Here is a 56,194-nt window from a genome sequence, read left to right as displayed (position 1 = left end):
GACCAGACCCTGACTGTCTACACCACCCGTCCGGACACCTTCATGGGCGCGACCTACCTGGCCGTGGCCGCAGGTCACCCGCTGGCGCAGAAAGCGGCAGAGAACAACCCGGAGCTGGCCACCTTCATCGACGAGTGCCGCAACACCAAAGTGGCCGAAGCCGACATGGCGACGATGGAGAAAAAAGGCGTCGCGACAGGCTTCTATGCGAAGCATCCGCTGACTGGCGAAGCGATTCCTGTCTGGGCAGCGAACTTCGTGCTGATGGAGTACGGTACAGGCGCGGTAATGGCCGTTCCGGGACACGATCAGCGCGACTACGAGTTTGCCACCAAATACAGCCTGCCGATTAAAGCCGTTATTCTGGCCGCCGATGGTTCTGAACCCGACCTGTCCGAACAAGCGCTGACCGAAAAAGGCACCCTGTTCAACTCCGGTGAATTCAGCGGCCTGAGCTTCGAAGAGGGCTTCAACGCCATCGCCGATAAGCTGGCCTCTCTGGGCGTGGGCGAGCGTAAAGTTAACTTCCGTCTGCGCGACTGGGGCGTTTCCCGTCAACGTTACTGGGGCGCGCCAATCCCAATGGTGACGCTGGAAGATGGCACCGTGATGCCAACGCCGGAAGATCAGCTCCCGGTGATCCTGCCGGAAGACGTGGTCATGGACGGTATCACCAGCCCGATCAAAGCCGATCCTGAGTGGGCAAAAACCACCGTCAACGGTCAGCCTGCGCTGCGTGAAACCGACACCTTTGACACCTTTATGGAGTCATCCTGGTACTATGCGCGCTACACCTGCCCGCAGTATCAGGACGGTATGCTCGATTCCGATGCGGCAAACTACTGGCTGCCGGTTGATATCTATATCGGCGGCATCGAACACGCCATCATGCACCTGCTCTACTTCCGCTTCTTCCACAAACTGATGCGCGATGCAGGCATGGTGAACTCTGACGAACCAGCAAAACAGCTGCTGTGTCAGGGCATGGTACTGGCAGATGCGTTCTATTACGTCGGTGCTAACGGCGAGCGTAACTGGGTTTCTCCGGTTGATGCGATCGTCGAGCGCGACGAGAAAGGCCGTATCGTTAAGGCGAAAGACGCCGAAGGTCATGAACTGGTCTACACCGGCATGAGCAAGATGTCCAAGTCGAAAAACAACGGCATCGATCCGCAGGTGATGGTTGAGCGTTACGGTGCGGACACCGTGCGTCTGTTCATGATGTTTGCCTCTCCGGCCGACATGACCCTGGAATGGCAGGAGTCTGGCGTGGAAGGGGCGAACCGCTTCCTGAAACGCGTCTGGAAACTGGTTTACGAACACACTGCACTGGGCGATGCCCCGGCGCTGAACGCCGCCGCACTGACTGAAGATCAGCAGGCGCTGCGTCGCGATGTTCATAAAACGATTGCGAAAGTGACCGATGATATTGGTCGTCGTCAGACCTTCAATACCGCAATTGCGGCTATTATGGAACTGATGAACAAGCTGGCGAAAGCCCCGCAGGACGGTGAGCAGGATCGTGCCTTAATGCGTGAAGCGCTGCTGGCCGTCGTTCGCATGCTGAACCCGTTCACTCCACACGTCAGCTTCACCCTGTGGCAGGAGCTGAAAGGCGAAGGCGATATTGACAACGCGCCGTGGCCGCAGGCTGACGAAGCCGCGATGGTGGAAAACACGACGCTGGTTGTGGTCCAGGTAAACGGCAAAGTCCGCGGTAAAATTACCGTGGCGGTCGATGCAACCGAAGAACAGGTTCGCGAGCGCGCGGGCCAGGAACCTCTGGTCGCAAAATATCTTGAGGGCGTTACCGTACGTAAAGTGATCTACGTACCGGGTAAACTGCTCAATCTGGTCGTTGGCTAAGCGCGGGAGGAAACGTGCGACAACTGGCAACAATACTCTTATCACTGGCGGTGCTTGTCACCGCTGGCTGTGGCTGGCACCTGCGCAATACCACGGCGGTGCCTGCTGAGATGAAAACGATGATTTTCGACTCATCGGATCCGAATGGTCCACTCAGCCGGGCAGTTCGTAATCAGCTGCGTCTGAACGGCGTTGAGCTTGTTGAGAAACAAACGCTGCGCCAGGATGTACCGTCTCTGCGTATCATCGGAGGAGGTCTGTCGAGAGATACGGCCTCCATCTTCCAGGACGGTCGTACAGCTGAATATCAGATGGTGCTGACGGTCAACGCAGCGGTCCTGATCCCGGGTAAAGACATCTATCCGATCAGCACGAAAGTGTTCCGTTCGTTCTTCGATAACCCGCAGACGGCGTTGGCAAAAGATGCCGAACAGCAGATTATCATCAACGAAATGTACGACAAGGCGGCGGAACAGCTGATCCGTAAACTGCCAGGTATTGCAGCGTCTACCCGACAAGGCTCTGACATTGTTGAAAAACCGGTTGCTGGCACGCTTCCTGCTGCTAACTCTCTGGGTAAATGATGATCAGGCTGTATCCTGAACAACTCCGCGCGCAGCTCAAAGAAGGGCTGCGCGCGGCGTATCTGCTTCTTGGAAACGATCCGTTATTGCTTCAGGAAAGCCTGGATGCCGTGCGGCATGAAGCCGCCTCTCAGGGCTTCGATGAACACCACACCGTCCAGCTGGATAACAACACCGACTGGAATGCCCTCTTCTCACTCTGTCAGGCGATGAGCCTTTTTGCGTCGCGCCAGACTATTCAGATCCTGCTGCCGGAAAACGGCCCTAACGCGGCCATCAATGAACAGCTGGCCACGCTGGTCAGCCTGCTTCACAGCGATCTGCTGCTGATTGTGCGCGGCAACAAGCTCACCAAAGCGCAGGAAAATGCGGCGTGGTTCACCCAACTCGCAGCCCACGCGGTGCAGGTCACCTGTCAGACGCCTGAACAGGCGCATCTGCCCAAATGGGTGGCAGCGAGAGCGAAGCAGAACAACCTTCAGCTGGATGATGCGGCGAACCAACTGCTCTGCTACTGCTATGAAGGTAACCTGCTGGCCCTGGCGCAGGCGCTGGACAGACTCTCCCTGCTCTGGCCGGATGGCAAGCTGACCTTGCCGCGCGTCGAGCAGGCCGTTAACGACGCGGCACACTTCACGCCGTTCCACTGGGTGGACGCGCTGCTGTCGGCGAAAAGCAAACGCGCCCTGCATATTCTGCAACAGCTGCGTCTCGAAGGGAGCGAACCGGTTATTCTGCTGCGTACGCTGCAGCGCGAATTATTGCTGCTGATTACGCTCAAGCGTCAGTCTGCCCATACGCCGCTGCGTTCGCTGTTTGATAAACACCGCGTGTGGCAAAATCGCCGGGCTTTGATCACCGAAGCCGTCAACCGCCTGAGTCATGAACAGCTTCGTCAGGCTGTGCAGCTTCTGATGCGCGCTGAACTCACGTTAAAGCAAGATTATGGCCAGTCGGTCTGGGCGGAGCTGGAAAGTCTTTCTCTCCTGCTCTGCCACAAGGCGCTGGCAGACGTTTTTATTGATGGATAGCATGCATTCTTTACAGGCCTTATATGGCGGCACCTTCGACCCGGTACATTACGGGCACCTGAAGCCGGTTGAAATTCTGGCAAATCTGATCGGCCTTCAGCGCGTCACCATCATGCCCAACAATGTCCCGCCCCATCGTCCACAACCCGAGGCGACCAGCGAGCAGCGAAAAGAGATGCTTGCCCTTGCCATCGCAGATAAACCGCTCTTCCGACTTGACGAGCGTGAGCTGCGTCGCGACACGCCCTCCTGGACGTCTCAGACGCTTCAGGAGTGGCGCGCCGAACAAGGGCCAGACCAGCCGCTGGCCTTTATCATCGGCCAGGATTCTCTGCTGAATTTCCCTACGTGGCATCAGTATGAAACCATCCTGGAGAACAGCCACCTGCTCGTCTGCCGCCGTCCCGGCTATCCGCTGACCATGCGCGAAGAGCAGTACCAGCAGTGGCTGGAAGACCATCTCACCGATAATGTTGAAGATCTTCACAACCAGCCTGCCGGGAAGATCTATCTGGCGGAAACGCCGTGGTTTGATATCTCTGCAACCCTCATTCGCGAGCGTCTACAGCAGGGTTTAGCGTGTGACGATCTGCTGCCGACCCCGGTGCTGGCCTATATCCATGCGCACGGTTTGTATCAGAAAAGCGCAGATGAATAGCCGGAGAGCATAAAAAGCGGCTTATTGTTTATCCCGCCTTGACAGGGTAAGCCATACTGTTATTCTCCGCTGCCAGACTTTCCCGCCGATCATTGCTTTACAGAAATTGTTTTACAAAAATGGCAATGCAATCTCAGGCGGAGGGTGGGATGATACCCGCCTTCAAAAGCCCGGCCGGAGACATTTGTCCCGACGCAGGCGTGAGTTCAGGTATACTGTCTGGCTACGAATTCAAAGTTTTACAATCTCATTCACCCCAGGGGGAAAACTTGCAGGGTAAAGCACTCCAGGATTTTGTTATTGACAAAATTGATGACCTGAAAGGTCAGGACATCATCGCTATCGACGTTAAGGGTAAATCCAGTATTACCGACTGCATGATCATCTGCACCGGTACATCGACGCGTCATGTTGTTTCAATTGCCGATCACGTGGTTCAGGAATCGCGTGCAGCAGGGCTGTTGCCGCTGGGTGTTGAAGGTGAAGCGACGGCTGACTGGGTGGTAGTCGACCTCGGCGATGTGATTGTCCACGTCATGCAGGACGAGAGCCGTCGCCTGTATGAGCTGGAAAAACTCTGGGGTTAATGCGTGAAGTTGCAGCTGGTCGCCGTCGGCACCAAAATGCCGGACTGGGTACAAACCGGTTTTACTGAATATTTGCGTCGTTTTCCAAAAGACATGCCGTTCGAGCTGGTGGAAATTCCCGCCGGGAAGCGCGGCAAGAACGCGGATATCAAACGTATTCTCGATAAAGAGGGCGAACTGATGCTGGCTGCCGCTGGCAAAAACCGCATCGTCACCCTCGATATTCCAGGTAAACCCTGGGATACGCCGCAGCTGGCACAAGAACTGGAGCGCTGGAAGCAGGATGGCCGTGACGTCAGTCTGTTGATTGGCGGACCAGAAGGGTTATCCCCTGCCTGCAAAGCAGCGGCTGAACAAAGTTGGTCCCTCTCCGCGCTGACGCTTCCCCACCCGCTCGTTCGGGTACTGGTGGCAGAAAGCCTGTATCGCGCGTGGAGCATTACTACCAACCACCCCTATCACCGCGAGTAATGACTGACCAGGGTAGATTAAGCAGCGGATGAAACTACAGAATTCTTTTCGCGACTATACGGCTGAGTCCGCGCTGTTTGTGCGCCGGGCGCTGGTCGCCTTTACCGGGATTTTGCTGCTTACCGGCGTGCTGATCGCCAACCTCTATAATCTGCAAATTGTCCGCTTTACCGACTACCAGACGCGTTCAAACGAAAACCGCATTAAGCTGGTGCCTATCGCACCCAGCCGCGGCATTATTTACGATCGTAACGGCACCCCGCTGGCGTTGAACCGCACCATCTATCAAATCGAGATGATGCCGGAAAAAGTCGATAATGTTCAGGATACGCTGGAAGCGCTGAAAAGCGTTGTCGACCTTAACGATGACGATATCGCGGCGTTTAAAAAAGAGCGCGCCCGCTCTCACCGCTTCACCTCGATTCCGGTTAAAACCAATCTTACGGAAGTCCAGGTGGCCCGCTTTGCGGTGAATCAGTACCGCTTCCCCGGCGTGGAAGTGAAGGGATATAAGCGTCGCTACTATCCCTACGGCTCCGCGCTGACGCATGTGATTGGCTACGTTTCCAAGATTAATGACAAAGACGTCGACCGCCTTGATAAAGACGGCAAGCTGGCCAACTACGCTGCAACGCACGATATCGGTAAGCTTGGGATCGAACGTTACTACGAAGACGTTCTGCACGGGCAAACCGGCTATGAAGAGGTTGAGGTTAACAACCGCGGCCGCGTGATCCGCCAGCTAAAAGAAGTGCCGCCTCAGGCGGGGCATGACGTCTATCTGACGCTCGACCTCAAGCTTCAGCAGTATATCGAAACCCTGCTGGCGGGCAGCCGTGCAGCCGTTGTGGTCACCGATCCTCGTACCGGCGGCATCCTGGCAATGGTCTCCATGCCTAGCTATGACCCGAACCTCTTTGTTGACGGCATTTCCAGTAAAGACTATTCCGGTCTGCTGAATGACCCGAACACGCCGCTGGTGAACCGCGCGACACAAGGGGTTTACCCGCCAGCATCAACGGTTAAACCGTACGTGGCGGTCTCTGCGCTGAGTGCCGGCGTCATCAACCGTAATACCAGCCTGTTTGACCCGGGCTGGTGGCAGCTGCCGGGTTCAGATAAGCGCTATCGTGACTGGAAAAAATGGGGCCACGGTCATCTGAACGTCACCAAATCGCTGGAGGAATCTGCGGATACCTTCTTCTATCAGGTGGCGTATGACATGGGTATCGACCGCCTGTCAGAGTGGATGAGCAAATTCGGCTACGGGCATTACACCGGCGTGGACCTTTCAGAAGAACGTTCTGGCAACATGCCAACGCGTGAATGGAAGCTGAAGCGCTTTAAAAAACCGTGGTATCAGGGTGACACCATTCCGGTAGGTATCGGTCAGGGCTACTGGACAGCAACGCCGCTTCAGATGAACAAAGCCATGATGATCCTCATCAATGACGGCGTGGTAAAAGTGCCACATCTGCTACAGAGTACGGTTGAAGACGGCAAAAAAGTGCCGTGGAATCAGCCGCACGAGGCCCCGGTGGGTGACATCCATTCCGGCTTCTGGGAAATTGCGAAAGACGGTATGTACGGCGTGGCAAACCGCCCGAACGGTACCGCGCATAAGTACTTCACCGGTACGCCGTACAAAGTAGCCGCGAAATCCGGTACTGCGCAGGTATTTGGTCTGAAAGCCAACGAAACCTATAACGCGCACCGCATTGCTGAACGTCTGCGTGACCATAAGCTGATGACGGCGTTTGCCCCTTATGATAACCCTCAGGTCGCGGTGGCGATGATTCTGGAGAACGGCGGTGCCGGGCCAGCAGTAGGGACCATCATGCGCCAGATCCTTGACCACATTATGCTGGGTGATAACAACACCGAACTGCCGGCTGAAAACCCGGCCGCCGCTGCGGCGGAGGACCAATAATCATGACGGATAATCCAAATAAAAAATCGCTGTGGGATAAAATCCACATCGACCCAGCCATGCTGCTGATCCTGCTGGCTCTGCTGGTGTACAGCGCCCTGGTTATCTGGAGCGCCAGCGGCCAGGACATCGGCATGATGGAGCGCAAAATCGGCCAGATCGCCATGGGTCTGATCATCATGGTGGTGATGGCGCAAATCCCGCCGCGCGTCTACGAAGGCTGGGCGCCCTATCTCTACATCTTCTGTATTATTTTGCTGGTTGCGGTAGATGCGTTTGGCGCCATTTCAAAAGGGGCGCAGCGCTGGCTGGATCTGGGCGTTGTCCGCTTCCAACCCTCGGAAATTGCCAAAATCGCCGTTCCATTGATGGTGGCACGCTTTATCAACCGCGACGTCTGTCCGCCGTCGCTGAAAAACACCGCCATCGCGCTGGTGCTGATTTTTCTGCCGACGCTGCTGGTTGCGGCGCAGCCTGACCTCGGTACCTCAATTCTTATCGCCCTTTCCGGCCTGTTTGTCCTTTTCCTGTCGGGACTGAGCTGGCGCCTGATTGGTATCGCGGTGGTGCTGATTGCAGCGTTCATTCCTATCCTCTGGTTCTTCCTGATGCATGATTACCAGCGCCAGCGCGTCATGATGCTGCTCGATCCGGAAACCGATCCGCTGGGCGCGGGCTATCATATTATTCAGTCCAAGATTGCGATTGGCTCCGGCGGCCTGCGCGGTAAAGGCTGGCTGCACGGCACGCAGTCACAGCTGGAATTTTTACCGGAACGCCACACCGACTTTATCTTCGCCGTACTGGCGGAAGAGCTGGGGCTGGTTGGCATCTTAATATTGCTGGCGCTGTACGTACTGCTGATCATGCGGGGATTGTGGATTGCAGCACGCGCACAAACCACTTTTGGTCGCGTCATGGCCGGCGGGTTGATGCTGATTTTATTCGTTTATGTCTTCGTAAATATTGGTATGGTGAGTGGTATTCTGCCGGTGGTAGGCGTACCGCTGCCGCTGGTGAGTTACGGAGGCTCGGCACTGATCGTGTTGATGGCCGGGTTTGGTATCGTGATGTCGATCCATACCCACAGAAAAATGTTGTCAAAAAGCGTATAAAAATAAGGGGATCGGAATGCGTAAGCAGTGGCTGGGGATCTGCATCGCGGCAAGTTTACTTGCGGCCTGCACAAGTGATGATGGTCAGCAACAGGCAACCGTCGCGCCGCCGCAGCCTGCGGTGTGTAATGGCCCGATCGTTGAAATTAGCGGTGCCGATCCCGTTTATGAACCGCTGAATGCCAGTGCCAATCAGGATTACCAGCGCGACGGCAAAAGCTATAAAATTGTTCAGGATCCTTCCCGTTTCAGCCAGGCGGGCTTTGCCGCCATTTATGATGCCGAGCCGGGCAGTAACCTGACGGCTTCCGGGGAAGCGTTCGACCCAATGCAGCTGACGGCAGCACACCCGACGCTGCCGATCCCGAGCTACGCTCGTATCACCAACCTGGCGAATGGCCGTATGATCGTCGTGCGGATCAACGACCGTGGTCCTTACGGAAATGACCGGGTGATTTCCCTGTCGCGCGCGTCTGCCGATCGCCTGAACACCTCGAACAACACCAAAGTCCGTATTGATCCGATTATCGTCGCACAGGATGGTTCGCTCTCCGGGCCGGGTACCGCGTGTACGACGGTGGCAAAACAGACCTATGCCCTTCCTGACCGCCCAAATCTTGACGGCGGAATGGGAAGCGTCTCGTCTCCGGCAGAGCCTGCTCAGCCGGGGGGAGAAATACGCCCGATCAGCAATGACACGCTGCAAAGTGAGGATTCTACCGGCGCGCCGGTAAAGAGTAGCGGTTTTCTTGGCGCACCGACGACCTTAGCCTCGGGCGTGCTGGAAGGCAGTGAGCCGACTCCAGCCCCTGCTCCCGTTGCGGCACCAGCAACCCAGCCGGCTCCCGTAACGGCGCCTGCAGCCACGCAAAGTGCGGTGGTAACGGCTCCAGCAGCGGCCAGCGGCAGCTATGTGGTTCAGGTAGGCGCAGTAAGCGATCAGGCCCGGGCCAGGCAGTATCAACAGCGTCTGAGCCAGCAGTTTGGCGTACCGGGACGCGTTGAGCAGAACGGCGCGGTCTGGCGCATTCAGATGGGGCCGTTTGCCAGCAAATCGCAGGCCGCGTCCCTGCAGCAGCGTCTGCAGAATGAAGCTCAACTTCAGTCATTTATCGCTGTTGCGAAATAATTAACCGGCGGTATCCGAATTGTCAGTTAGTGTAAAACACATTCACAAACTCATGCTTAAAGTCGGATGCCTGCCTGAATAGCATTTGCTATAGTAAGGCACTTTTTTTAATTCCATCACGGATGTCGTAGTTCTGACCATGAAGACCACTTTTTCTGCTCGTTTTGTGCAGCGCATGGCGCTGACCACGGCCCTTTGCGCTGCTGCGCTCTCTGCAGCTCACGCCGATGACCTGAATATCAAGACCATGATCCCTGGCGTTCCGCAAATCGACGCGGAATCCTACATCCTGATCGATTACAACTCTGGCAAAGTGCTGGCAGAACAGAATGCCGATGCCCGCCGTGACCCGGCCAGTCTGACCAAAATGATGACCAGCTACGTTATCGGCCAGGCGATGAAGGCAGGTAAATTCAAAGAATCGGATCTGGTCACCATCGGTAACGATGCGTGGGCAACCGGGAACCCTGTTTTCAAAGGTTCCTCTCTGATGTTCCTGAAGCCGGGTATGCAGGTTCCTGTTTCCCAGCTAATTCGCGGTATCAACCTGCAGTCTGGTAACGATGCCTGCGTGGCGATGGCCGACTTCGCCGCCGGTAGCCAGGATGCCTTCGTGGGCCTGATGAACAGCTACGTTAACGCGCTAGGTCTGAAAAACAGCCATTTCCAGACCGTACACGGACTGGACGCAGACGGTCAGTACAGCTCCGCACGTGACATGGCCCTGATTGGTCAGGCGCTGATCCGCGATGTACCGAATGAATACTCTATCTATAAAGAGAAAGAGTTCACCTTCAACGGTATTCGTCAGACCAACCGTAACGGCCTGCTGTGGGATAACAGCCTGAACGTTGACGGCATCAAAACTGGCCACACCGATAAAGCGGGCTACAACCTGGTGGCTTCTGCCACTGAAGGTCAGATGCGTCTGATCTCTGCCGTGATGGGCGGCCGTACCTTTAAAGGCCGTGAAACAGAAAGCAAGAAACTGCTGACCTGGGGCTTCCGCTTCTTCGAAACCGTGAACCCACTGAAAGCAGGCAAAGAGTTTGCGTCTGAACCCGTCTGGTTCGGCGACAACGACCGTGCTTCACTCGGCGTTGATAAAGATCTCTACCTGACCATTCCACGCGGTCGCATGAAGGATCTGAAAGCCAGCTACGTGCTGAACAGCACCGAGCTGCATGCCCCGCTACAGAAAAACCAGGTTGTGGGTACGATCAACTTCCAGCTGGATGGAAAAACGATCGATCAGCGTCCGCTGGTTGTCCTGCAAGAAATTCCTGAAGGCAATTTCTTCGGCAAAATCATTGATTACATTAAATTGATGTTCCACCACTGGTTTGGTTAAAAATTGAACACTTGAAAGTGTGATTTTGATCCCCATATACTAAGTATCCTGATAACTCCCACCTGACGTGGGAGTTATTATTTTTTGACGTTACGCCGGAGCTGACATGAAAACCAAACTTAACGAACTGCTTGAATTCCCAACCTCATTTACCTACAAAGTAATGGGTCTGGCGAAACCTGAGCTGGTTGATCAGGTGGTTGAAGTGGTACAGCGCCATGCGCCGGGTGACTACTCTCCGTCAGTAAAACCAAGCAGCAAGGGCAACTACCACTCGGTTTCTATTACCATCACTGCGACACACATTGAGCAGGTTGAAACGCTGTACGAAGAGCTCGGCAATATCGAAATTGTTCGTATGGTGCTGTAGTCCCTTTGCGGTTACCCGGTTTGCCGGGTAACCCCTCTCCCCCGCTGTGATATACTCCTCCACACCTTTTGTCCCTCGTCTTCGGAGACGCAGTTTTGTATCAGGATAAAATTCTGGTCCGTCACCTCGGGCTGCAACCTTATGAGCCTGTCTCCCAGGCTATGCATGACTTCACCGATTCACGCGATGACAGCACCCCGGATGAGATCTGGCTGGTCGAACACCTGCCGGTATTTACGCAGGGCCAGGCGGGTAAAGCAGAGCATTTGTTAATGACGGGAGATATCCCGGTTATTCAGAGCGATCGCGGCGGTCAGGTCACTTATCATGGGCCCGGTCAGCAGGTGATGTACGTCCTGCTCAATCTGAAGCGCAGAAAGCTGGGCGTGCGTGAACTGGTTACCTTACTGGAACAAACTGTCGTCAACACGCTGGCGGAATATGGTATTGACGCGCATCCGCGCGCCGATGCGCCGGGCGTCTACGTTGGGGAAATGAAGATCTGCTCACTGGGGCTGCGTATTCGTAAAGGCTGCTCATTCCATGGCCTGGCCTTGAATATTAATATGGACCTTGCGCCTTTCCAGCGCATTAACCCCTGCGGCTACGCCGGCATGGAAATGACGCAAATGCGTCAGTGGGTTGAAACCGCTACGCCAGAACATATTCGTCCCGTGCTTTTAAAGCAGATGTTAGCGCTACTTAACAATCCCCCATACGAATATATCCCTGCTTAATACATCATACAACATGGCTCGATAATTTGGCGGGCCACTGTTTATTTACAGCTTTTGCACTTTACAATAATCCACAGATTCTATATTTTCGAAGCGCCCGAATATTACCGCCACATATTATTTAGCCTCCAGCAAGCATGGCAAACACGGCATAAGTAAGGTGAGCAATTATCACACAACCGTTTGCCATTGATAAACAAGTGAAACAAAACCAACACTTTACGAATCTCTACAAGCATAATAAATAAATTCAACTATCATTCATATTGTGAATGTATACGGAGTGAAAGCGTGGAGTATAATAATTTACCAGCCAAACGACTGAATGAACCCGGTGGCGAAGACAAGCCGCAAATTTTTCGGACTTTACGTAATATTGATCTCAATTTACTGACTATTTTTGAGGCGGTATATGTCCATAAGGGTATCGTTAACGCTGCGAAAATTCTTAATCTCACGCCATCAGCAATAAGCCAGTCAATCCAAAAGCTACGCGCTATATTTCCCGACCCGTTATTTATCCGCAAGGGCCAGGGGGTAACGCCGACGGCTTATGCCACGCATCTCCACGAGTACATCAGCCAGGGGCTGGAGTCGATTCTGGGCGCACTGGATTTAACCGGGAGCTATGATAAGCAGCGAACCATCACCATCGGCTGTTCCCCTTCTGTCGGGGTGCTGGTGATGCCAGCGATCTTCCAGGCCGTAAAAGAGCATGCTCCGCAGCTCCTGCTTCGCAATGTGCCTCTCAATGAACCTGACATTCAGCTTGCCCAGTTCCAGACGGACCTGATTATTGAAAGCGGCAGCTTCAGTGCCAGAGCGCTGGGGCAAAATGTGCTTTATGCGGATAACCTGGTACTGGTTTGCCGCCAGCAGCATCCTGCTCTTAGCGAGCCGTTAACCATCGAAAACCTGCGCAACTACGACCACTCGTCTTTCATGACCGAAGGGCAATCTAATCATGCGCTTCGTCAGCGTATTGATGAAATTTTCCCGGAACGTCAGATCAGCTTCAGCAGTTACAATATGTTTACCACCGCATCCCTGATCGGCAGCAGCGACATGCTGTGCGTTATGCCATCACGCCTGTACAGCCTGCTACAAAAATGCTGGCCGCTGGAAAGCATCCCGCTCAGCCAGCTTAATGCGGAATCTATCGAGATTTCACTGCATTACAACAAGCTGAGTTTGCGCGATCCGGTCCTGGAAAACGTCATCCGCATCATCCGTCAGGCCTTCTGACAGGTTTAGCCAGCACAAGCCCCTGCAACCCGCAGGGCAAAAGGCACAAAACAACAACTATTTTACAAATTGGCGATCTGGCAGGCTGCTTTAACGACCGTTTCAATGATATACTGCCTGTCGTTCATTCAAAAATAGTTGATAAATACAACATTCCCTTGAATTGAAACGCTTTCCTTCGATATTCGCAACTGGAACACGCACGCTATGAGTAAACCCATTGTGATGGAACGCGGTGTTAAATACCGCGATGCCGATAAAATGGCCCTTATCCCGGTTAAAAACGTGGCTACAGAGCGCGAGGCGCTGTTAAGAAAACCGGAATGGATGAAAATCAAACTTCCGGCCGACTCTTCGCGTATCCAGGGGATCAAAGCGGCGATGCGCAAGAATGGCCTTCACTCCGTCTGTGAAGAAGCCTCTTGTCCGAACCTTGCTGAATGTTTCAATCACGGTACCGCGACGTTTATGATTCTGGGTGCTATCTGTACCCGCCGCTGCCCATTCTGCGATGTTGCTCATGGCCGTCCAGTCGCGCCTGATGCTAACGAACCCCAGAAACTGGCGCAGACCATCGCCGACATGGCGCTGCGTTATGTGGTTATCACATCCGTTGACCGTGACGACCTGCGTGATGGTGGTGCTCAGCACTTCGCCGACTGTATTACGGCCATTCGCGAGAAAAGCCCTAACATCAAAATCGAGACGCTGGTGCCTGACTTCCGCGGCCGTATGGACCGCGCGCTGGATATCCTGACCGCGACGCCGCCAGATGTGTTTAACCACAACCTGGAGAACGTGCCGCGTCTTTACCGTCAGGTCCGTCCGGGCGCTGACTATAACTGGTCCCTGAAATTGCTGGAGCGTTTCAAAGAAGCGCATCCGCATATTCCGACCAAGTCTGGTCTGATGGTGGGTCTGGGTGAAACCAATGATGAAATCATCGAGGTGATGCGCGATCTTCGCCGCCACGGTGTGACCATGCTGACCCTGGGACAGTATCTGCAGCCAAGCCGTCACCACCTGCCGGTGCAGCGCTACGTGAGCCCGGACGAGTTCGATGAAATGAAAGCCGAAGCGATGGCGATGGGCTTCACCCACGCTGCCTGCGGCCCATTCGTTCGCTCCTCATACCATGCCGATATGCAGGCTAAAGGCGAAGAAGTTAAATAATGCTGTAATATTCATTTACAGTAATACAAAAAAACCGGCCTCATGAGCCGGTTTTTTTTCGCAAGCCCTCAGGCGTTGCTGTCACTCTTTGTGAGAAAGCTTGTCTGCCGGGACGTTATCCTCGGCGCTTTTCTTCGCCGCTGCATCATCATCGTTCATCGCTTTCTTAAAGCCTTTGATGGCAGCCCCCAGGTCACCACCCAGCGTGCGTAACTTCTTGGTACCAAACAGCAGGACGACCAGTGCGGCAACCACCAGCAGTTTGGTAATACTAATCTCACCCATAGATACCTTCTTTACTTAAAACAGGCTGCATTCAGCGCCAAAACCTGACTGTATTAACGGTCATTTTGCGCGTGCACACAATAGCAATCTGTAACAAGGTGAATCAAGCATTGTTGAAAAAAACATCACAATAATTGTGGTGGCGCAAACCGACGATTGCGAAGAACGGGTAATTGCTGACGCGCAAGCGCGATTCTTTCTGAGTTTATCTCCGCCACCAGTAAATGCGGGGCTTCAGCGGCGGCGGCGATCGTCACCCCCAGCGGATCAACCACCCTGCTTTGCCCGATGTTTTTCGTGCCACATTCCCCTGCGGCAACGACATAGCAGGTTGTATCCAGCGCGCGTGCCGCAAGCAGCGTTGCCCAGTGATGCTCTTTTAACGGCCCTTTGACCCACGCGGCAGGCAGTACCAGCACGTCAGCCCCCTGCAGCGCCAGATGGAGCGCCAGCTCGGGAAAACGCAGGTCATAGCAGGTCATCAGTCCGATCTTAAATCCGTCAATCTCCAGCAGCGGAGGGATATTGTCTCCGGGGTCAACGCGTCGCGACTCCTGGATGCTGAACGCATCATAGAGGTGAAGCTTGGCGTAATGTGCCACGATGGCCCCGTCACGAATCGCCACGAGTGTATTCATCGCGCGACCCGGCGTGGAAGGAACATGGATCGTTAAGATCGTCGTCATCGTATTGCCCGCGCTCTGGGCAAGCAGCTGCTGCACAAATTCGCCGTCCAGCGGCTGCGCGGACTTCACGGATAAATCCGGGTCATTTTCATCCCTGGCCAGCAGCGCCTCGGGGAGAACCAGCAGCGACGCGCCTTTCTGCCGGGCCTGCATCATCAGGTTGACGCATGTTCTCGCATTCTCATGCCAGTCAGGCGTGACGGCAAACTGCCCTACCGCTACATACATATTTGTCCCCTCATCATAAACGGCGTTAAACTCGCTACTCTTACACATCAAATAGCAGGTATTTAGCGTGTTACAACTACTTTTAGCCGTTTTTATTGGTGGGGGAACGGGTAGCGTTGCGCGATGGTTTCTGAGTATGCGGTTTACCCCCCTGCATCAGGCGATTCCTATGGGGACACTTGCCGCAAACCTGATTGGTGCCTTTATCATTGGTATGGGGCTGGCCTGGTTTAACCGAATGACGCACATCGACCCAATGTGGAAGGTGTTGATTACCACCGGATTCTGCGGCGGTTTGACCACCTTCTCAACCTTTTCTGCGGAGACGGTTTTTCTCTTTCAGGAAGGCCGTGTCGGCTGGGCGCTGATGAATATGGCTATCAATATGCTCGGCTCCTTTGCGATGACGGGGATCGCATTTTGGCTATTTTCTTCCGCAAGCGCGCATTAACAGCCGAACCGTTAATGTTGGCTTAATTTTTCTCTGTCACTCTGGATGCAGTACTGAACGAGGGTGACAGAATGAAACAGAGTCTGATGAGCGCAGGAATGGTGTTGTTGAGCGTGCTGATCGTTGCCAGCTTCCTGAAAATGTATCTGCTTGGCTGATTCAAAACGAAAAAAACCCGCTCAGTGAGCGGGTTTTGAAATTCTTGCTGACGCGTCTGAATTACAGAGCGATTACGTTAGCAGCAGAAGGGCCTTTGGCACCGTTAGTGATTTCGAACTCTACACGCTGACCTTCAGCCAGAGTTTTGAAACCATTAGACTGGATTGCAGAGAAGTGTACGAACACGTCTTTGCTGCCATCTTCAGGAGTAATGAAACCGAATCCTTTGGACTCATTAAACCACTTAACGTTACCTTTAATCTTAGACATCAAAATTACCTTTACATTAAAAAACGACACAAATGCTGTGTCGGTTATCAGTACATCAATTGTGGGACCTTTTGTCCAGCGGATCTTTGATAAAAAGTGACTAAAGTCGCGTTAATTTTCACTGACAGATTTTTATCGCTTATGAATCAACGCCTGCGCGTTTTTTCACCAGCATGTAACGTTTTGTCAGTTAAAACTGAAAACGCATCCAGGCGAAGTAAACGTTACCGTTGTTGTACGTACCCGGAATGTAGGTCATCTGGAACGTTGCGGGGCCATAGCCGATAGAGGCCAAAGGCAGCAGCACCGGGATTGGAATGTATTTCCAGTTGTCACGTGCAGTAACCCCGGCGGTATAGCCCAAACCGACGTGGAAGTTCTCGTCCGCTAGCGGGCGCCAGGTTTTTTCCCAACCATACCCCCCAATCGGCTCCCATTTATTAAACGAGTCTTTGAAGGCCATCAAATAGATGCCATGCCAGTTTCCCTTTTCATCCCAGCGCGACTGGCCAAAACCCGCGCCCCACGGACGCTCGTTGTATTTATCGGTTTTCTCTTTGTCATAAGCAAAACGCGCATGCCACGTTATTGCCGGGACATAGAGATCATAATGTTCAGGTGCCGTCCATGTCTGGGAAACATTATCCGTAAAGGTTGAGAACCAGCCTTTATCCGTCGCGTTGCCTTCTGCCTGTGCAACAGAACAAAACGTTAACTGCCCAAAAATAAACAACAAAATAGAGAAAAATGTATTACGTACAATCACAATGCAATTACCATTCTTAGTATTCGAGGCAAAGTTTACCATAAAGTAGTTGAATCAAAGCTTAACGACATCGGCGTTATTCCTAATTATTCAGCTTCTTTTCGGGAATATTCTTAAGGAAAGGCGGCAATGCGTTCAAAATAAACCCACAAGGGGTGTGACTTTACCCATTTAATGTTCTGAATCAGTGACATGTAAAACCACACAAAACATTAACAATTTGTTATCATTATTAGGACATATTGCGCTATTTCTGACGGTCAAGGCCCTCATGACATAAATGTATGGGCCATGGCAAAAAGACGGTTGTTCTGTTCTTTAGTCGTCTGTTTATTGATTTTAATCAGCAAGAACAGGCCAATTATTCGGCACATTTTCATCCTTCTTTTTTTTGATTTTTTGTGCTCCATTGCAGCAGAGATACAGGGGAAATCATGCTTACGTTATTCGAACTCCTTATTGGAGTCGTCGTCATTGTCGGCGTCGCACGCTACATCATTAAAGGCTACTCGGCCACGGGCGTATTATTTGTCGGCGGTCTAACGCTGCTGATTATCAGCGCAATAATGGGGCACCAGGTGTTACCTGCCAGCGCGACCAGCACCGGTTACACGGCTACAGATATTGTTGAATACATTAAAATATTGCTCATGAGCCGCGGCGGTGATCTGGGTATGATGATCATGATGCTGTGCGGTTTTGCAGCCTACATGACCCATATTGGCGCCAACGACATGGTCGTTAAGCTTGCCTCTAAACCCCTGCAATACATCAACTCGCCGTATCTGCTAATGGTCGCAGCCTATTTCCTCGCCTGCCTCATGTCACTGGCCGTTTCGTCGGCTACAGGGCTTGGCGTACTGCTCATGGCGACGCTGTTCCCGGTCATGGTGAACGTCGGTATCAGCCGTGGCGCGGCCGCGGCAATTTGCGCGTCTCCGGCAGCGATTATTCTCTCCCCGACCTCCGGCGACGTTGTGCTGGCGGCAAAGGCGGCGGAGATGTCACTCATCGACTTCGCCTTTAAAACCACGTTACCGATCTCAATTGTTGCCATCGTGGGCATGGGGATCGCGCATTTCTTCTGGCAGCGCTATCTCGATAAGAAAGAAAACATCAGCCATGAAATGATGGACGTGAGTGAAATCACCACGACCGCTCCCGCGTTCTATGCCATTCTGCCCTTCACCCCGATCGTCGGAGTGCTGATTTTTGACGGCAAATGGGGTCCACAGCTGCACATCATCACCATTCTGGTTATCTGCATGCTGCTGGCCGCCGTGCTGGAGTTTGTGCGCGGTTTTAACACGCAAAAAGTCTTCTCGGGTCTGGAAGTTGCGTATCGCGGTATGGCGGATGCCTTCGCTGGCGTGGTGATCCTGCTGGTTGCAGCGGGCGTTTTTGCCCAGGGTCTGAGCACGATCGGCTTTATCCAGAGCCTGATTTCTATCGCCACCTCGTTCGGCTCCGCCAGTATTATCCTGATGCTGGTTCTGGTGGTGCTCACCATGCTGGCGGCGATGACCACCGGTTCCGGTAATGCGCCTTTCTACGCTTTCGTTGAGATGATCCCGAAACTGGCTCACTCCTCCGGTATTAACCCGGCCTACCTTTCCATTCCCATGCTGCAGGCATCAAATCTGGGCCGCACCATTTCGCCGGTGTCGGGTGTGGTCGTCGCCGTTGCCGGGATGGCGAAAATCTCGCCATTCGAAGTCGTCAAACGCACCTCAGTGCCCGTTATAGTTGGTCTGATTATCGTGATTATCGCCACGGAAGTGCTGGTACCCGGCGCGGCCTAAGCTAAATTAGGGATATCCAAAAAGCGCCTGTAGGCGCTTTTTGTGCTTTAATAACTTCCAGAAATTAATCGTGCTCATTCGATCAGGAAATCATATGTTCAGGAAGGATATCGTCATCCCGTCTGGCGCAATCGCGCTTGCTCTCTGTCTCTTTTCCGCACAGGCGGAACCGCTGAAGGCAACACAGTATGGCGATTTCGATCGCTATGTGCTGGCTCTGTCCTGGCAAACCGGTTTTTGCCAGAGCATGGTCGAACGCAACCGCAATGAACCTGACGAATGTCGCCTGCAAAAAGAGCGCGATAATAAAGCCGATTTTCTGACCGTCCACGGGCTATGGCCTGGCCTGCCAAAATCCATTGCCGCTCGCGGCGTGGATGAACGTCGGTGGATGCGTTTTGGCTGCGCCACGCGCCCCATTCCGAACATGCCGGAAGTAAAGGCTAGCCGCAAATGCGATGCCGCCGAAACCGGACTGTCGCTTTCCGCAGCCGCAAAGCTCAACGACGTGATGCCGGGCGCGGGCGGTAATTCCTGCCTGGAACGTTATGAATATGCCAAACATGGCGTCTGCTTTGGTTTCGATCCAGATGCCTATTTTGGCACGATGGTGCGGATGAATCAGGAAGTTAAAAACAGCGCGGTCGGTAAATTCCTCGCCGATAATTACGGGAAAACCGTCAATCGCAGCGACTTTGACGGTGCCGTTGCCAAAAGCTGGGGAAAAGAAAACATCAAAGCGATCAAGCTGACCTGCAACGGCAATCCGGCGAATCTGACCGAGATGCAGGTTTCGCTGAAGGCGGACACCATTAACAACCCGCTTTCTGCGGCGTCATTTGCCCCGCAGCCACATCCGGGTAACTGCGGAAAACAGTTCGTGATTGATAAAGCCGGCTACTGATCCGCGCCCGGGCGCACCATATCAAACCGGTTTTCGTCACTGATGCCATAATACGCCGTCGGCCCACCCGCACGCAGGATGGGCTGCGCTTTCGCCGTCTGGTAAATCCCCTCTTCCAGCAGCGTTTCGGCAATATGGATACCGACCACCTCCCCCAGCACCAGCCAGGTATCGACCGGTGTGCCGTCAGCACCGGTAAGCTGAATGCACTGCGACAGGCGGCACTCAAAGTTCACCGGGCTTTCTGCGACGCGGGGCGCGTTAACCAGCTGGCTCGCCGCTGGCGTAAGTCCGGCAAAGCTGAATTCATCCCGATCGTGCGGAAGCATCGCAGAGGTTTGGTTCATCGCCTGCGCGAGATCGCGCGTCGCCAGGTTCCAGACAAATTCCTTTGTTTCGGTAATATTACGCACGCTGTCCTTCCAGCCGTTGCTGGAAAAGCCGATGATCGGCGGGCGATAGTTAAAGCAGTTAAAGAAGCTATACGGTGCGAGGTTGAGCTGACCGGCCTTGTCGCATGAGGAGATCCAGCCGATCGGACGTGGACCAATAATGGCGTTCAGCGGATCGTGCGGCAGGCCGTGCCCCTGAGACGGTTGGTAGAAGTACATAGTTCTCTCTCGTTGGTGGGCGGACGCGAATTGCGCTTCGCGCAACGCCCGGGTTCAGGACACTCAGCGTAACGTATTCTGCCGGGAATGAAGACTGAATAAATTTCAGCGAAAATTCATATGGACCATGAATGTGACCTTCATCACTTCAAACTTGCGCGCTCAGCCAGTATCATCGGGAGAGTTAAACCCTCGCTGCCAGACGGCGAGGGTTTTCTTTTGGATTGGTTTCTGCGTTACGCGCAGCATTAACGACATGGAGTAAAAATGTCCAGACCTACAATTATCATCAACGAGCTCGACGCAGAACGTATCGACAGGCTGCTGGAAAAAGCGGAGTTTGCCTCACTTCCCGTGGCCGACGCCCTGAATGAGGAGCTCGACCGGGCGCAGATGTGCACGCCTGAGACGATGCCGCATGACGTGGTCACCATGAACAGCCAGGTAAAATTCCGCAACCTGACCACCGGTGAAGAGCTGACCCGCACGCTGGTTTACCCGGCTCAGATGACCGACAGCAGCGCACAGCTTTCTGTTCTTGCGCCTGTGGGTGCCGCACTGCTGGGCCTGCGCACGGGCGATACCATCCACTGGGAATTGCCGGGCGGCGCCTCTGCCCATCTTGAAGTGCTGGCGTTGCTCTACCAGCCAGAAGCCGCGGGCGATTACCTGCGTTAACCACTTCTGAACAAGCGCCCACCCGCTTTGCACAGAGGATGCAGCCGCATCCTCTTTCCGTAAATTCACCCCATTTTCTTATATCGCGCAAAAAGCCCTTAATCCACGCTTAATCTGTTTTGGTGCCGTGGGGACGGTCATGAGTGAGATACTGGCTATCACACTTATTTTTCTGATTATTGCGGCGATTATCGTCTTGGGCGTGCTTTATCTTGAACGCCACAGCTAGGCGAGTATTCATGCAACCCCACCGGGGAAAGCATTCACCAGGCCCTTAACTTTCTGCTCTGCGGCCTCAGGCGTTTCTGCGCCAGGGACCAGAATCACCTTCCGGCACTCCTCCTCCCGTTTTTCGAATACCTTATAGGCGCGTTCCGCATCGGCAAGGGGGAGATAATGGGTCACGATCTCTTCCGGGGTAAGCAACCCTTTTTCGATCAGCGGCAGCAGCTCACCCAGCCAGGCATGGACGTGCGTCTGGCCCATCTTAAACGTCAGCCCCTTATCAAAGGCATCGCCAAACAGGAAGCCATGAATAAACCCGGCGTACACGCCGGGTACGCTAACTACGCCACCGCGTCGAACGGCAGCAATGCACTGCCGCAGCGCTTTGCCGCTGCTGCCTTCAATTTTAAGATTGCTGAGGATCGTTTCGGTGGTGCTGCCTTTCGCTTCGAACCCTACCGCATCAATCACGGCATCAACGCCGCGCTGGCCAGCGGTCTGCTCGATGATTTTTTCCGCTGCGTCGTTATCATCATCAAAGTTGATGGGGATTGCGCCGTAACGCGCCTCGGCAAATCGCAAACGGTACGGGTGGTGATCGATAACAAAGATCTGCTCGGCCCCTAACAGCCGCGCGCAGGCAATGGTCAGGAGCCCCACCGGCCCGGCGCCGAAAACCGCAACGCTTGAGCCTTTTTCAATCTGCGCATTTTTTGCCGCCTGCCAGGCCGTGGGCAAAATATCGGAAAGGAACAGCGCCTTATCATCGGAGAGGAGTTGCGGGACCTTAAACGGCCCGACGTTGCCTTTTGGCACGCGGACATATTCCGCCTGTCCCCCCGGCACGCCGCCGTAGAGATGGCTGTAGCCAAACAGCGCGGCCGGCGCGGGGATTTGCTTTTTGTTCAGCGCGGCGCCCTGCCCGGCATTGGTATTCTCACAGGCCGCGTATTGCTGCAACCGACAGAAGAAACAGTCCCCACAGGCAATGACAAAGGGGATCACCACGCGATCGCCTTTTTGCAAATTCTTCACCTCTGCGCCGCACTCGACGATTTCCCCCATAAACTCATGGCCAAAAATGTCGCCGTGCTGCACCTTCGGGATCTTTCCGCGATAGAGATGCAAATCGGAGCCGCAGATAGCCGTGGCCGTGACGCGCAGAATGATATCGTCGGGCTGTTCGATAATGGGATCGGGGACATTCTCGACGCGTACATGGTGCGGACCGTGATACGTAAGTGCTTTCATGCGACCTCCGAAAGGTTCCAGGTAAGTGTATAAGGGTAGCTACACCTGAAGGTCTGCCCTGGAATCCGGGGCTTTTGAGATTTATCCTGGCAACTTAAGAAAACTGACGGGGCGCTTACAGAAACCATATCTATTTTATGGTTGAATGAGTTCAGCGTTTATAAACAAGGAGAAACGGGTATGTATCAGAGAATCATAATGCCGGTTGATGTTTTTGAGATGGAGCTGAGCGACAAAGCCGTACGCCATGCGGAGTTCCTGGCGCAGCAGGACGGTGTTATCCATCTTTTACACGTACTGCCGGGCTCCGCCAGCCTGAGCCTGCACCGCTTTGCCGCCGACGTGCGTCGCTTCGAGGAGCATTTGCAGCATGAAGCGGAAACTCGCCTGCAAACCATGGTCAGCCACTTCAGCATCGACCCTTCGCGCATCAAAACGCACGTCAGATTCGGCAGCGTACGCGATGCGGTAAACGAACTGGCGAACGAACTGAAAGCAGACGTGGTGGTCATCGGTTCGCGCAACCCTTCCATTACCACGCATCTGCTGGGTTCTAACGCCTCCAGCGTGATCCGCCACACCCATATACCGGTGATGGTCGTAAGATAAAAAAAGAGGCCACCTTCCGGTGGCCTCTCGCTATTGCAGGTGTAGCCTTACTTTCTTCTGTTATGCGGTTTTGGTGCGAATCAGGTAGTCAAAGGAACTCAGAGACGCCTTCGCCCCTTCGCCCGTGGCGATAATGATCTGTTTGTACGGCACGGTGGTGCAGTCGCCCGCCGCAAACACGCCTTTCACGCTGGTTTCACATTTCGCATCGATGATGATTTCGCCCATGCGGTTGCGCTCAATCGCGCCTTCCAGCCAGGTGGTATTTGGCAGCAGACCAATCTGCACGAAGATCCCTGACAGCTGAACGCTATGCACGTCGCCGCTCACGCGGTCGCGGTATTCCAGGCCGGTCACTTTGCTGCCGTCGCCCTTCACTTCCGTGGTCTGCGCGTTCAGTACGATGTCGACGTTTTTCAGGCTGCGAACTTTATCCTGCAGAACCTGATCGGCCTTCATCTCTGGAGCGAACTCCAGAAGGGTAACGTGCTCAACAATCCCCGCCAGGTCGATAGCCGCTTCAACGCCGGAGTTACCGCCGCCGATCACCGCCACGCGTTTACCTTTAAACAGCGGGCCGTCGCAGTGCGGACAGTAGGTCACGCCTTTGGTACGGTACCGATCTTCGCCCGGAACGTTCATGTTGCGCCATTTCGCGCCGGTGGCAATGATAATGCTGCGCGCTTTCAGCACCGCGCCGGACGCGGTTTCAATCTGGTGTAAACCACCCTCGACCGCTGCCGGAACCAGCTTGCTGGCGCTCTGGCTGTCAATCACGTCCACGTCGTAGTCGCTGACGTGCGCCTTCAGCGCCCCCGCCAGCTTCTGGCCTTCGGTCTTCGGCACGGAGATGTAGTTTTCGATGTCCACGGTATCGAGCACCTGGCCGCCAAAACGTTCGCCCATCAGGCCGGTACGAATACCTTTACGCGCAGAGTACACCGCTGCCGCCGCGCCCGCAGGGCCGGAACCGACGATAAGCACGTCGTAAGCATCGCGTTTGTTCAGCTCTTCCGCCGCACGTTTTTCAGCACCGGTATCCACTTTGGCTACGATTTCGGTCAGCGTCATACGGCCCTGGCCGAACTCTTTGCCGTTCATGTAGACCGCCGGAACGCCCATCACGTTGCGATCGGTGATTTCATTCTGGAAGGTACCGCCGTCAATCGCCGTGTGCTTGATGCGCGGGTTCAGAACCGACATCAGGTTCAGCGCCTGCACCACGTCCGGGCAGTTGTGGCAGGAGAGCGAGTAATAGGTTTCAAATTCGAAATCACCGTCGATATCGCGGATCTGCTCCAGCAGCGCCTGCGCTTCTTTTGACGGATGACCACCGGCCCACAGCAGCGCCAGCACCAGTGAGGTAAATTCGTGACCCAGCGGCGAGCCGGCAAAGCGCGGTCCCTGGTCGGATCCTGGGTTGGTAATCAGGAAAGAGGGCTTACGGACCGGCAGCGCGTTGTCTTCTTTGAAGGTCACTTTCGGCGACAGCTCGGCGATCTCCGCCAGCAGTTCCTTGATCTCTGCCGATTTGGCGCTGTCGTCCAGCGTGGCAATCAGCTCAACGGGTTTGGTCAGTTTCTCAAGGTAGGCCTTGAGCTGGGTTTTCATGTTAGTGTCGAGCATTGTTCTTCCCTCTCTTAAGACGTCATCATGCAAGCTGCCTTATACGGGCGGCCTGAATGCAACTTGCATCATGGTGCTGGAATGAAATGGGCGCGGGGTGCGCCCATTGATTACCGAATGGGCAAAACTTAGATTTTACCAACCAGATCTAAGGATGGAGCCAGCGTCGCTTCGCCTTCTTTCCATTTCGCCGGGCACACTTCGCCTGGGTGAGAAGCCACGTACTGAGCGGCTTTCACTTTACGCAGCAGGTCAGAAGCATCACGGCCGATACCTTCAGCGGTAACTTCGATAGCCTGGATAATGCCCTGCGGGTCAACAACGAAGGTGGCGCGGTCAGCCAGGCCTTCATCTTCACGCATGTTGTCGAAGTTACGGGTCAGGGCGCCAGTCGGGTCGCCGATCATCGCGTATTTGATTTTCGCGATGGTTTCGGAGCTGCTGTGCCATGCTTTGTGGGTGAAGTGGGTATCGGTAGAGACAGAGTAAACGTCTACGCCCAGCTTCTGCAGTTCGTCGTAATGGTCTGCAACGTCACCCAGTTCAGTCGGGCAAACGAAGGTAAAGTCAGCCGGATAGAAGAAGAAGACGCTCCAGCGGCCTTCGGTATCTTTTTCGGTAACTTCGATGAACTCACCGTTTTTGAACGCCTGGTTTTTGAAAGGTTTAATTTTGGTGTTAATCAAAGACATCTGTACTTCCTCCGTGTTTTCGTTGAGATGTAAGGTAACCAACTTTATTCATCGGGGCTAATGCGTATGCTTTATCAAATCAATCAGCCAAACCTTACAACGTCGACAAGACAACAAGGTGAACCTTTTACAGGAAAGCCTGAAAGTAAAAAGGCCGCCTCAACGGGCGGCCCTGATACCTGAATTCCCCGCAGGTACATTCAGTGCCAGCCGAGACTGGCGTTGCGTTGCGCTCTACAACCCTTTATATCAAGGCGGTAACAGCCGTTTGATTACACCACCCGCACAGGGATTGAGCAATCCATAAGAGAGGCATTCCTGCCTATGGCTGTGATAGGTTGTGCCGAACATCATTACGGTGCGTTATAAATTTATTTTTATTATAAAACTATCGCAATATATAAATGACAGTTGTTATTTAAAATCATTGTTCCCTTTCTTAAGATAAAATTGTCTTAATCGCTTTTGAAGCGCTATTTCAATAATCTGCCACCGTGATATATTAAGATGATTTAATTTAAAACTAAGAGAGCTAACCGAAAGAGTTATAAATGGTTAGCCTTAAACTATTGTTATCAGTTATATGATAACCACAGCAAACGCAGTACCTTCAGGACGAAACATGGCAAACCTGTATGACCTTAAAAAATTCGATCTTAATCTGTTAGTCATTTTCGAGTGCATTTACCAGCACCTTAGTATCAGTAAAGCCGCCGAGACGCTGTATATCACACCCTCTGCCGTGAGCCAGTCACTGCAGCGTCTGAGAGGACAACTCAACGATCCTCTGTTTATCCGTTCCGGTAAAGGGATCACGCCCACGACCGTCGGCGTCAATCTGCATCATCATCTGGAACAGAACCTGAACCAGCTGGAGCAGACTATCAATATCATGCACAGCAGCGGGTTGAAGAAGAACTTTGTCATTTATTGCCCGCATTTTATGAGTACGAAAGCAACGCTTGACCCTATAAAGCTGCTGATGGAAAATCATAACTATTCAATTGAATTACATGATGTTTTTCTTTCGTCTGATTCTGCAGAAGATCTCTTAGCCTACAGAAGAGCCGACCTGATATTTTCGTTTTCTTCTTCTACCAATCATTCTATCGCCTGTAGCCTCTACCATAAACTTCCTTTCGTCCTCGTTTGTCGGGAGGGCCATCCCCGTCTCAGTGAAAATCCCACGCGTGAAGAGATTCTGAATGAAAACTTCACCGCCTACCTGAACGATGAAAACAGCTTCAAAGACTATCAGGAAAAGGCCGAAAACCTGTTAACCGAAAGAAATATCGTCTATCGCAGCGACTCTTATATATCCCTTCTGTCGGTGATTGGTTCGTCCGACCTCATAGGATTAGTGCCCGCGCCGGCCTTCGAACAATATGGGCCAGCCCTCAACCTGCGAAAAGTGGAAACTGACATTCAATTCCCCAGCATTGATATTTACATGATGTACAATCGTTCCGCGCTCAATAGCTCGGCATTCGCGAGTTTTATTGAAGAAATATCCTTACCGTGAGATATTGCTGTGGTTCTCGCACAAAATGGGAACCACACCGTTAAAACATACACCACCGTTATAGAATTACGCGGCATAACCGTTACATATCCAATTAATTATTGACTGATATAATCCTCTTATTAGTATTGACGCTACAGTCAGGTATTTATTCCTCAGGATGAGAATAAGCATGTCAATTTATAAATACCCTTTAAATCAGGATGTTCTTACCGCTGCTCGGGAGCGAATAAAATGGACGCTCGAAAACTTACCCAGAATCTGTGTTTCTTTTTCAGGAGGTAAAGACTCCACCGTCATGCTGCATCTGGTTGCCCAGCAGGCGCGACTGATGAACATCAAAATAGATGTGCTCTTTATCGACTGGGAAGCGCAGTTTTCCCATACCATTATCCATGTGGAACATATGCGCGAGTTGTACAGCGATGTCATCGACCATTTCTGGTGGGTCGCGCTCCCCCTGACAACGCAAAATTCACTGTCGCAATTCCAGCCGGAATGGCAATGCTGGGAACCCGGCACACAATGGGTCCGCCAGCCTCCTGACGATGCGATAACCGATCCCACTTTTTTTCCCTTCTACCAGCCAGGCATGACGTTTGAAACCTTTGTCCGCGGTTTCTCCGACTGGTTCTCTCGCAATCGCCCGGCGGCGGTACTGATTGGCATCCGCGCCGATGAGTCATACAACCGTTTTCTGGCTGTCGCGTCGGCGCGTAAACAGCGGTTTGCCGACGATAAACCCTGGACAACCGTCGCACCGGGAGGACATGCCTGGTATATCTACCCTCTCTACGACTGGAAAACCGCCGATATATGGACCTGGTTCGCCAAATCAGGGTGTTGCTATAACCCACTCTATGACCTGATGTTTCAGGCCGGCGTGCCGCTACGCTACATGCGGATTTGTGAACCCTTTGGTCCGGAACAGCGCCAGGGATTATGGCTCTACCACGTTGTTGAGCCCGATCGCTGGGCGGCCATGTGTGAGCGCGTGAGCGGTGCGCGCAGCGGGGGGATGTACGCCGGACACGATAACCATTTTTATGGTCACCGAAAAATTCTGAAACCCGAACACCTGTGCTGGCGCGAATATGCCATGCTGCTCCTCGACAGCATGCCGCAAAATACGGCTGAGCATTACCGCAATAAAATCGCCATTTATCTGCACTGGTATCAGAAGAGAGGCACAGAGGAGATTCCCGATACGCAGGACGGTGATATCGGTGCCAAAGATGTTCCCTCATGGCGCCGTATTTGTAAGGTTCTCCTGAATAACGACTACTGGTGCAGGGCGCTATCGTTCAGCCCAAATAAACCCAAACATTATCAGCGCTACAGCGACAGAGTGAAGGCGAAACGCAAGGAGTGGGGCATATTATGCGACAAAAACTAATCAACGAGATGGAAACGTACCTTCAGTCACTTCCCGAAGAGGAACGCATTAACGCCATAAATGCTTTTCGTGAAGCGATCCATAAACACAGTCCGTTTCGTGCACAACCGATAGACTGCGTCCTCTGGATCAGACAGGACGCTATTACCGCTAACGACTACAACCCCAATAATGTTGCCCCGCCAGAAAAAAGGCTGCTCAGTAAGTCGCTGGAACTCGATGGATTCACCCAACCTATCGTTGTGACAGAAAGTGAACCGCAACACTATGAAATTGTGGATGGTTTTCATCGCCATGAAATCGGTACAAATCGGGCGGCACTGAAGCACCAGCTCAAGGGTTATCTCCCTGTGACCTTCCTGCGCCAGGACCGACAGGATAAACATGACCGTATGGCTGCCACTATTCGTCACAACCGGGCGCGGGGTCGACACCAGATTAACGCTATGTCGGAGATCGTTCGCGAGCTGGTGCAGCTTGGCTGGAATGACGAGAGAATAAGCAAGGAGCTGGGAATGGACGGCGATGAAGTCTTGCGCCTCAAGCAAATCAACGGTCTGCTGGAGCTGTTTGCAGACCGTCGTTACTCAGAAGCCTGGACGGTGAAATAATCAGAGCGTGTTCAGGCGCTCTGCCGCCGCCAGCAGCGTCGATTCCTGCTTCGCAAAGCAAAGACGAATCAGCTTATGCGGGAAGGGATCGGCGCAGAATACAGACAGCGGAATGGCGGCCACGCCCACCTCTTTCGTCAGCCACTGGCAGAAACTCACGTCGTCCAGATCCGATATCGCGCTGTAGTCGGCGAGCAGGAAATAGGTCCCTTCTGAGGGCAAAATCTCCAGACGGCTTTTGCTGAGCGCCGTCACAAACAGATCCCGACGTTCACGATAGAAATGCGGCAGCTCGCGATAGTGCTCCGGCTCGGCGCGCAGCATATCCGCCAGCGCCAGCTGAGCCGGCGTGTTCACTGCAAAGGTCAGGTACTGGTGCACCTTGCGCAGCTCGGCGCTAATAGCCGCCGGTGCGACGCAGTAGCCCACTTTCCAGCCGGTCATATGGTAAGTCTTACCGAATGACGAGACGGCGATAGCACGCTCGCGAAGCTGCGGATGGGCCAGCACGCTGGCGTGTCCTTCTTCTGCAAAGCAGATGTGCTCGTAGACTTCATCGCTCAGCACGTAAATTTCACGTTCCGCAATCGCCTGCCACAGCGCGGCGAAATCGGCCTTTTGCCACACCGTCGCCGACGGGTTGTGCGGGGTATTCAGGATCACCAGGCGGGTTTTGTCGCTCAGCAGCGCAGCAAACGCCTGCCAGTCAGGGCGAAAATGCGGCGGCTGGAGCGCCACGCGTTTCACCACGCCGCCGGAGAGTTCAACCGCAGGCGCATAGCTGTCGTAGCTCGGATCAAAGCAGATAACTTCATCGCCCGTACGCACCAGCGCGGTGATGGCCGCATAGAGCGCTTCGGTCGCCCCTGCCGTCACCGTAATATCGCTGTTCGCATCGGGCTTATGGCCGTACAGCTCCGCCGTTTTATCCGCAATGGCTTCCCGCAGCGCCTGCACGCCCGTCATCGGCGCATACTGATTCGCCCCCTGCGCCACGTGGTACGCCAGGCGCTCCTGCAGATAGGTCGGGCCGTCGAAATCCGGGAATCCCTGAGAAAGGTTAATGGCGTTGTGCTGCTGCGCCAGAGCGCTCATCTGCGTAAAGATGGTAGTACCGAGATTGGGAAGTTTACTCTGAGGAATCAATGCGTTATTGCTCATTGTGTCGTGCCTGCTTGTAATACTTATGTTGCTGCCACTATAACACGATGTTAGTCTTTGGCAATCAAGACGCTTAGACGTCTAAACCATATGAATATTCCTGGCCGCGAGGGTAAAAGGAAATGACAGACAACCTGCAACTCACACATCTTGTCGACGCCTGCCGCTGGATTGGCGCCAAAGGCTGGGCACCCGCCACCGGCGGCAACATGTCGGTGCGTCAGGACGAGCGCCTCTGCTGGCTCAGCGAATCCGGCAAAGACAAAGGCAGCCTGACAACGGCGGATTTTCTGCAGGTTGAAATTGCCACCAACCGCGCGCCGTCTGGCCGCAGGCCGTCGGCGGAAACCGGTCTTCACACGCTGATTTATCGCCTGTTCCCGGAAGCCAACGCCGTCCTGCACGTTCATACCGTCAACGCCACGGTGCTGTCGCGTCTGGTCAAAGAAGCCGAGCTCAACATCAGCGGCTTTGAGATGCAAAAATCCCTCACCGGGCAGACCACGCATCTGGATACGGTGGCTATCCCGGTCTTCGATAACGACCAGGATATTGACGCCCTCGCCTCCCGAATCGCCCATTACGCACAGGAACGCCCGCTTAATTATGGTTTTCTTCTGCGCGGTCATGGCTTAACCTGCTGGGGACGCGACGTGGCCGAGGCCCGCCGTCATCTGGAAGGACTAGAATTCTTATTTGAATGCGAAATGCGTTTACGACAACTGGAGAGAGTATGATTCGCGCGATTGTGACGGATATTGAAGGGACCACCAGCGATATCCGTTTTGTCCATGACGTTTTGTTCCCCTACGCGCGTGAGCGGCTGGCGGCCTTCGTGACCGCGCAGCAGTACGCCGAGCCGGTCAAATCCATTCTGGACAACCTGCGTGATGAAATCGGTAACCCGCACGCCAGCGTCAGCGAGCTTATCGACGCCCTGTTTGCCTTTATGGATGAAGACCGCAAATCCACGGCGCTCAAAGCCCTGCAGGGGATCATCTGGCATGACGGCTACGTGAACGGCGACTTTACCGGCCACCTCTACCCGGACGTACTGCCTGCGCTGGAAAAGTGGAAAGCGCAAGGGATTGATCTCTATGTTTATTCCTCTGGCTCCGTCGCCGCGCAGAAACTGTTATTTGGCTACAGCGACGAAGGTGATATTACTCATCTGTTCAGCGGCTATTTTGATACCCACATCGGCGCCAAGCGCGAGGTGCAGTCCTATCAGAACATTGCGGCACAAACGGGCATCGCCCCGTCGCAGATCCTGTTCCTGTCCGATATTCATCAGGAGCTGGACGCGGCTGAACAGGCAGGTTTTCGCACACTGCAGCTGATTCGCGGTGATGATGACGGCGCAAGCCATCACCATCAGGTCCACCAGTTTGACGAGATTAATCCGGAGCAGATCCCTTCATGAGCGCATTGACCATTTATTCCGATAAAGACGCCAGTCAACACCAGTGGCACAGCACCGACGCCGCCGAGATCGCCCAGCAGCTCAATGCCAAAGGCGTGCGGTTTGAACGCTGGGCGGCGGATCGCGATTTAGGACACGATCCCGCGCCCGAAGCCGTGATCGCGGCGTATCAGCATGCGATCGACAAGCTGGTGGCGGAGAAAGGCTATCAGAGCTGGGACGTGATCAGCCTGCGCGCCGACAACCCGCAGAAAGAGGCGCTGCGCGCGAAGTTCCTGAACGAACACACCCACGGCGAAGACGAAGTGCGCTTCTTCGTGGAAGGCGCGGGGCTGTTCTGCCTGCACATTGGCGATGAGGTGTATCAGGTGCTGTGCGAGAAAAACGACCTGATTTCCGTTCCTGCGGGCACGCCGCACTGGTTTGATATGGGCTCAGAGCCGAACTTTACCGCCATTCGTATTTTCGACAATCCGGAAGGCTGGGTGGCGCAGTTTACGGGCGATGCCATCGCGGATGCGTATCCACGGTTGGCATAGGTAAAAGCAAAACGGCAGCTAGAGCTGCCGTTTTTAGTGTTTGCTCCCTCTCCCTGTGGGAGAGGGTCGGGGTGAGGGCATCAGGCCGCTCGAGCTTCAACGCTCCAGTCCTTTCACATACCCCACCAGCTGATCCAGCACAATCCCCCACCCTTCGTGGAAGCCCATCTGCTCATGCTGCTCGCGGATTTCCTTCGTCGGATGACGCGCAATCGCCGTGTAGCGGGTCTTGCCCTCGCCCACATCTTCCAGCAGCAGGATCGCCGTCATAAACGGCTTCTCGGCCGGTTTCCAGCCTTCGGTATAGCCGTCGGTAAAGACCAGCTTTTTACCCGGGTCGATTTCAAGAAAGACGCCCCGGTTATCCATCCGCTGACCGTCCACCTCAAACACGGTGTTGAACCTCCCGCCCACGCGGAGATCGAGGTCGCATTCGGTCACCTTATGGGGAGCAGGAATGAAGAAGTTTTTGATGTGTTCCGGCGTGGTCCAGCACAGCCACAGCAGGTCGCGCGGTGCATCCACCACGCGCTCCAGTTTTAAGTCTGTTTCAGGATCGAGCGTCACGATATTGTCCTCTCAAGGGAACCCCTTAAAGGATAGCCGGACTCAGGCGAATTTCCCGTTTGCCACCTCTTCCGGCGTGACTACGCCCGTATCCAGCACCCAGCCGCTAATCAGCGAGGCAGGTGTGACGTCAAACGCCGGGTTATAGACCTGCGCGTTTTCCGGCGCCCACTGCACCGCGCCAAAGCTTCCCGCCACGCCCGTCACCTCGCTGGCGGCGCGCTGCTCAATGGGGATCGCGTCCCCGTTCGGGCAGTCCGGATCGAGGGTCGTTTGCGGGGCGGCCACGTAGAACGGAATGCCGTGGAATTTCGCCAGCACCGCCAGAGAATAGGTGCCGATCTTGTTCGCCACATCGCCGTTGGCGGCAATGCGGTCTGCGCCCACCCACACGGCGTCCACCAGCCCTTTTGCCATCAGGCTGGCGGCCATGGAATCGGTAATCAGCTGATACGGCACGCCCAGCTCGCCAAGCTCCCACGCGGTCAATCTGCCGCCCTGCAGCAGCGGACGGGTTTCATCCACCCAGACGTTGCTGACGTTACCCTCCTGATGCGCGCGGGCAATCACGCCCAATGCGGTGCCAACGCCCGCCGTTGCCAGCCCGCCGGTGTTGCAGTGGGTCAGCAGACGGCTGCCGGGCTTCACCAGCGCGCTGCCGGCTTTGGCGATCGCGTCGCAAAGACGTTTGTCTTCGTCAATCAGGCGCAGCGCTTCGGCCACCAGCGCCGGTACAAAATCTTCCTGCCACAGGGCGAGCTTCATGCGGTCGAGATTGTTCATCAGGTTCACCGCCGTCGGGCGGGATGCGCGCAGGGTTTCCAGCGCCGCCGCCAGCTCGTCGCGGCTTTTGCCGTTTTCCGCCAGCAGCGCCAGCAGCAGGCTTGCAGAGAGACCAATCAGCGGCGCGCCGCGCACGCGCAGGGCGTGGATATGCCCGACCAGCGCCTCTACCGTCGAGGCATCCAGCCAGCGTTTCTCCTGCGGAAGCGCCTGCTGGTCGAGAATAAAGAGCTGATTATCCGCCACCCGCAGGCTGGTCGTCTGTAATGTCTGCATGTCGTTAATTCCCTGTTGCGTTGTTGTAGCACATTGTGTCAGGATGAAATCCAGATGTATAGACGTCTACATGTCTTAATTAGAAAACTCGTGAGGAGCAGGCCATGTCGCAATACCGTACCTTTACCGCTCAGGACGCCGTGGAGTATGCCAGGCAGTTTGGCGGACTTGACGATCCTTCATCGCTGGTAGAGGCGCAGGAAGTAGGCGACGGCAACCTCAATCTGGTATTCAAAATTTTCGACGGCGCGGGCGTGAGCCGCATCGTCGTTAAGCAGGCGCTGCCCTACGTCCGCTGCGTCGGCGAGTCATGGCCGCTGACGCTGGACCGCGCCCGCCTTGAAGCGCAAACGCTGGTCGAGCACTACCAGCACAGCCCGCAGCACACCGTGAAAATCCACCACTTTGACCCGGAGCTGGCGGTGATGGTGATGGAAGATCTCTCCAGCCATCGCATCTGGCGCGGCGAGCTGATTAAAAACAATTACTACCCGCAGGCGGCCCGTCAGCTGGGCGAATACCTCGCGCACGCGCTGTTCCACACCAGCGATTTCTACCTGCACCCGCACGCGAAAAAAGCGCAGGTGGCGAAATTCATCAACCCGGAGATGTGCGAGATCACCGAAGATCTGTTCTTCAACGATCCGTACCAGATCCACGAACGCAACAGCTACCCGGCCGAGCTGGAAAATGACGTAGCGGACCTGCGCGACGACGCTCAGCTTAAAATTGCCGTAGCTTCCCTGAAGCACCGCTTCTTCTCGCACGCCGAAGCGCTCCTGCACGGCGATATTCACAGCGGCTCGATTTTTGTGGCTGACGGCAGCCTGAAGGCCATCGACGCCGAGTTCGGCTACTTTGGCCCGATTGGCTTTGACGTCGGTACCGCCATCGGCAACCTGCTGCTGAACTTCTGCGGCCTGCCGGGGCATCTGGGCATTCGCGATGCCGCCGCCGCGCGCGAGCAGCGCCTGACCGATATTCAGGAGCTGTGGAACACCTTCGCGGAACGCTTCCAGGCGCTGGCAAACGAGAAAACGCGCGACGCCGCGCTCGGCGCGCCGGGCTATGCCTCCGCGTTCCTGAAAAAGGTCTGGCATGACGCCATCGGCTTCTGCGGCACCGAGCTCATTCGCCGCAGCGTCGGGCTTTCCCACGTCGCGGATATCGACACCATCCAGGACGAGGCGATGCGCCACGAGTGCCTGCGCCACGCGATTACGCTCGGTAAAGCGCTGATCGTCATTGCCGACCGCATCGACAGCGCCGAAGATCTGGTGGCACGGGTGCGGCAGTACAGCTGATTATATTTGGTTTTCTCCCTCTCCCTGTGGGAGAGGGCCGGGATGAGGGCATCAAACCGCACTCATCCCAGATACTCAATCACCGACAGCCCGCCGTTATAATCCGTGCTGTAAATTATCCCCTGCGCATCCACAAACACGTCGCACGACTGGATCACCTGCGGGCGATTCGGCCGCGTGTCCATCATTCTCTCCGGCGCGGCGGGCACCAGCGCACCGGTTTCCACCGGTCGATACGGATTGGAAATGTCATATGCACGCACGCCCGCGTTCTGATACGTCGCAAAAATCAGCGTCGAGCTGACAAAGCTCCCCGGCCGGTTCTCGTGCAGGTTATGCGGGCCGAAATGCGCCCCTTTCGCCACGTAGTCGGTTTCTTCCGGCTGCGGGAAGGTCGAGATGCTGACCGGGTTCGACGGCTCGCGGATATCAAACAGCCAGATCAGCTTTTCGCCGTCCTCCTGGTTATCCAGCACCGCTTCGTCCAGCACCACCAGCAAATCGCGGTCCGGCAGCGGCAGCGCGGTGTGCGTCCCGCCGCCAAACGGCGGACTCCAGTTGCGGTGGCTAATCAGCTTCGGCCGGGTGCGGTCCTTCACGTCCAGCAGCGTCAGGCCGCCGTCGCGCCAGCTGCCGTAGGCGGTATCGCCCGCGATAATCGCGTGATGCAGCGCGTAGCGTTTCCCTTCCGGCCAGTTCGGCTTCTCCCCTTCGGCCTGGTTCATCCCCGGCAGCCACCAGCGCCCCGCCACTTCAGGCTTACGCGGATCGGCCAGATCGATGGTCAGGAAAATGTAGTCGGTAAAGCCATCGATCAGCGCTGACACATACGCCCAGCGGCCGCCGACGTACCAGATGCGGTGGATGCCGATGCCGCTCAGCGACAGAAAGCCGATTTCGCGCGGCCTGTCGGGCGTGGAGATATCAAACACCCGCAGCCCGGCGCTCCAGCCTTTGTCCTGCACGTCGCTGACGGTCTCCCCCACCTGGCGGGTGTAGTAGACTTTCTCGTCGGCAAAGCGGGCATCGGCAAACAGATCCCGGGCGTTAATCACCAGCAGCAGGTCGTCATGCGCCTGCAGGTGCACGTTCCAGGTGCCGGGCGGCGCGGGCACGTAGCCCGCCGCTTTCGGGTTTTTCGGGTCGCGCACGTCGACAATCGAAAATCCCTGCGACACCATATGGCCGATATAGGCGAAACCGCGATGGACCATCAGCTGCACGCCGTCCGGGCGACCGCCCTGATCGCTATGGCCAATCAGCCGCATATTGCGGCTGTATTCTGGAAGGGGTACTTGCGTCACCGTTAGCTCCTTTGGGTTTTCCCCCTCTCCCTGCGGGAGAGGGCCGGGGTGAGGGCATCAGGCCGCACCTGACGCCACCCGGCCTGGTTTTATTTATTCTTCGCTTCCAGCGTCGCAAACCACGGCGCGATAAAATCTTCCGTCTGGCCCCAGCCCGGAATGATTTTCCCCAGCGACGCCACGTTCACCGGGCCCGGCTGGGCGGTCAGCAGCGCCTGAGGAATGGCCGCCGCTTTGAAATCGTAGGTCGCAGGCGTCGCTTCCCCGGCAATCTTGTTCGCCACCAGACGCACGTTCGTCGCGCCAATCAGCTTCGGATCCACCGCCACGCTCACCTTCCACGCGCTGCCCGGCTCACGCATCAGCTGCAGATCCTGGTTAGAGATGTCGATGCTGTAGAGCTTAATCTCGGTGCGGCCGTTCTCTTTCAGCGCCTTATACGCGCCCTGGCTGAAGGCGTCCCAGGTTCCCCAGATGGCGTCGATTTTGCCTTTCGGGTATTTCGCCAGGATCGCCCCCACCTTGTTGGCGGTATCGCCCTGCACGTCAGAGGACACGGCGCCGATAGACTCCAGCTCTTTGATGTCCGGATACTGCTTTTGCAGCTCTTTATAGGCCGCCTGACGACGCTCCATCGGCGGGAAGCCCGCCACCCACAGCTTGACGATATTGGCCTTGCCGTTAAAATCTTTCGCCAGCTGGCCGAAGGAGAGGTTCGTCAGGGAGGCATCGTCCTGCTGGGTGACGGTCACGCCCGGGATCTCACCGTTAACGGCGGTATCAAAGACGGCGACTTTGATCCCGGCATCCACCGCTTTCTTCACCAGCGCGGTGGAGTACGGATCGCGCCCTTGAGAGAGAATAATCCCGTCGTACTTCTGGCTGATGGCCTGGTTCACAAAGTCCTGGAATTTGGCGTCGTCCCCGTTGCTTAAAAAGGTGCTGACCTTAAAGCCGAGCTTCTTCCCTTCCTGAATTGCCCCGGCAATAAACTGCGTGGTGTTGTCATCTGAGCCGAGGTTACGGATCACCGCGATGCGAATGGGGCCGTCATGGTTCGCAATGGCAGCCGGAAGCGGCGCGGGCGTAGCCGCGAAGCCTGGCAGAGCCGTGAGCAACCCAAGTGCCACCAAAGAGAGTGCAATCTTTTTCATTTTTTTATCCCGTTGTGTTGTCAGCATTTTTGTATGTAGGTAATCGCCAGCGCTACCGCGAGCACCAGCCCTTTTATAATGTCCATGGCGTAATACGGTACGGAGAGCATCACCAGCCCGTTCGACAGCACGCCGAGAATGACCGCCCCAACCAGGGTTCCCAGCGCGTTCGGCTTGCCGGATCCGGCCAGCGAGAAGCCAATCCACGCCGCCGCCACCGCATCCATCAGGTATCCGCCGCCCGCATTCACCTGCGACGAGCCGATGCGTGAAGCCAGCAAAATCCCGCCCAGACCCGCCAGCAGCGAGGCAATCACGTAGGCCGCCACCTTGTAGCGCGTGGTGCGAATGCCGGAGAGGCGCGCCGCTTCGGGGTTGCCGCCGATGGCGTACATGCGTCGGCCATGCGTAGTGAGCGACAGGCCAAGCTGCGCCAGCACGGTCACCACCAGCATGACGATCACGATGGTCGGCACCTGCCCCAGCAGGCTGAACGCCGCCGGAATGGTCCCTTCCGCCATGTCGCCGCTCGGCAGCACCATGTTCTCGGTAATCGACCCGCCGTAGCTGTAGGTCATCGCCACGCCCTGGATCACAAACAGGCTGGCAAGCGTCGCCAGCATGTCCGGAATGCGCAGGATGACGATCAGGAAGGCGTTAAACAGACCCACCAGCGTGCAGAGCGCGAGGGTGATCAGAATCGACTCGGTAGTGCCAAAGCCGTGCCAGACGAAAAGTGAAATCACCAGCGCGTTCGCCAGCGAGGCGGTGGATCCCACGGAGAGATCGAACCCGCCGATGGTCAACGAGATCGACACGCCAATGGCAATCACCGTCACGATGGCAATCGAGCGCAGAATGTTGATGATGTTGTTCGGATCGAGGAAGCTGTCCGACGCCAGGCCAAAGACGGCCACCAGCGCGACGACGGTTAACAGCATGCCCCACCTGTAGAGAAAATCGAAAATCTGCTGGCGGCCAGACGCCGCCGCGTTCACTGAAAGGGCCTTGCTCACGACGCCGTTCCTCCGGTTGAATAATAAAGTAGTGTCTCTTCGCGGGCCTCGGCCCCGGCGATTTCCGCCACGATGCGTCCGTCCCACAGGACGCAGATGCGGTCGCATAGCCCGACCAGCTCGGAAAACTCGCCCGAGGCGTAAATCACCCCTTTGCCCTCGCGCGCCAGGCCGTCAATCAGCTGGAACAGATCGGTTTTGGCCTTCACGTCCACGCCTTTGGTCGGCTCGTCGAATATCAGCACGCTGGCGTCATTGCGCAGCCATTTACCGATGGCGACCTTCTGCTGGTTGCCGCCGGAAAGACGGCGCAGCACCTGCCCTGGCCCACGCGCGCGCACGCCGACGCGGGTGATGACCTCTTCCGCCCAGCGCCACGCCTGACGATGGCCAAACAGGCTCCAGCGCGAAAAGCTGTTATCGGCGCACACGGCAAGGTTCATGCTCACCGGCTCGTCGATAAAAATACCCTCTTTCCGCCGCTCCTCCGGCACCAGCGCCAGACCGCGCAGCACGGAGTCGGCCGGGTCGCACGGCTGCCAGGATTGATGATTCAGCTCACCGCGCGCCACGCGGCTCTTGGTGGCGCCAAAAAGCGCCTTGCAGAGTTCGGTTTTCCCCGCCCCCGCCAGCCCGGCAATCCCGAGAATTTCGCCTTTGCGCAGGTGCAGGGAGATATCTTTCAGCAGCGCGTCGTCGTGAAGCCCCTCAACGCGTAACAGCGTTTCGTCGCCGTGCGGCGGCCGCGCGGGCGGATAGATATCGCTCAGCACGTGGCCGAGCATCTTCTCGACGATCGCTTCGCCGCTAAGATCGGCCATCGGGCCGGACTCGATCAGCTTGCCGTCGCGCAGCACCGTCAGGGTGTCGCAGATGGCCTTCAGCTCGTGAATGCGGTGAGAGATAAACACCACGCCGATGCCCTGCTGCTTTAAACGTCTCACTACCGCAAACAGGCGCTCGCTCTCGTGCGCGTCCAGCGGCGCGGTGGGTTCATCAAGAATCAAAAAACGGCAGTGATGGGACAGCGCCCGCGCCAGCAAAATCTGCTGCTTTTCGGCCAGCGAACAGCCGTCGATGGAACGGCGAACGTCCAGCGTCACGTCGAGCTGCGCCAGCGCCTGTCTCGCCTGCTGGCGGATCGCGCGCCAGCTGAAGCGATGCCCCGGCTGCGCCAGCTGGTCGAGCATGATGTTTTCGGCAATGCTTAACCCCGGGATCAGCGCCACGTCCACCTCCTGCTGAACGAGGTGGATCCCCAGCCGTTTGGCATCGAGCGGTTCGCGGATGCTCACCGGCTGGTTGTTGATGCTGATCTCACCCTCATAGTGGTCGTGCGTCCCGCACAGCACCGCCATCAGGGTCGATTTTCCCGCGCCGTTGGCGCCGGTCAGCGCGTGTACGGATCCGCCGGTTAAGGTGAAATTCACGCGCGACAGCGCCTGAAAGCCGGAAAAGGCCAGGCTGATACCGCGCATCTCAAGGCGACTGGAAACCATCCGCGTAAATCCTTCATTACTCTTCTGATTTATCGAATTTTTCACAGCTCTGGTTGACTGACAACGACGGAAAAGGCATAAGTTAAAGCGAAATATTATTAGCCATCCGGATGTCCAGACATAACATCGGGTTAGCGCTTCCGCAAAAAGGACACCATCATGAGCAACACCGATATCCGCGTCGTGCCTGGCCCGGCGAACTACTTCTCTCATCCCGGAAGCCTTGCGCAGCTGGATAACTTCTTTACCCCGGAACAGCTTTCCCGCGCGGTGTGGATTTACGGCGAGCGCGCTATCGAAGGCGCGCGCCCTTTCCTGCCGGCGAGCTTTAACGCGCCGGAGGCGAAGCACCTGCTGTTTAAAGGCCACTGCAGCGAGCGCGACGTCACCCATCTGGTGAATGAATCCGGCAGCGACGCCAGCGTGGTGATTGGCGTCGGCGGCGGCGCGGTGATGGATACCGTCAAGGCCGTGGCGCGCCGCTTAGGGGTGCCGTTTGTGGGCATCCCCACCATTGCCGCCACCTGTGCGGCGTGGACCCCGCTTTCCGTCTGGTACAACGATGCCGGTCAGGCGCTGCATTTTGAGATCTTCGACGACGCCAACTTCCTGGTGCTGGTGGAGCCGCAGATCGTCCTTAACGCCCCGGCGGAGTACCTGCTGGCGGGCATCGGCGATACGCTGGCGAAGTGGTACGAAGCGGTGGTATTGGCACCTGAGCCTGAGAACCTGCCACTGACGGTGCGGCTGGGCATCAACGGTGCGCTGGCGATCCGCGACGTGCTGCTGGCGCGCAGCGAAGAGGCGCTGGCCGACCAGCAGCGCGGCGAACAGACGCAGGCGTTCCGGGACGTGGTCGATGCAATCATCGCCGGCGGCGGGATGGTCGGCGGCCTGGGCGAACGCTATACGCGCGTGGCGGCGGCGCATGCGGTACACAACGGCTTAACCGTGCTGCTACAGACGGAGAAATACCTGCACGGCACCAAGGTGGCCTACGGCATTCTGGTGCAGAGCGCCCTGCTCGGCCAGGACGACGTTCTGGCGCAGCTGGTGACGGCTTACCAGCGTTTTAACCTGCCCACCACGCTTCGCGAGCTGGACGTCGACATCAATAACCGCGACGAGCTGGATCGGGTCATTGCCCACACCCTGCGCCCGGTGGAGTCGATTCACTATTTACCTGTTACGTTAACGCCTGACGTTCTGCGCGCCGCGTTTGAGAAAGTGGAATCCTTCAGCCGTTAATCGCGCCGACAGGCTATACCTAATGATGATTCTTACCACTCTCGTAACGAGGTCATCATGCAGATCGATTTAACAGGTAAAAAGGCGCTGGTTACCGGTGCCAGCCGCGGATTGGGTCGTGCGATTGCCCTGTCGCTGGCGCGCGCCGGTGCGGATGTGATTATTACGTATGAAAAATCTGCCGATAAGGCCCAGGCGGTCGCCGATGAGATTAAGGCGCTGGGGCGCCACAGCGAAGCCGTGCAGGCCGACAGCGCCAGCGCGCAGGCGATTCAGGATGCCGTCACCCATGCGGCGCGTTCTCTTGGCGGGCTGGACATTCTGGTCAACAACGCCGGGATCGCGCGCGGCGGTCCGCTGGAGTCCATGACGCTGGCGGACATTGACGCCCTTATCAACGTCAACATCCGCGGCGTGGTGATCGCCATTCAGGAAGCGCTGGTGCACATGTCCGACGGCGGGCGCATTATCAACATCGGAAGCTGTCTGGCAAACCGCGTGGCGCAGCCGGGCATTGCCGTTTACTCGATGACCAAATCGGCGCTGAATTCCCTTACCCGCGGGCTGGCCCGTGATTTAGGGCCACGCGGCATAACCGTTAACCTGGTGCACCCCGGCCCCACCAACAGCGATATGAACCCGGAAGACGGGGAACAGGCTGACTCTCAGCGTCAGCTTATTGCTTTGGGTCATTACGGTCAGCCGGAAGACGTCGCGGCGGCGGTCACGTTTCTTGCCAGTCCGGCGGCCGGGCAGATCTCCGGTACCGGCCTGGACGTGGACGGCGGTTTGAACGCCTGATCGCAATCTCACTGCAAGCCTCTGTCGTCCGGCAGAGGCGTTTCCGAGCGCCCTCGACGGTTCGCGTTTTGCCGCTTTCTCCGGTTACTTCCCCGCTCTACAGTACCCCATTAGAAATTCGGAATTTATCTAATAGCCTTATTATTTCCTTATACTTTGTGTGGGCGTACAGTGGAGGTACGGATGAAGATTGTGTGGTCAAAGGTAGCAAAGAAGTCGTTGTCCCGAATTGATAGTCGCTATCGACAACGCATTGAAACAAAACTGGCTGAACTGGATGACCGCTCGGCTTCCCGGCCCGATATCATAAAAATATCGGTTTTAGAAAATCATTACCGGTTACGCGTAGGCGATTACCGCATCCTTATTACGCTGCGGGACGATCCCGATAACCATTGTTATGTTTTGGCCGTCAAGCGCAGAACTTCAACGACCTACCTTCACGAGGAGAAAGCCCCCTATGGCTGTTCAGCTAATTAAGGACAATGACGGAAAAGCGCAGTACGCCGTAATTCCCTATGATGAATACTTTCGTATGTGCTTACAGATGGCAGAAATCGACGACGAAACCGATGATGATCTAGAGGATATTGAAGTCGAACACGATTGCTATGATGACGTGGAATTGCCCGGAGAAGTGTGCAGCATCATGACCTGGCAGAACGTCAGCCTGCAGGCCGCGTGGCGTATCCTGCGCGGCATGTCCCAGCAGGAGGTGGCTGAGAAACTCGGCATCACCCAGTCCGCCGTGTCACAGCTGGAAGCGCTGGACTCCCGTCCGCAAAAGCGCACCCGCGAAAAGCTGGCTGCTATCTACGGCTGCAAGCAGGAGCAGATCAGCCTCTATCTACCGAAAGAGGGTTAACAGCACTTCGCCCCGCCCTTGCCGCCGTAGCGGGCATCCTGGCGGTCGCGGAAAAATTCTTCGTAGGTCATGGGCGTCTGGTCCGGATGGTTGACGCGCATATGCTCGACGTAGTTGTCGTAGTCCGGCACGCCAATCATCATTTTGGCGGCCTGGCCCAGGTATTTACCTGCTTTGGAAAGGGTGTCGAACATAATCAGTTTCTCGTTTGTTTCCTGCCCTCTCCCGGAGGGAGAGGGCGGAGAAGAAATGTAGGCCGGGTAAGGCGAAGCCGCCACCCGGCACAAAGGTTAGTGCGCCCCTTTCGCCTGGGTCACAATCTCTTCCAGGTTTTCAGGCATCGGCTCGTACGGCGTCTCTTTCGCCGTTGGCTGATCGTTTTTCAACGCCGCCAGCGCGGTCTTGAGAGAATACAACGCCAGCACCACGACCACCACCATAAAGAAGATAGTCAGCCCGGCATCCAGACGGTTGTTAAACACCAGCTGGGACAGCTGCGACTCGGTGTACTGCGCCGGGATCTTGCCGCTGTCGATCATCGCCTGGAACTTGTTGGCGATCGCCAGGAAGCCCACCTTGTTGTCCGGGCTGAAGGCCTTCTGCCAGCCCGCCGTCAGGGTACAGATCAGCAGCCACGCGGTTGGCACCAGTGCCACCCACGCGTAACGCTGGCGCTTCATCTTGAACAGCACCACCGCGCAGAGCATCAGCGCCATGCCCGCCAGCATCTGGTTGGCGATACCAAACAGCGGCCACAGGGTGTTAATCCCGCCGAGCGGATCGACCACGCCCTGGTGCAGGAAGTAGCCCCACGCCAGCACGCACAGCGCCGTCGCCAGCAGGTTAGCCGGGAGCGAATCGGTACGCTTCAGGTTCGGGGAGATCACCCCCAGCAGGTCCTGCAGCATAAAGCGCGCCGCACGGGTTCCTGCATCCACCGCCGTCAGGATAAACAGCGCCTCGAACAGGATGGCGAAGTGATACCAGAACGACACGTCCATCAGCCCGCCCAGCGCGCCGTGAAGAATATACGCCATGCCGACCGCCAGCGTCGGCGCCCCGCCCGCACGGGAGATAATCGACTGCTCGCCCACTTCACTGGCGATGCTCGTCAACGTATCAGGGGTAATCGCAAAGCCCCAGCCGCTCACCACCTGCGCGGCGGACGCCACCACGTCAACGGTGCCAGCCGGTGCCAGTACCGCCATCGGGCTGTTCATCGCGAAGTACACGCCCGGGTCGATGATACAGGCCGAGACCAGCGCCATGATGGCGACAAAGGATTCCATCAGCATGCCGCCGTAGCCGATCAGGCAGGCCTGATTTTCATTCGCCAGCATCTTCGGCGTGGTTCCGGATGCGATCAGCGCGTGGAAGCCCGACACCGCGCCGCAGGCGATGGTGATAAACAGGAACGGGAACAGGTTACCGGTCCAGACCGGGCCGGTACCGTCGATGAATTTGGTTAACGCAGGCATGGTCAGGGTCGGACGCATAATCAGAATGCCGATCGCCAGCCCGACGATGGTGCCGATTTTCAGGAACGTAGAGAGATAGTCACGCGGAGCCAGCAGCAGCCATACCGGCAGCACCGCCGCCACAAAGCCGTAGCCCACCAGCATCCAGGTCAGCTGGACGCCGGTAAAGTCGAAGAACGGCGCCCAGGTCGGGCTTTCCGCCACCCAGCCGCCGGAGATAATGGCGAACACCAGGAATACCAGGCCAATTACCGACACCTCACCAATGCGGCCCGGGCGCAGGTAGCGAATATAAATCCCCATAAACAGCGCCAGCGGAATGGTGAAGGCAACGGTATAGGTTCCCCACGGGCTGTGGGTCAACGCTTTCACCACGATCATCGCCAGCACCGCGAGGATGATCACCATGATCATAAAGGTCGCCACCAGCGCAATTACCCCGGCGGTTGCCCCCATCTCCTCTTTCACCAGCTCACCCAGCGAACGCCCGTCGCGGCGGGTCGAGACGAACAGCACCATAAAGTCCTGCACCGCGCCCGCCAGCACCACGCCCGCGAGGATCCAGATCATCCCCGGCAGGTAGCCCATCTGCGCCGCCAGCACCGGCCCCACCAGCGGACCCGCTCCGGCAATCGCCGCAAAATGGTGACCGAACAGCACTTTTTTGTCGGTCGGCACGTAGTCCAGCCCGTCGTTATGGCGGACGGCAGGCGTCATACGCGTCGCGTCAACGCCCAGAACGTTCTTCGCGATATAGCGGCCATAAAAACGGTACGCGATCAGATAAATGCAGACGGAAGCGACAACGATCCAGAGCGCATTGATCTGTTCCCCCCGGTTGAGGGCGATATAGCCCAGGGCAAAGGCTCCCACAACGGAGAGCCCTGCCCATATAAGGTATTTCCCTGAGTTGTTCATAGTTGTTGTCCGTTGTTGTGAAACAGTGAGATGTTACATTTTGTTTCTAGAACAACCGGAAAAATTTAACAACTTTGAAACGCAATAATGCGTGGTCAAACCAGAGATTTACACCACAGTGTTAAGCCGATCACTTTGATCTGCCTGGCTTAGCCCAACACCATCGTGCTCAACCGACAGGTACAGCACCGCCGCCCCTGCTCGTCGAATACCACAATCTCCCAGCTCTGGCTCGACCGCCCCAGATGCAGCGGCTGGCAAACGCCGCGCACTTTGCCGTGAGAGACCGCACGATGGTGCGTGGCGTTAAGCTCCGTCCCCACCACGCTCTGACCGTCGCGGGTCATCAGAAAGCCGGCCATCGACCCCAGGGTTTCCGCCAGCGCCGCCGACGCGCCGCCGTGCAGCAGGCCAAACGGCTGATGGGTACGCGCATCCACCGGCATCTCCGCTTCCAGCGTGTCGTCGCCGAGGCGGGTATAGACGATACCGAGATGCGCCACCAGCGTATTCAGGCTGGTCGCGTTCAGCTCCTCGAGCGGTAAATGACGTTTCCAGATCATCTTACGCCCCCAGCGTGGAGCCGCCGTCCACCACGATATCCTGCAGGGTGATATGGCTGGCGGCCTCGGAAGCAAGGAACAGCACCGTGCTGGCTATCTCCTGCGGGCGAGCGATTTTGCCCAGCGGAATGCCGAGCTTGAACTGCTCGCCAAAACCGCGAATACGCTGCTGCTCCGCGTCGTCGCTTTTCCACAGCGTGCGCTGCATATCGGTATCCGTTGAGCCCGGCGACACCAGGTTACAGCGCACGCCGCTGCCCGCCAGCTCCAGCCCGACGGTCAGGGCCAGGCTTTTCAGCGCCGCCTTCGACGCGCCGTAGGCGCTCATGCCGATGCGCGGCGTGTGTGCCGCGTCGGACGCCACGGTGACTATCGCCCCGCCCTGCTGACGGCGGAACTGGCCCATCGTCTGCTGGAACAGGTTGAACGCGCCGCCGACGTTGACCGCAAAGGTCTGCTGCCAGTCCTCCTGCGAGAGCTGGTCCGTCGCCCCCATGCGCAGAATGCCCGCCGCGTTGACCAGCACGTCCAGCCGTTCAAGCGACGCCAGCGCGCGCCCGCACACCTCATGCACCTGCGCGGCATCCGCCACGTCCAGGGTTTCAGTGGCGAACGGATAATCCCCCAGCGGAAACGCCAGATCGAAGCCGGTCACACGTGCGCCCGCCTCCACAAACGCCAGCGCCGTCGCGTAGCCAATCCCCTTACCCGCGCCCGTCACCCAGACGGTTTTACCGGTGAAATCCAGACCCATCACTTCACCTCGCGGGACAGCAGCGCCCACCATGCGTCGATGGTTGGATTTTTTGCCAGCATCACGAAGTCGATATCGCCGTGCACTTTGCGCCAGCGGGCGGCCAGCGCCATCATGCGCACCGAGTCCAGACCGTAGTCGATCAGGTTTTCGTCATCCATCGGCTCGTCGGACTCGTCCAGCAGCGGCAGGATCAGCTCACGCAGCGCGGCTTTGGTCGCCGGAACGGACGGCAGCAGCTCGTCGGTCATTACCACGCGGCCCGAGCGTCCGGCCACGTAGTTGAGCGACATCAGGTGCTCGTCGCGGGTGAAATCCGCCAGCGCGTCGGCAATAAAGAACGGCTTGATGTCGCGCATAAAGGCATCGGTGGCGGTGGTCATGCAGCCGATGTGGGCGTAAACGCCGGTAATCAGCAGCTGGTTGCGGCCGGTTTCTTTCAGCATCTGCTCCAGCGGCGAGCGGTGAAACGCGCTGTAGCGCCACTTCACCAGCACCGTGTCCGCTTCGTCCGGGGTCAGTTCGCGGACAATGCGCTGCTGCTCCGGCGAGCGGGTCAGGCCCGGCCCCCACATGTCGTTCAGCAGGGCGCGGTCTTCGTCGCTCTGCTCTTTCGGCTGAGCGGTGTAGTACACGGGAATATTGTGCGCTTTGCAGTAAGCGCGCAGTCTGGCGATATTCGCCACCACCTGCTGCATCATCGCGCTGTTTTCGCCCCAGAAGTTCAGGAAATACTCCTGCATATCGTGGATCAACAGCGCGGCACGTTCAGGCTCAAACGCCCAGTTCACTTTACTGGTCGGCAGCTCTGCGGCGGTCGGCAGCGCGTAAGCGGTTAATTTTGGAATGGCCATACTCTGTTCCTCAGCCCCGGGCGCGTTCAGCAAGCCACAGGCGCAACTGTTTCTTATCGACTTTGCCGACCGGCGTCAGCGGTAGCGCATCCACGCTCTCCACGCGGTCCGGCAGCTTGAATTCGGCAACGCCCTGCTCGCGCAGGAAGCGGCGCACCTCGACCGCGCGCAGGGGCTGTTTCACCACCAGATACGCGCAGCTTTTTTCGCCCAGCAGGCTGTCCTCCATGCTCACCAGCGCGGCGTGGATCACCGCCTCGTGGCGCAGCAGCAGGTTTTCAATCTCTTCGGCGGCGATCTTCTCGCCGCCGCGGTTGATCTGATCCTTCTCGCGCCCCTGCACGGTGATGTAGCCCTGCTCGTCGATGGCGATGAGATCGCCAGAGCAGTAAAAGCCGTCGGCGTCAAAGGCGCTGGCGTTGTGTTCCGGGCTGTTGAAATAGCCGCGGAAGGTGTAAGGCCCGCGCGTCATCAGACGCCCGACCTCACCGCGCGGCAGCGGGTTGCCGTGTTCGTCCGCCACCCACACTTCGTCGTCCGGGCACATCGGGCGACCCTGAGTGTTGATGATGCGCTCCGGCAAGTCGTCGAGCGCGGTGTAGTTCACCAGCCCTTCCGCCATGCCGAACACCTGCTGAAGCTGGCAGCCGATTTCCGCCGGAATGCGCGCCGCGAGCGTGGCGGAGAGGCGTGCGCCACCCACCTGCAGCAGCCTGAGGGATTTGAGCTGCGCGTTGCCCGCGCCGTCGGCAATCGCCTGCAGCCAGAGGCTTACCGCCGGAGGAACCAGCGAGGTGACGTTAATCTGATGCCGTTCAATCAGCGGGAAGCAGAGCGTGGCGCTCGGATCGTTCGCCAGCACCACGCAGCCGCCGGCGGTGAAGACGCCTAACGATCCCGGCGAGCTCATGGCGTAGTTATGCGCCGCGGGCAGCGCGTTCAGATAACGGGTGTGTGTATTGATTCCGCAGATCTCGTTGCTGCGGCGGATGCTGTAGTCGTAGTCGTTGTGCGTGCGCGGGATGAGCTTCGGCGTGCCGGTGCTGCCGCCGGAAAGCTGGAAAAACGCCACTTCGTCAGCGGGCGTCGGGTTCGGAATGAAGTTATCCGCCGGACGCGCAATCGCCGCTTCCAGGGCGTGTTCGTCCTTATCGCCGCGCAGCAGTACAAGGCGTACCGAGCGATGCGCATCCACAAAGGCGTTGAGGAAATCATCGCCCGCAAACAGCGCGTGGTCGCGATCGCCAATCAGCACGGCGGGTTTGATCTGCTCCGCGTAGGCGTTCAGCTCGCTGCGCTGATGGCTAAAGAGCGCGTTAACCGGCGCGACGCCAATTTGCAGCAGCGCAAAGAAAGTGACGTAGAACTCGGCCACGTTACCGAGCTGCACCAGCGCGGTCTCGCCGCGCTGCAGCCCGCGCGCCTGAAGAGCGGACGCCAGATTGTTCACCGCCTGATTAAACGCGCGGTAGGTGATGTGCCGCTCGCCGTCGACAATCGCCACGGCATCGCTTTCAGCGCGATCCGTCAGGATGTGGGTCAGCGGCAGATCCTGCCAGTAGCCTTTTTCGCGGTAGCGGCGGGCGAATTCCTCAGGCCAGCGGGTAAAGGGAATGGTCATGAGCGATCCTTAGCGCAAGCCAAACACGTTGAGCATGGTGGAGAGCTTCACGCCCGTTTCGCGCCATTCGCCCACCGGCGAAGAGGCAGGCACAATGCCCGCGCCGGCAAACAGGCGAACGCTATTTTCGCGAAGACGCGCGCAGCGGATGGTCACCACCCACTCGCCGTTGCCTTCGCTGTCGCACCAGCCGACGATGCCGCCGAACAGCTCGCGGTCGAACGGCTCCAGCTCGGCGATCAGCTCTTTTGCCGCCTCATGCGGGAAGCCGCTCAGCGCCGGGGTCGGGTGCAGCAGGCAGGCCAGAGTCAGGGCGTTTTCGTTTTCACGCGCGTCACCTTCAACCGGCGTCGCCAGATGCCACAGCGTCGGCGTGGTGATGAGCTGCGGGGAAGACGGCATGCTCAGGTGGTGGCTTCGCGGTGCCAGAATGGCCTTCATCGCCTGGGTTACGAGATCGTGCTCGTGGCGGTCTTTTTCGGAGGCCAGCAGCTTATTGCCCGCTTCGCGATCCAGCACATCGTCCGGCTGACGGCGCGCAGAGCCTGCCAGCGGCAGCGAGCTAAAGTGCGCGCCCTCTTTACGCAGCAGCAGTTCGGGGCTGGCGCCGAGCAGCACGCCGCCGTCTTCCAGCGGCACGTGGAAGTTAAAGCTCGCCGGGTTCTGGGCGATCAGCCGCTCCATCAGCGCACCGCTGTCCATGTGTTTGTCGGTCGCGATATCAATCAGACGCGACAGCACCACCTTGTTCACCTGCGGCGTGGCGGTAAGCGACGCGGCGCGCGCGACCATCTCTTCGAACACGGGCTGCGGCGGGATCTCGGTGCGTTGTTCCACCTTCAGCGCCTGCGAGCCGGAAAAATAGCGTGCGGACTGCTGACGTGCCGGACGGGAAAAGGTCTGCCAGCGCTGCGGAATAAACAGAGAAGATGGCTTGCGGGTATCGAACGGAATAGCCCCTGCCATCACCGGATGAGCGATACCGTTAGCTTTCGCATTCCGGAAGGCCTGGGCTAATTTTTGCTGAAATTGCCCGGCCGGATCGTCACCGCCGACGGCGGGTTCAGAGAAGCGGGCAAAACAGCCTGAGGTAGTAAAACTGCGGTAAGGCGACATAAAGAAAAAGCTGTCTGATTGCAGCGTGGTCGCGGTGTGCTGAACTTCCTCAGCCAGGGACGTGTCCATATCATCCTCCTCAAAATGATAAAAGAAGCAATAATGATTATCATTTATATTTTCGTCGGCTAACCTAATCCCACATCGCTTCGCTGTCAACCGTCGGACAAATAACTTATGCGACAAAAGCTTGCATCCCTTCGCATCAACCATGAAAATGAGAAGCATTATCTTCAACAAAAACAGGATGTCGCGCTGTGAAATTCCCTGCCCTATTCCGTAATACCCTGCTTTTATCTGGACTTTTAGTTTTAGGACTTGCCTCAGCCATTGCCGCCGACTGGCCGCGTCAGGTGACCGACAGCCGAGGCGTTCACACGCTTGAGAGCAAACCGACGCGCATTGTCTCCACCAGCGTGACCTTAACCGGCTCCCTGCTGGCGATTGACGCGCCGGTCGTTGCCAGCGGCGCGACCACGCCGAACAACCGCGTGGCGGATGCGCAGGGCTTTTTGCGTCAGTGGGGTAATATTGCGAAACAGCGCAAGGTTGCGCGGCTGTACATCGGCGAGCCGAGCGCCGAAGCGGTCGCCGCGCAAATGCCGGATCTGATTTTGATCAGCGCTACCGGCGGGGATTCCGCGCTGGCGCTGTACGATCAGCTCTCCGCCATCGCCCCAACGCTTATCATCAACTACGACGACAAGAGCTGGCAGGAACTGCTGACCCAGCTGGGCAGCCTCACCGGGCAGGAAAAACAGGCCGCAGAGCGCATTGCCGCGTTTGATAAACAGCTCGCGCAGGTGAAACAGCAGATGAAATTGCCGCCGCAGCCGGTGAACGCCATCGTCTACACCGCCGCCGCGCACAGCGCCAACCTGTGGACTGCGGAATCGGCGCAAGGCAAGCTGCTGCACCAGCTGGGCTTTACGCTTGCGGAGCTGCCCGCCGGACTGCACACCTCAAAAAGCCAGGGCAAACGCCACGACATCATTCAGCTGGGCGGTGAAAATCTGGCGACGGGGCTGAACGGCGAAGGGCTGTTTGTGTTTGCCGGCGATCGGAAAGACGTGGATGCGATTTACGCCAACCCGCTGCTGGCGCATTTGCCGTCGGTGAAAAACAAACGGGTCTGGGCATTGGGAACGGAGACGTTCCGCCTGGATTACTACAGCGCGGTGTTGGTGTTGCAGCGTTTAGAAGCAATCTTTGGGTAACAGCTGCGCCCGGTGGCGCTTCGCTTACCGGGCCTACGAGTGCAAAATGTAGGCCGGGTAAGGCGCAGCCGCCACCCGGCAAATCACACCGGAGCACTCTCCTGCCTGAACCGCCGCAATTCCACCAGCGCCACTAACAAAATCACGCCAATAATTGCCAGTACAAACCCGCCGCAGCTCGCCGAGGCCACCGGAGTCATCATCGCCCCCAGCCCGCCGAGGATCGTCGCACCAATCGCATCGCCCGTCACGTTCTGCGCCGTCCACAGGCCGTTAATGCGCCCGAGCATCCCTTCCGGCGTCTGGGTCTGGATCAGGGTGTACTGCAAAAGCGAGCTGATGGCGCTCAGCCAGCCGAAAATCACCAGACACAGCACCCCGAGCGCCCACACCGGCATCAGGCTGAAGAAGCCGATGGCGATAAACGACGCCAGCGTGGCAAGCAGCATAATCAGCCCCGGACGCGCGCCCTGCGCCAGGTTGCCGCTGGTCAGCGCCCCGCACGCCGCGCCGAGCGGAATGGCAGCGTAGAGAATGCCAATCTCCGAGGCGCTCATCTGCCACTCTCCCGCCAGCGCCGGGTAGAGCACGCGCACGGCGCTCGCCATGGTCAGCAGGCCGCCGAGCAGCGCAATCCCGCCAATCAGCGGGTTGCTGAACAGGAAACGAATCGCGGCCATCAGCGATTTCAGCGGATGCTCGCGCGGCTGCGGCGGAGGCGGCAGCAGCGGCAGGCGCAGCAGCGTCAGCGTGGTGATAAAGGTTCCCGCCGCCGCAAGCCCGTAGTTCCAGGCCACGTTGCCGGTCGCCAGCAGCAGGCCGCCCACCATCGGCGAAATCACCGAGCCCAGACGCACGGTGAGCATGGTGATCGCCCCCGCCTGCATCAGGTTCTCGCGCCCGACCAGCGCGGGCGTCGCCGCCAGCAGCGCCGTCACGCCCAGCGAGGCGAAGAAACCGTCCCACAGCCCCAGGGCATAAATCGCGATCAGCGACGGCTCCGGCAGCATCGCGTTCAGACACAGCCCAATAAAGCCCACGCCGCAGGTGCCGCGCGCCAGCAGGATCAGCTTTTTACGCTCGTAGCGGTCCGCCAGCACGCCGCCGACCATCAGGCCGATGAACATCGCCCCGCCGGTTAAGGTGACGGATAACCCCACCAGCCAGCTGGAGTGCGTCATGGTCTGGATCTGGACCGGCACGGCCACGCCGAGCAGCCCGAGGGACAAAATGGAGATAAAGCGAGCGATAAAAACGGCGCGATACGCCGGGTGCGTTTTCAGCAGGCTGAGGTTGAGCAGCCAGGATTTTTGATTCATGACAAAGCCTTGAGTCTATTTCTACCCATTCCATGGGCGCACATGCTAACATAGCCAAATAAGATAGATAACGATAATCACTATCATTATCAAATCATGGATGTTGCTATGTCGTTTTCCTCTTCCGCGGTGCGCGCCGTTGCCGTGCCCGTTTTATTGCTGCTGTTGATCCTTGCGACTGCACTCAGCCTGCTGGTCGGCGCGAAGCCGCTGCCCGCGTCCGTTATCGTTGATGCGCTCTCCGGCACCTGCCAGAGCGCCGACTGCGTCATCGTGCTCGACGCCCGACTGCCCCGCACGCTTGCCGGACTGCTGTCCGGTGGCGCGCTCGGCCTTGCCAGTGCCCTGATGCAAACCCTTACCCGTAACCCGCTGGCGGATCCCGGTATTCTCGGCGTTAACTCCGGCGCCAGCTTTGCCATCGTGCTCGGCGCGGCGCTGTTCGGGTTGACCTCGCCCTCCGAACAGCTGGTGATGGCCTTCTGCGGCGCGTTGGCCGCCTCGCTGGTGGTCGCCTTTACCGGCAGCCAGGGCGGCGGGCAGCTGAGCCCGGTACGCCTGACGCTTGCGGGCGTGGCGCTCGCGGCGGTGCTGGAGGGCTTGTCCAACGGCATCGCCCTGCTCAACCCGGACGTCTACGACCAGCTGCGCTTCTGGCAGGCCGGCTCGCTGGATATCCGCACCCTCGAAACCCTAAAAGTGGTGGCGATCCCGGTCATTATCGCCGCCGCCGTGGCGCTGTTTTTAAGCCGGTCGCTCAACAGCCTGAGCCTCGGCAGCGACACCGCGACCGCCCTCGGCAACCGCGTGGCGCGCACGCAGCTGACTGGACTTCTGGCCATCACGATTCTGTGCGGCAGCGCGACCGCCGTGGTCGGTCCGATCGCCTTTATCGGCCTGATGATGCCGCACATGGCGCGCTGGCTGGTGGGGGCGGATCACCGCTGGTCGCTGCCGGTGACCCTGCTGGCGACCCCTGCCCTGCTGCTGTTTGCCGACGTGCTGGGCCGCCTGCTGGTGCCCGGCGAGCTGCGCGTCTCGGTGGTCAGCGCCTTTATCGGCGCGCCGGTGCTGATTTTCCTGGTACGCCGTAAACGCGGAGGTGGCGCATGATGGCCCCGTCCCGTCGTTTACTCACCAGCGTATGCCTGCTGACTATCGTCATTCTGCTGCTGGCTGTCTGGAGCCTGCGCAGCGGCGCGGTGACGCTCGACTTTACTCAGGTATTCAACGCCCTGCTCGGCAGCGCGCCGCGCAACATCACCATGGTGGTGACGGAGTGGCGACTGCCGCGCGTGGCGATGGCGATTCTGGTCGGCGCGGCGCTCGGCGTGAGCGGTGCGATATTCCAGTCGCTGATGCGCAACCCGCTCGGCAGCCCGGACGTGATGGGCCTTAACACCGGGGCCTGGAGCGGCGTGCTGGTGGCGATGGTGCTATTTGGTCAGCACCTGACGGCCATTACCTTTACGGCGATGGCGGGCGGCATTCTGACGTCATTACTGATCTGGGCGCTGGCCTGGCGCAACGGTATCGACACCTTTCGCCTGATCATCATCGGGATCGGCATCCGCGCCATGCTGATGGCCTTTAACACCTGGCTTTTACTGCAGGCCTCGCTGGAAACCGCGCTCTCCGCCGGGCTGTGGTACGCCGGATCGCTCAACGGCCTGACGTGGGGCAAAACCTGGCCCGCCGCGCCGCTGATTTTGCTGATTTTTATCGGCGCGCTGCTGCTGGTGCGGCGCATGCGTCTGCTGGAGATGGGTGACGACACCGCCTGCGCGCTGGGCGTGGGCGTCGAGCGCTCGCGCCTGATGCTGATGCTGGTCGCCGTACTGCTGACCGCCGCCTCCACCGCGATTGCCGGGCCAATCTCGTTTATCGCCCTCGTGGCACCGCACATCGCCCGGCGACTTAGCGGCACGGCGCGCTGGGGATTAACCCAGGCGGCGCTGTGCGGCGCGCTGCTGCTATTGGCCGCCGATCTCTGCGCCCAGCGGCTGTTTATGCCTTATCAACTGCCGGTGGGCGTGGTGACCGTCAGCCTCGGCGGGATTTACCTCATCGTCTTGCTCGTTCAGGAGTCACGCAGGAAATGACTGATTCAACCACCCGCTTGCGCGGCGAAAACTTAACCCTCGGCTACGGCAAAAAAATCATTGCCCGTGACTTATCCGTCGCCATTCCGGACGGCCATTTCACCGCGATTATCGGCCCGAACGGCTGCGGCAAATCGACCCTGCTGCGCACCCTGAGCCGCCTGATGACGCCGGCTGAAGGCAGCGTGTTCCTCGACGGGGAGCAGATCCAGCGCTTCGTCAGCAAAGAGGTGGCACGGCGCATCGGGCTGCTGGCGCAAAACGCCACCACGCCGGGAGACATCACGGTGCAGGAGCTGGTCTCGCGCGGGCGCTACCCGCATCAGCCGCTGTTTACCCGCTGGCGTAAAGAGGATGACGAGGCGGTGAACCGCGCGATGCTGGCGACGGGCATCACCGATCTCGCCCAGCAGAGCGTGGACACCCTCTCCGGCGGACAGCGTCAGCGGGCGTGGATCGCGATGGTGCTGGCACAGGAAACGTCGATCATGCTGCTGGACGAGCCGACAACCTGGCTCGACATCAGCCATCAGATTGACCTGCTGGAGCTGCTGAGCGAGCTGAACCGCACGCAGGGATACACCCTGGCGGCGGTGCTGCACGACTTAAACCAGGCATGCCGCTACGCCACGCATCTGATTGCGCTGCGAGACGGTGAGATCATGGCGCAGGGCGCGCCGAAAGAGATTGTGACGCCGGAGCTGATCGAGCGGATCTACGGCATGCGCTGCATGATTATTGACGATCCGGTGGCGGGTACGCCGCTGGTGGTGCCGCTGGGCAAGCGTGCGGTCTGATGCCCTCACCCCGGCCCTCTCCCACAGGGAGAGGGAGCACCCCCTCCCTGTGGGAGAGGCGCTTTTGACGTTACCCCAATATCTTCCTCAACACCGGCCCTATCTTCTCAAACGCCTGCGGTGAAATGATATCCACGTGGGCGCAGTCCTGGCTGTACACCTCAAGCTCCGCCACCCACGGCGCCCAGGCAACCTGCGGATCCATCGTTCGCGTGCGCTCGGCGACAAACAGCGTCGCTTTGCCGTCAAAGCGCGCGCTGCGCGCCGTGGTGAGCAGCCGCACCGCGTCGGCGTAGTTGCCCTCGATAGCGTTAAACAGCTCGCTGGAGCCCTGACCCTGCTGGGCGGCGATAAACGCCTGACGCTCGCGCTCGATTTCCGCCAGCACCTCGGGGTCGAGGCCGTTGGCCTCTTTCTCCGACCAGTTCTGGGTTTCCGGCGGCCAGGTGTCCAGCAGGCCGAGGAAGGCCACCGCTTCATCCTGCTCGCGCAGACG

General features: G+C 57.2%; 59 protein-coding genes (2 of these 59 running past the window's edge). 35 read left to right on the top strand and 24 right to left on the bottom strand.

Annotated features, from left to right (window positions below):
- The 14 genes from leuS to lipA form a co-directional block, all read left to right on the top strand.
- On the top strand, window positions 1-1,866 hold the 3' portion of the coding sequence (gene leuS / locus HB664_RS09185) for a leucine--tRNA ligase (RefSeq protein WP_033144930.1). 717 nt of this gene lie to the left of the window's left edge; 1,866 of the gene's 2,583 nt are visible here — the last part of the coding sequence; the start codon falls outside the window, past its left edge; its stop codon occupies window positions 1,864-1,866.
- 14 nt (window positions 1,867-1,880) lie between these two features.
- Complete coding sequence (lptE, locus tag HB664_RS09180) at window positions 1,881-2,450, top strand: LPS assembly lipoprotein LptE (RefSeq protein WP_039261260.1); 570 nt, start codon at window positions 1,881-1,883, stop codon at window positions 2,448-2,450.
- Window positions 2,450-3,481 carry a DNA polymerase III subunit delta gene (holA, locus tag HB664_RS09175; RefSeq protein WP_064673642.1) on the top strand — a complete coding sequence of 344 codons (1,032 nt, stop codon included), beginning with the start codon at window positions 2,450-2,452 and terminating at the stop codon, window positions 3,479-3,481. Before lptE ends, holA begins: the two co-directional genes overlap by 1 nt.
- Window positions 3,474-4,139, top strand: coding sequence for a nicotinate-nucleotide adenylyltransferase (nadD, locus tag HB664_RS09170; protein ID WP_029740134.1), 666 nt, complete (start codon window positions 3,474-3,476; stop codon window positions 4,137-4,139). Before holA ends, nadD begins: the two co-directional genes overlap by 8 nt.
- Before the next feature lie 269 nt (window positions 4,140-4,408).
- Window positions 4,409-4,726: a ribosome silencing factor gene (gene rsfS, locus HB664_RS09165; protein WP_023334893.1), complete on the top strand. Its 318-nt coding sequence runs from the start codon at window positions 4,409-4,411 to the stop codon at window positions 4,724-4,726.
- A 3-nt stretch (window positions 4,727-4,729) separates the two neighbouring features.
- The gene (gene rlmH, locus HB664_RS09160) at window positions 4,730-5,197 is read left to right on the top strand and encodes a 23S rRNA (pseudouridine(1915)-N(3))-methyltransferase RlmH (RefSeq protein WP_023310748.1); all 468 of its coding nucleotides are present in this window, start codon (window positions 4,730-4,732) and stop codon (window positions 5,195-5,197) included.
- Window positions 5,198-5,225: 28 nt separating this feature from the next.
- Entirely contained in the window at window positions 5,226-7,127 is a 1,902-nt protein-coding gene (gene mrdA, locus HB664_RS09155) for a peptidoglycan DD-transpeptidase MrdA (protein WP_033144927.1), read from the top strand.
- 2 nt (window positions 7,128-7,129) lie between these two features.
- Window positions 7,130-8,242, top strand: a complete 1,113-nt coding sequence (gene mrdB, locus HB664_RS09150; RefSeq protein ID WP_023310746.1) for a peptidoglycan glycosyltransferase MrdB — start codon at window positions 7,130-7,132, stop codon at window positions 8,240-8,242.
- Window positions 8,243-8,258: 16 nt separating this feature from the next.
- On the top strand, window positions 8,259-9,371 hold the full coding sequence (gene rlpA, locus HB664_RS09145) for an endolytic peptidoglycan transglycosylase RlpA (protein ID WP_219940690.1): 1,113 nt from the start codon (window positions 8,259-8,261) through the stop codon (window positions 9,369-9,371).
- Window positions 9,372-9,510: 139 nt separating this feature from the next.
- Window positions 9,511-10,722, top strand: coding sequence for a D-alanyl-D-alanine carboxypeptidase DacA (gene dacA, locus HB664_RS09140; protein WP_032638844.1), 1,212 nt, complete (start codon window positions 9,511-9,513; stop codon window positions 10,720-10,722).
- Window positions 10,723-10,828: 106 nt separating this feature from the next.
- Complete coding sequence (gene ybeD / locus HB664_RS09135) at window positions 10,829-11,092, top strand: DUF493 family protein YbeD (RefSeq protein ID WP_006177135.1); 264 nt, start codon at window positions 10,829-10,831, stop codon at window positions 11,090-11,092.
- 95 nt (window positions 11,093-11,187) lie between these two features.
- Window positions 11,188-11,829 (top strand): lipoyl(octanoyl) transferase LipB, encoded by a 642-nt coding sequence (gene lipB / locus HB664_RS09130; protein WP_033144925.1) that lies wholly within the window; start codon window positions 11,188-11,190, stop codon window positions 11,827-11,829.
- Between the two features lie 291 nt (window positions 11,830-12,120).
- Complete coding sequence (locus HB664_RS09125; protein ID WP_032665064.1) at window positions 12,121-13,074, top strand: YbeF family transcriptional regulator; 954 nt, start codon at window positions 12,121-12,123, stop codon at window positions 13,072-13,074.
- Window positions 13,075-13,281: 207 nt separating this feature from the next.
- Window positions 13,282-14,247: a lipoyl synthase gene (gene lipA / locus HB664_RS09120; protein ID WP_013097595.1), complete on the top strand. Its 966-nt coding sequence runs from the start codon at window positions 13,282-13,284 to the stop codon at window positions 14,245-14,247.
- An 81-nt stretch (window positions 14,248-14,328) separates the two neighbouring features.
- Here lipA and tatE read toward each other — a convergent pair whose 3' ends face one another.
- Both tatE and HB664_RS09110 read right to left on the bottom strand, forming a co-directional pair.
- Window positions 14,329-14,532, bottom strand: coding sequence for a twin-arginine translocase subunit TatE (gene tatE, locus HB664_RS09115; RefSeq protein ID WP_058841807.1), 204 nt, complete (start codon window positions 14,530-14,532; stop codon window positions 14,329-14,331).
- A gap of 125 nt (window positions 14,533-14,657) precedes the next feature.
- On the bottom strand, window positions 14,658-15,446 hold the full coding sequence (locus HB664_RS09110) for a deaminated glutathione amidase (RefSeq protein WP_219940689.1): 789 nt from the start codon (window positions 15,444-15,446) through the stop codon (window positions 14,658-14,660).
- A gap of 67 nt (window positions 15,447-15,513) precedes the next feature.
- Between HB664_RS09110 and crcB the strand changes: the two genes are divergently transcribed.
- A complete protein-coding gene (gene crcB, locus HB664_RS09105; protein ID WP_219940688.1) occupies window positions 15,514-15,897 on the top strand; it encodes a fluoride efflux transporter CrcB in 384 nt (127 codons plus the stop codon).
- A gap of 219 nt (window positions 15,898-16,116) precedes the next feature.
- Here crcB and cspE read toward each other — a convergent pair whose 3' ends face one another.
- Together cspE and pagP are read right to left on the bottom strand one after the other, a co-directional pair.
- Window positions 16,117-16,326: a transcription antiterminator/RNA stability regulator CspE gene (gene cspE / locus HB664_RS09100; RefSeq protein WP_002439184.1), complete on the bottom strand. Its 210-nt coding sequence runs from the start codon at window positions 16,324-16,326 to the stop codon at window positions 16,117-16,119.
- A 190-nt stretch (window positions 16,327-16,516) separates the two neighbouring features.
- Window positions 16,517-17,134, bottom strand: a complete 618-nt coding sequence (gene pagP / locus HB664_RS09095) for a lipid IV(A) palmitoyltransferase PagP (protein WP_045142917.1) — start codon at window positions 17,132-17,134, stop codon at window positions 16,517-16,519.
- A gap of 392 nt (window positions 17,135-17,526) precedes the next feature.
- Between pagP and dcuC the strand changes: the two genes are divergently transcribed.
- Window positions 17,527-18,894 carry an anaerobic C4-dicarboxylate transporter DcuC gene (gene dcuC, locus HB664_RS09090; RefSeq protein ID WP_023310737.1) on the top strand — a complete coding sequence of 456 codons (1,368 nt, stop codon included), beginning with the start codon at window positions 17,527-17,529 and terminating at the stop codon, window positions 18,892-18,894.
- Window positions 18,895-18,988: 94 nt separating this feature from the next.
- Window positions 18,989-19,798 carry a ribonuclease I gene (gene rna, locus HB664_RS09085; protein WP_219940687.1) on the top strand — a complete coding sequence of 270 codons (810 nt, stop codon included), beginning with the start codon at window positions 18,989-18,991 and terminating at the stop codon, window positions 19,796-19,798.
- Here the strand turns inward: rna and HB664_RS09080 are convergent.
- Complete coding sequence (locus HB664_RS09080) at window positions 19,792-20,409, bottom strand: flavin reductase family protein (RefSeq protein ID WP_023310735.1); 618 nt, start codon at window positions 20,407-20,409, stop codon at window positions 19,792-19,794. The two genes, rna and HB664_RS09080, sit on opposite strands and share 7 nt — an antisense overlap.
- 267 nt (window positions 20,410-20,676) lie before the next feature.
- On the opposite strand from HB664_RS09080, the gene rnk reads away from it, so the two are divergent.
- Window positions 20,677-21,087, top strand: coding sequence for a nucleoside diphosphate kinase regulator (rnk, locus tag HB664_RS09075; protein ID WP_023310734.1), 411 nt, complete (start codon window positions 20,677-20,679; stop codon window positions 21,085-21,087).
- Window positions 21,088-21,226: 139 nt separating this feature from the next.
- On the top strand, window positions 21,227-21,316 hold the full coding sequence (yldA, locus tag HB664_RS22950) for a small membrane protein YldA (protein WP_274621601.1): 90 nt from the start codon (window positions 21,227-21,229) through the stop codon (window positions 21,314-21,316).
- A gap of 8 nt (window positions 21,317-21,324) precedes the next feature.
- On the opposite strand, the gene HB664_RS09070 is transcribed toward yldA, so the two are convergent.
- Window positions 21,325-22,563, bottom strand: coding sequence for a zinc-dependent alcohol dehydrogenase (locus HB664_RS09070; RefSeq protein ID WP_032661072.1), 1,239 nt, complete (start codon window positions 22,561-22,563; stop codon window positions 21,325-21,327).
- A gap of 180 nt (window positions 22,564-22,743) precedes the next feature.
- On the opposite strand from HB664_RS09070, the gene uspG reads away from it, so the two are divergent.
- Window positions 22,744-23,172 carry a universal stress protein UspG gene (gene uspG, locus HB664_RS09065; protein WP_023310731.1) on the top strand — a complete coding sequence of 143 codons (429 nt, stop codon included), beginning with the start codon at window positions 22,744-22,746 and terminating at the stop codon, window positions 23,170-23,172.
- A gap of 60 nt (window positions 23,173-23,232) precedes the next feature.
- Here the strand turns inward: uspG and ahpF are convergent, their stop codons facing one another.
- Both ahpF and ahpC read right to left on the bottom strand, forming a co-directional pair.
- Window positions 23,233-24,798: an alkyl hydroperoxide reductase subunit F gene (ahpF, locus tag HB664_RS09060; protein WP_219940686.1), complete on the bottom strand. Its 1,566-nt coding sequence runs from the start codon at window positions 24,796-24,798 to the stop codon at window positions 23,233-23,235.
- A 128-nt stretch (window positions 24,799-24,926) separates the two neighbouring features.
- Window positions 24,927-25,490 (bottom strand): alkyl hydroperoxide reductase subunit C, encoded by a 564-nt coding sequence (gene ahpC / locus HB664_RS09055; protein ID WP_008501015.1) that lies wholly within the window; start codon window positions 25,488-25,490, stop codon window positions 24,927-24,929.
- A gap of 622 nt (window positions 25,491-26,112) precedes the next feature.
- Here ahpC and HB664_RS09050 point away from each other — a divergent pair.
- The 3 genes from HB664_RS09050 (at window position 26,113) to HB664_RS09040 (ending at window position 29,019) form a co-directional block, all read left to right on the top strand.
- Window positions 26,113-27,012 carry a LysR family transcriptional regulator gene (locus HB664_RS09050; RefSeq protein WP_219940685.1) on the top strand — a complete coding sequence of 300 codons (900 nt, stop codon included), beginning with the start codon at window positions 26,113-26,115 and terminating at the stop codon, window positions 27,010-27,012.
- 172 nt (window positions 27,013-27,184) lie between these two features.
- Window positions 27,185-28,408, top strand: coding sequence for a phosphoadenosine phosphosulfate reductase (locus HB664_RS09045; RefSeq protein ID WP_094934399.1), 1,224 nt, complete (start codon window positions 27,185-27,187; stop codon window positions 28,406-28,408).
- Entirely contained in the window at window positions 28,393-29,019 is a 627-nt protein-coding gene (locus HB664_RS09040) for a ParB/RepB/Spo0J family partition protein (RefSeq protein WP_033144915.1), read from the top strand. The genes HB664_RS09045 and HB664_RS09040 overlap by 16 nt, the downstream gene beginning before the upstream one ends.
- Here HB664_RS09040 and HB664_RS09035 read toward each other — a convergent pair whose 3' ends face one another.
- Window positions 29,020-30,180, bottom strand: a complete 1,161-nt coding sequence (locus HB664_RS09035) for a pyridoxal phosphate-dependent aminotransferase (RefSeq protein WP_033144914.1) — start codon at window positions 30,178-30,180, stop codon at window positions 29,020-29,022. It abuts the gene before it with no gap.
- A gap of 122 nt (window positions 30,181-30,302) precedes the next feature.
- Between HB664_RS09035 and HB664_RS09030 the strand changes: the two genes are divergently transcribed.
- From HB664_RS09030 to HB664_RS09020, 3 genes are read left to right on the top strand one after another with little or no spacing between them, the layout of a single operon-like run.
- Window positions 30,303-30,917, top strand: coding sequence for a methylthioribulose 1-phosphate dehydratase (locus HB664_RS09030; RefSeq protein ID WP_033144913.1), 615 nt, complete (start codon window positions 30,303-30,305; stop codon window positions 30,915-30,917).
- On the top strand, window positions 30,914-31,603 hold the full coding sequence (gene mtnC / locus HB664_RS09025; protein ID WP_033144912.1) for an acireductone synthase: 690 nt from the start codon (window positions 30,914-30,916) through the stop codon (window positions 31,601-31,603). Before HB664_RS09030 ends, mtnC begins: the two co-directional genes overlap by 4 nt.
- Window positions 31,600-32,142, top strand: coding sequence for an acireductone dioxygenase (locus HB664_RS09020; RefSeq protein ID WP_023315605.1), 543 nt, complete (start codon window positions 31,600-31,602; stop codon window positions 32,140-32,142). The genes mtnC and HB664_RS09020 overlap by 4 nt, the downstream gene beginning before the upstream one ends.
- Before the next feature lie 96 nt (window positions 32,143-32,238).
- On the opposite strand, the gene HB664_RS09015 is transcribed toward HB664_RS09020, so the two are convergent.
- Window positions 32,239-32,709 (bottom strand): SRPBCC family protein, encoded by a 471-nt coding sequence (locus HB664_RS09015; protein ID WP_032641748.1) that lies wholly within the window; start codon window positions 32,707-32,709, stop codon window positions 32,239-32,241.
- Between the two features lie 42 nt (window positions 32,710-32,751).
- Window positions 32,752-33,768 (bottom strand): S-methyl-5-thioribose-1-phosphate isomerase, encoded by a 1,017-nt coding sequence (gene mtnA, locus HB664_RS09010; RefSeq protein ID WP_219940684.1) that lies wholly within the window; start codon window positions 33,766-33,768, stop codon window positions 32,752-32,754.
- Window positions 33,769-33,872: 104 nt separating this feature from the next.
- Between mtnA and mtnK the strand changes: the two genes are divergently transcribed.
- A complete protein-coding gene (mtnK, locus tag HB664_RS09005; protein WP_217072457.1) occupies window positions 33,873-35,072 on the top strand; it encodes an S-methyl-5-thioribose kinase in 1,200 nt (399 codons plus the stop codon).
- Window positions 35,073-35,134: 62 nt separating this feature from the next.
- Here the strand turns inward: mtnK and HB664_RS09000 are convergent, their stop codons facing one another.
- The 4 genes from HB664_RS09000 to HB664_RS08985 form a co-directional block, all read right to left on the bottom strand.
- On the bottom strand, window positions 35,135-36,376 hold the full coding sequence (locus HB664_RS09000) for an LVIVD repeat-containing protein (RefSeq protein ID WP_217072455.1): 1,242 nt from the start codon (window positions 36,374-36,376) through the stop codon (window positions 35,135-35,137).
- A gap of 89 nt (window positions 36,377-36,465) precedes the next feature.
- Entirely contained in the window at window positions 36,466-37,530 is a 1,065-nt protein-coding gene (locus tag HB664_RS08995) for a sugar ABC transporter substrate-binding protein (protein WP_033144906.1), read from the bottom strand.
- 20 nt (window positions 37,531-37,550) lie between these two features.
- On the bottom strand, window positions 37,551-38,546 hold the full coding sequence (locus HB664_RS08990) for an ABC transporter permease (protein ID WP_219940683.1): 996 nt from the start codon (window positions 38,544-38,546) through the stop codon (window positions 37,551-37,553).
- Entirely contained in the window at window positions 38,543-40,045 is a 1,503-nt protein-coding gene (locus HB664_RS08985; protein ID WP_219940682.1) for a sugar ABC transporter ATP-binding protein, read from the bottom strand. The genes HB664_RS08990 and HB664_RS08985 overlap by 4 nt, the downstream gene beginning before the upstream one ends.
- A 159-nt stretch (window positions 40,046-40,204) precedes the next feature.
- Here HB664_RS08985 and HB664_RS08980 point away from each other — a divergent pair, with 159 nt between their 5' ends.
- From HB664_RS08980 to HB664_RS08965, 4 genes are all read left to right on the top strand, one after another.
- Window positions 40,205-41,293 (top strand): oxidoreductase, encoded by a 1,089-nt coding sequence (locus HB664_RS08980; protein ID WP_219940681.1) that lies wholly within the window; start codon window positions 40,205-40,207, stop codon window positions 41,291-41,293.
- 57 nt (window positions 41,294-41,350) lie between these two features.
- On the top strand, window positions 41,351-42,094 hold the full coding sequence (locus tag HB664_RS08975; protein ID WP_032661029.1) for an SDR family NAD(P)-dependent oxidoreductase: 744 nt from the start codon (window positions 41,351-41,353) through the stop codon (window positions 42,092-42,094).
- Window positions 42,095-42,277: 183 nt separating this feature from the next.
- The gene (locus HB664_RS08970) at window positions 42,278-42,574 is read left to right on the top strand and encodes a type II toxin-antitoxin system RelE/ParE family toxin (RefSeq protein ID WP_219940680.1); all 297 of its coding nucleotides are present in this window, start codon (window positions 42,278-42,280) and stop codon (window positions 42,572-42,574) included.
- A complete protein-coding gene (locus tag HB664_RS08965) occupies window positions 42,555-42,959 on the top strand; it encodes a helix-turn-helix domain-containing protein (protein WP_219940679.1) in 405 nt (134 codons plus the stop codon). Before HB664_RS08970 ends, HB664_RS08965 begins: the two co-directional genes overlap by 20 nt.
- Here the strand turns inward: HB664_RS08965 and HB664_RS08960 are convergent.
- From HB664_RS08960 to entC, 7 genes are all read right to left on the bottom strand, one after another.
- The gene (locus tag HB664_RS08960) at window positions 42,956-43,153 is read right to left on the bottom strand and encodes a YbdD/YjiX family protein (protein ID WP_006809671.1); all 198 of its coding nucleotides are present in this window, start codon (window positions 43,151-43,153) and stop codon (window positions 42,956-42,958) included. The genes HB664_RS08965 and HB664_RS08960 overlap by 4 nt on opposite strands.
- Before the next feature lie 96 nt (window positions 43,154-43,249).
- The gene (gene cstA, locus HB664_RS08955; protein ID WP_033144900.1) at window positions 43,250-45,355 is read right to left on the bottom strand and encodes a pyruvate/proton symporter CstA; all 2,106 of its coding nucleotides are present in this window, start codon (window positions 45,353-45,355) and stop codon (window positions 43,250-43,252) included.
- A gap of 149 nt (window positions 45,356-45,504) precedes the next feature.
- Window positions 45,505-45,918 (bottom strand): proofreading thioesterase EntH, encoded by a 414-nt coding sequence (gene entH / locus HB664_RS08950; protein ID WP_023310710.1) that lies wholly within the window; start codon window positions 45,916-45,918, stop codon window positions 45,505-45,507.
- 1 nt (window position 45,919) lies between these two features.
- Window positions 45,920-46,675, bottom strand: coding sequence for a 2,3-dihydro-2,3-dihydroxybenzoate dehydrogenase (gene entA / locus HB664_RS08945; RefSeq protein WP_211438389.1), 756 nt, complete (start codon window positions 46,673-46,675; stop codon window positions 45,920-45,922).
- Window positions 46,672-47,526 carry an isochorismatase gene (locus HB664_RS08940; protein ID WP_033144898.1) on the bottom strand — a complete coding sequence of 285 codons (855 nt, stop codon included), beginning with the start codon at window positions 47,524-47,526 and terminating at the stop codon, window positions 46,672-46,674. The genes entA and HB664_RS08940 overlap by 4 nt, the downstream gene beginning before the upstream one ends.
- Window positions 47,527-47,536: 10 nt before the next feature.
- The gene (entE, locus tag HB664_RS08935; RefSeq protein WP_219940678.1) at window positions 47,537-49,147 is read right to left on the bottom strand and encodes a (2,3-dihydroxybenzoyl)adenylate synthase EntE; all 1,611 of its coding nucleotides are present in this window, start codon (window positions 49,145-49,147) and stop codon (window positions 47,537-47,539) included.
- Between the two features lie 9 nt (window positions 49,148-49,156).
- The gene (gene entC, locus HB664_RS08930) at window positions 49,157-50,332 is read right to left on the bottom strand and encodes an isochorismate synthase EntC (RefSeq protein WP_219940677.1); all 1,176 of its coding nucleotides are present in this window, start codon (window positions 50,330-50,332) and stop codon (window positions 49,157-49,159) included.
- Window positions 50,333-50,520: 188 nt separating this feature from the next.
- Between entC and fepB the strand changes: the two genes are divergently transcribed.
- On the top strand, window positions 50,521-51,480 hold the full coding sequence (fepB, locus tag HB664_RS08925) for a Fe2+-enterobactin ABC transporter substrate-binding protein (protein WP_219940676.1): 960 nt from the start codon (window positions 50,521-50,523) through the stop codon (window positions 51,478-51,480).
- A gap of 83 nt (window positions 51,481-51,563) precedes the next feature.
- Here fepB and entS read toward each other — a convergent pair whose 3' ends face one another.
- Complete coding sequence (entS, locus tag HB664_RS08920) at window positions 51,564-52,799, bottom strand: enterobactin transporter EntS (protein ID WP_219940675.1); 1,236 nt, start codon at window positions 52,797-52,799, stop codon at window positions 51,564-51,566.
- A 108-nt stretch (window positions 52,800-52,907) separates the two neighbouring features.
- Here entS and fepD point away from each other — a divergent pair, with 108 nt between their 5' ends.
- The 3 genes from fepD to fepC are packed head-to-tail and all read left to right on the top strand — an operon-like array spanning window position 52,908 to window position 55,698.
- Window positions 52,908-53,912 carry a Fe(3+)-siderophore ABC transporter permease gene (fepD, locus tag HB664_RS08915; RefSeq protein ID WP_219940674.1) on the top strand — a complete coding sequence of 335 codons (1,005 nt, stop codon included), beginning with the start codon at window positions 52,908-52,910 and terminating at the stop codon, window positions 53,910-53,912.
- Window positions 53,912-54,901 (top strand): iron-enterobactin ABC transporter permease, encoded by a 990-nt coding sequence (gene fepG, locus HB664_RS08910; protein WP_219940816.1) that lies wholly within the window; start codon window positions 53,912-53,914, stop codon window positions 54,899-54,901. The genes fepD and fepG overlap by 1 nt, the downstream gene beginning before the upstream one ends.
- Window positions 54,898-55,698: an iron-enterobactin ABC transporter ATP-binding protein gene (gene fepC, locus HB664_RS08905; protein ID WP_219940673.1), complete on the top strand. Its 801-nt coding sequence runs from the start codon at window positions 54,898-54,900 to the stop codon at window positions 55,696-55,698. The genes fepG and fepC overlap by 4 nt, the downstream gene beginning before the upstream one ends.
- Window positions 55,699-55,768: 70 nt before the next feature.
- Here the strand turns inward: fepC and entF are convergent, their stop codons facing one another.
- Window positions 55,769-56,194 carry the end of an enterobactin non-ribosomal peptide synthetase EntF gene (gene entF, locus HB664_RS08900; RefSeq protein ID WP_219940672.1) on the bottom strand. Its footprint extends 3,432 nt past the window's final position, so only the last 426 of its 3,858 coding nucleotides appear in the window; its start codon lies off the right edge, out of view — the gene reads right to left on this strand; the stop codon is at window positions 55,769-55,771.

It is taken from the genome of Enterobacter sp. DNB-S2 (genome assembly GCF_019443845.1).
Classification (GTDB): domain Bacteria; phylum Pseudomonadota; class Gammaproteobacteria; order Enterobacterales; family Enterobacteriaceae; genus Enterobacter; species Enterobacter asburiae_B.
Note: the sequence above shows the minus strand (reverse complement) of the source record. Positions and strands in the feature narration are given on the sequence as shown.

Excerpts from the sequence above, each read along its gene's own strand:
- HB664_RS08975 (WP_032661029.1), top strand. The coding sequence starts at position 41,351 with ATGCAGATCGATTTAACAGGTAAAAAGGCGCTGGTTACCGGTGCCAGC.
- mtnK (WP_217072457.1), top strand. The coding sequence starts at position 33,873 with ATGTCGCAATACCGTACCTTTACCGCTCAGGACGCCGTGGAGTATGCC.
- HB664_RS09080 (WP_023310735.1), bottom strand. The coding sequence starts at position 20,409 with ATGTACTTCTACCAACCGTCTCAGGGGCACGGCCTGCCGCACGATCCG.
- ybeD (WP_006177135.1), top strand. The coding sequence starts at position 10,829 with ATGAAAACCAAACTTAACGAACTGCTTGAATTCCCAACCTCATTTACC.
- uspG (WP_023310731.1), top strand. The coding sequence starts at position 22,744 with ATGTATCAGAGAATCATAATGCCGGTTGATGTTTTTGAGATGGAGCTG.
- HB664_RS09030 (WP_033144913.1), top strand. The coding sequence starts at position 30,303 with ATGACAGACAACCTGCAACTCACACATCTTGTCGACGCCTGCCGCTGG.
- holA (WP_064673642.1), top strand. The coding sequence starts at position 2,450 with ATGATCAGGCTGTATCCTGAACAACTCCGCGCGCAGCTCAAAGAAGGG.
- HB664_RS09110 (WP_219940689.1), bottom strand. The coding sequence starts at position 15,446 with ATGTATGTAGCGGTAGGGCAGTTTGCCGTCACGCCTGACTGGCATGAG.
- ahpC (WP_008501015.1), bottom strand. The coding sequence starts at position 25,490 with ATGTCTTTGATTAACACCAAAATTAAACCTTTCAAAAACCAGGCGTTC.
- fepC (WP_219940673.1), top strand. The coding sequence starts at position 54,898 with ATGACTGATTCAACCACCCGCTTGCGCGGCGAAAACTTAACCCTCGGC.
- entH (WP_023310710.1), bottom strand. The coding sequence starts at position 45,918 with ATGATCTGGAAACGTCATTTACCGCTCGAGGAGCTGAACGCGACCAGC.
- HB664_RS08940 (WP_033144898.1), bottom strand. The coding sequence starts at position 47,526 with ATGGCCATTCCAAAATTAACCGCTTACGCGCTGCCGACCGCCGCAGAG.
- dacA (WP_032638844.1), top strand. The coding sequence starts at position 9,511 with ATGAAGACCACTTTTTCTGCTCGTTTTGTGCAGCGCATGGCGCTGACC.
- HB664_RS09070 (WP_032661072.1), bottom strand. The coding sequence starts at position 22,563 with ATGAAAGCACTTACGTATCACGGTCCGCACCATGTACGCGTCGAGAAT.
- HB664_RS08960 (WP_006809671.1), bottom strand. The coding sequence starts at position 43,153 with ATGTTCGACACCCTTTCCAAAGCAGGTAAATACCTGGGCCAGGCCGCC.
- entE (WP_219940678.1), bottom strand. The coding sequence starts at position 49,147 with ATGACCATTCCCTTTACCCGCTGGCCTGAGGAATTCGCCCGCCGCTAC.
- HB664_RS08970 (WP_219940680.1), top strand. The coding sequence starts at position 42,278 with ATGAAGATTGTGTGGTCAAAGGTAGCAAAGAAGTCGTTGTCCCGAATT.
- entC (WP_219940677.1), bottom strand. The coding sequence starts at position 50,332 with ATGGACACGTCCCTGGCTGAGGAAGTTCAGCACACCGCGACCACGCTG.
- mrdA (WP_033144927.1), top strand. The coding sequence starts at position 5,226 with ATGAAACTACAGAATTCTTTTCGCGACTATACGGCTGAGTCCGCGCTG.
- mtnC (WP_033144912.1), top strand. The coding sequence starts at position 30,914 with ATGATTCGCGCGATTGTGACGGATATTGAAGGGACCACCAGCGATATC.
- HB664_RS09020 (WP_023315605.1), top strand. The coding sequence starts at position 31,600 with ATGAGCGCATTGACCATTTATTCCGATAAAGACGCCAGTCAACACCAG.
- mrdB (WP_023310746.1), top strand. The coding sequence starts at position 7,130 with ATGACGGATAATCCAAATAAAAAATCGCTGTGGGATAAAATCCACATC.
- nadD (WP_029740134.1), top strand. The coding sequence starts at position 3,474 with ATGGATAGCATGCATTCTTTACAGGCCTTATATGGCGGCACCTTCGAC.
- lipA (WP_013097595.1), top strand. The coding sequence starts at position 13,282 with ATGAGTAAACCCATTGTGATGGAACGCGGTGTTAAATACCGCGATGCC.
- rnk (WP_023310734.1), top strand. The coding sequence starts at position 20,677 with ATGTCCAGACCTACAATTATCATCAACGAGCTCGACGCAGAACGTATC.
- rlpA (WP_219940690.1), top strand. The coding sequence starts at position 8,259 with ATGCGTAAGCAGTGGCTGGGGATCTGCATCGCGGCAAGTTTACTTGCG.
- entS (WP_219940675.1), bottom strand. The coding sequence starts at position 52,799 with ATGAATCAAAAATCCTGGCTGCTCAACCTCAGCCTGCTGAAAACGCAC.
- HB664_RS08980 (WP_219940681.1), top strand. The coding sequence starts at position 40,205 with ATGAGCAACACCGATATCCGCGTCGTGCCTGGCCCGGCGAACTACTTC.
- tatE (WP_058841807.1), bottom strand. The coding sequence starts at position 14,532 with ATGGGTGAGATTAGTATTACCAAACTGCTGGTGGTTGCCGCACTGGTC.
- HB664_RS09045 (WP_094934399.1), top strand. The coding sequence starts at position 27,185 with ATGTCAATTTATAAATACCCTTTAAATCAGGATGTTCTTACCGCTGCT.
- ahpF (WP_219940686.1), bottom strand. The coding sequence starts at position 24,798 with ATGCTCGACACTAACATGAAAACCCAGCTCAAGGCCTACCTTGAGAAA.
- rna (WP_219940687.1), top strand. The coding sequence starts at position 18,989 with ATGTTCAGGAAGGATATCGTCATCCCGTCTGGCGCAATCGCGCTTGCT.
- HB664_RS09050 (WP_219940685.1), top strand. The coding sequence starts at position 26,113 with ATGGCAAACCTGTATGACCTTAAAAAATTCGATCTTAATCTGTTAGTC.
- dcuC (WP_023310737.1), top strand. The coding sequence starts at position 17,527 with ATGCTTACGTTATTCGAACTCCTTATTGGAGTCGTCGTCATTGTCGGC.
- mtnA (WP_219940684.1), bottom strand. The coding sequence starts at position 33,768 with ATGCAGACATTACAGACGACCAGCCTGCGGGTGGCGGATAATCAGCTC.
- HB664_RS09035 (WP_033144914.1), bottom strand. The coding sequence starts at position 30,180 with ATGAGCAATAACGCATTGATTCCTCAGAGTAAACTTCCCAATCTCGGT.
- HB664_RS09040 (WP_033144915.1), top strand. The coding sequence starts at position 28,393 with ATGCGACAAAAACTAATCAACGAGATGGAAACGTACCTTCAGTCACTT.
- fepD (WP_219940674.1), top strand. The coding sequence starts at position 52,908 with ATGTCGTTTTCCTCTTCCGCGGTGCGCGCCGTTGCCGTGCCCGTTTTA.
- cstA (WP_033144900.1), bottom strand. The coding sequence starts at position 45,355 with ATGAACAACTCAGGGAAATACCTTATATGGGCAGGGCTCTCCGTTGTG.
- HB664_RS08995 (WP_033144906.1), bottom strand. The coding sequence starts at position 37,530 with ATGAAAAAGATTGCACTCTCTTTGGTGGCACTTGGGTTGCTCACGGCT.
- pagP (WP_045142917.1), bottom strand. The coding sequence starts at position 17,134 with ATGGTAAACTTTGCCTCGAATACTAAGAATGGTAATTGCATTGTGATT.
- fepG (WP_219940816.1), top strand. The coding sequence starts at position 53,912 with ATGGCCCCGTCCCGTCGTTTACTCACCAGCGTATGCCTGCTGACTATC.
- cspE (WP_002439184.1), bottom strand. The coding sequence starts at position 16,326 with ATGTCTAAGATTAAAGGTAACGTTAAGTGGTTTAATGAGTCCAAAGGA.
- yldA (WP_274621601.1), top strand. The coding sequence starts at position 21,227 with ATGAGTGAGATACTGGCTATCACACTTATTTTTCTGATTATTGCGGCG.
- HB664_RS08965 (WP_219940679.1), top strand. The coding sequence starts at position 42,555 with ATGGCTGTTCAGCTAATTAAGGACAATGACGGAAAAGCGCAGTACGCC.
- HB664_RS08985 (WP_219940682.1), bottom strand. The coding sequence starts at position 40,045 with ATGGTTTCCAGTCGCCTTGAGATGCGCGGTATCAGCCTGGCCTTTTCC.